General features: G+C 57.3%; 53 protein-coding genes (2 of these 53 running past the window's edge). 17 read left to right on the forward strand and 36 right to left on the reverse strand.

The window, feature by feature from the left end:
• The 3 genes from N7220_RS06305 to coq7 all read right to left on the reverse strand — a co-directional run.
• On the reverse strand, nucleotides 1-306 hold the beginning of the coding sequence (locus N7220_RS06305; protein ID WP_283150609.1) for an aspartate/glutamate racemase family protein. It extends 405 nt beyond the left edge of the window; 306 of the gene's 711 nt are visible here — the first part of the coding sequence; the start codon lies at nucleotides 304-306; its stop codon lies beyond the left edge, outside the window.
• A gap of 43 nt (nucleotides 307-349) precedes the next feature.
• Nucleotides 350-1204, reverse strand: a complete 855-nt coding sequence (locus tag N7220_RS06310) for a formate/nitrite transporter family protein (RefSeq protein ID WP_283150610.1) — start codon at nucleotides 1202-1204, stop codon at nucleotides 350-352.
• 162 nt (nucleotides 1205-1366) lie between these two features.
• On the reverse strand, nucleotides 1367-2020 hold the full coding sequence (gene coq7 / locus N7220_RS06315; RefSeq protein WP_283150611.1) for a 2-polyprenyl-3-methyl-6-methoxy-1,4-benzoquinone monooxygenase: 654 nt from the start codon (nucleotides 2018-2020) through the stop codon (nucleotides 1367-1369).
• Nucleotides 2021-2130: 110 nt separating this feature from the next.
• Here coq7 and N7220_RS06320 point away from each other — a divergent pair, with 110 nt between their 5' ends.
• The 3 genes from N7220_RS06320 to N7220_RS06330 all read left to right on the forward strand — a co-directional run bounded on the left by N7220_RS06320 (nucleotide 2131) and on the right by N7220_RS06330 (nucleotide 4122).
• Nucleotides 2131-2700 carry a peptidylprolyl isomerase gene (locus tag N7220_RS06320; RefSeq protein WP_283150612.1) on the forward strand — a complete coding sequence of 190 codons (570 nt, stop codon included), beginning with the start codon at nucleotides 2131-2133 and terminating at the stop codon, nucleotides 2698-2700.
• 43 nt (nucleotides 2701-2743) lie between these two features.
• The gene (locus N7220_RS06325) at nucleotides 2744-3247 is read left to right on the forward strand and encodes a peptidylprolyl isomerase (protein ID WP_283150613.1); all 504 of its coding nucleotides are present in this window, start codon (nucleotides 2744-2746) and stop codon (nucleotides 3245-3247) included.
• A gap of 77 nt (nucleotides 3248-3324) precedes the next feature.
• On the forward strand, nucleotides 3325-4122 hold the full coding sequence (locus N7220_RS06330; protein ID WP_283150614.1) for a UDP-2,3-diacylglucosamine diphosphatase: 798 nt from the start codon (nucleotides 3325-3327) through the stop codon (nucleotides 4120-4122).
• Here the strand turns inward: N7220_RS06330 and N7220_RS06335 are convergent.
• The 6 genes from N7220_RS06335 to rnhA form a co-directional block, all read right to left on the reverse strand.
• Complete coding sequence (locus tag N7220_RS06335) at nucleotides 4107-5027, reverse strand: homocysteine S-methyltransferase family protein (RefSeq protein ID WP_283150615.1); 921 nt, start codon at nucleotides 5025-5027, stop codon at nucleotides 4107-4109. The genes N7220_RS06330 and N7220_RS06335 overlap by 16 nt on opposite strands.
• Nucleotides 5028-5077: 50 nt before the next feature.
• Nucleotides 5078-5551, reverse strand: a complete 474-nt coding sequence (gene ispF / locus N7220_RS06340) for a 2-C-methyl-D-erythritol 2,4-cyclodiphosphate synthase (RefSeq protein WP_283150616.1) — start codon at nucleotides 5549-5551, stop codon at nucleotides 5078-5080.
• On the reverse strand, nucleotides 5548-6045 hold the full coding sequence (locus N7220_RS06345) for a GAF domain-containing protein (RefSeq protein WP_283150617.1): 498 nt from the start codon (nucleotides 6043-6045) through the stop codon (nucleotides 5548-5550). The genes ispF and N7220_RS06345 overlap by 4 nt, the downstream gene beginning before the upstream one ends.
• Complete coding sequence (ispD, locus tag N7220_RS06350; protein ID WP_283150618.1) at nucleotides 6038-6757, reverse strand: 2-C-methyl-D-erythritol 4-phosphate cytidylyltransferase; 720 nt, start codon at nucleotides 6755-6757, stop codon at nucleotides 6038-6040. The genes N7220_RS06345 and ispD overlap by 8 nt, the downstream gene beginning before the upstream one ends.
• Nucleotides 6754-7491: a DNA polymerase III subunit epsilon gene (gene dnaQ, locus N7220_RS06355; RefSeq protein ID WP_283150619.1), complete on the reverse strand. Its 738-nt coding sequence runs from the start codon at nucleotides 7489-7491 to the stop codon at nucleotides 6754-6756. Before dnaQ ends, ispD begins: the two co-directional genes overlap by 4 nt.
• A gap of 76 nt (nucleotides 7492-7567) precedes the next feature.
• The gene (gene rnhA, locus N7220_RS06360; protein ID WP_283150620.1) at nucleotides 7568-8011 is read right to left on the reverse strand and encodes a ribonuclease HI; all 444 of its coding nucleotides are present in this window, start codon (nucleotides 8009-8011) and stop codon (nucleotides 7568-7570) included.
• A gap of 22 nt (nucleotides 8012-8033) precedes the next feature.
• On the opposite strand from rnhA, the gene N7220_RS06365 reads away from it, so the two are divergent.
• Nucleotides 8034-8348, forward strand: coding sequence for a hypothetical protein (locus N7220_RS06365; RefSeq protein ID WP_283150621.1), 315 nt, complete (start codon nucleotides 8034-8036; stop codon nucleotides 8346-8348).
• Between the two features lie 13 nt (nucleotides 8349-8361).
• On the opposite strand, the gene N7220_RS06370 is transcribed toward N7220_RS06365, so the two are convergent.
• Nucleotides 8362-9123: a class I SAM-dependent methyltransferase gene (locus tag N7220_RS06370; RefSeq protein WP_283150622.1), complete on the reverse strand. Its 762-nt coding sequence runs from the start codon at nucleotides 9121-9123 to the stop codon at nucleotides 8362-8364.
• On the opposite strand from N7220_RS06370, the gene gloB reads away from it, so the two are divergent.
• Together gloB and N7220_RS06380 are read left to right on the forward strand one after the other, a co-directional pair.
• A complete protein-coding gene (gloB, locus tag N7220_RS06375) occupies nucleotides 9122-9877 on the forward strand; it encodes a hydroxyacylglutathione hydrolase (RefSeq protein ID WP_283150623.1) in 756 nt (251 codons plus the stop codon). The two genes, N7220_RS06370 and gloB, sit on opposite strands and share 2 nt — an antisense overlap.
• 100 nt (nucleotides 9878-9977) lie before the next feature.
• On the forward strand, nucleotides 9978-11612 hold the full coding sequence (locus N7220_RS06380; protein ID WP_283150624.1) for a LysM peptidoglycan-binding domain-containing protein: 1635 nt from the start codon (nucleotides 9978-9980) through the stop codon (nucleotides 11610-11612).
• A gap of 103 nt (nucleotides 11613-11715) precedes the next feature.
• On the opposite strand, the gene N7220_RS06385 is transcribed toward N7220_RS06380, so the two are convergent.
• Together N7220_RS06385 and uvrA are read right to left on the reverse strand one after the other, a co-directional pair.
• Nucleotides 11716-12309 carry a pyridoxamine 5'-phosphate oxidase family protein gene (locus N7220_RS06385; RefSeq protein ID WP_283150625.1) on the reverse strand — a complete coding sequence of 198 codons (594 nt, stop codon included), beginning with the start codon at nucleotides 12307-12309 and terminating at the stop codon, nucleotides 11716-11718.
• 88 nt (nucleotides 12310-12397) lie between these two features.
• Nucleotides 12398-15253: an excinuclease ABC subunit UvrA gene (gene uvrA, locus N7220_RS06390; RefSeq protein WP_283150626.1), complete on the reverse strand. Its 2856-nt coding sequence runs from the start codon at nucleotides 15251-15253 to the stop codon at nucleotides 12398-12400.
• 287 nt (nucleotides 15254-15540) lie between these two features.
• On the opposite strand from uvrA, the gene N7220_RS06395 reads away from it, so the two are divergent.
• Together N7220_RS06395 and N7220_RS06400 are read left to right on the forward strand one after the other, a co-directional pair.
• Nucleotides 15541-16758, forward strand: coding sequence for an MFS transporter (locus N7220_RS06395; RefSeq protein ID WP_283150627.1), 1218 nt, complete (start codon nucleotides 15541-15543; stop codon nucleotides 16756-16758).
• A gap of 36 nt (nucleotides 16759-16794) precedes the next feature.
• Nucleotides 16795-18165 carry an MFS transporter gene (locus N7220_RS06400; RefSeq protein WP_283150628.1) on the forward strand — a complete coding sequence of 457 codons (1371 nt, stop codon included), beginning with the start codon at nucleotides 16795-16797 and terminating at the stop codon, nucleotides 18163-18165.
• A gap of 37 nt (nucleotides 18166-18202) precedes the next feature.
• Here the strand turns inward: N7220_RS06400 and N7220_RS06405 are convergent, their stop codons facing one another.
• The gene (locus N7220_RS06405; RefSeq protein WP_283150629.1) at nucleotides 18203-18895 is read right to left on the reverse strand and encodes a FadR/GntR family transcriptional regulator; all 693 of its coding nucleotides are present in this window, start codon (nucleotides 18893-18895) and stop codon (nucleotides 18203-18205) included.
• A complete protein-coding gene (locus N7220_RS06410) occupies nucleotides 18870-19046 on the reverse strand; it encodes a hypothetical protein (protein WP_283150630.1) in 177 nt (58 codons plus the stop codon). The genes N7220_RS06405 and N7220_RS06410 overlap by 26 nt, the downstream gene beginning before the upstream one ends.
• 60 nt (nucleotides 19047-19106) lie before the next feature.
• Here N7220_RS06410 and uxuA point away from each other — a divergent pair, with 60 nt between their 5' ends.
• The 6 genes from uxuA (at nucleotide 19107) to ssb (ending at nucleotide 27313) form a co-directional block, all read left to right on the forward strand.
• On the forward strand, nucleotides 19107-20165 hold the full coding sequence (gene uxuA, locus N7220_RS06415; RefSeq protein ID WP_283150631.1) for a mannonate dehydratase: 1059 nt from the start codon (nucleotides 19107-19109) through the stop codon (nucleotides 20163-20165).
• Nucleotides 20162-21055, forward strand: a complete 894-nt coding sequence (locus tag N7220_RS06420; RefSeq protein WP_283150632.1) for an SDR family oxidoreductase — start codon at nucleotides 20162-20164, stop codon at nucleotides 21053-21055. Before uxuA ends, N7220_RS06420 begins: the two co-directional genes overlap by 4 nt.
• A 283-nt stretch (nucleotides 21056-21338) precedes the next feature.
• Nucleotides 21339-23168: a glycoside hydrolase family 2 protein gene (locus tag N7220_RS06425; protein WP_283150633.1), complete on the forward strand. Its 1830-nt coding sequence runs from the start codon at nucleotides 21339-21341 to the stop codon at nucleotides 23166-23168.
• 2 nt (nucleotides 23169-23170) lie between these two features.
• Nucleotides 23171-24511 (forward strand): MFS transporter, encoded by a 1341-nt coding sequence (locus N7220_RS06430; RefSeq protein WP_283150634.1) that lies wholly within the window; start codon nucleotides 23171-23173, stop codon nucleotides 24509-24511.
• A gap of 311 nt (nucleotides 24512-24822) precedes the next feature.
• Nucleotides 24823-26184, forward strand: coding sequence for a carbohydrate porin (locus tag N7220_RS06435; RefSeq protein WP_283150635.1), 1362 nt, complete (start codon nucleotides 24823-24825; stop codon nucleotides 26182-26184).
• A gap of 610 nt (nucleotides 26185-26794) precedes the next feature.
• Complete coding sequence (gene ssb / locus N7220_RS06440) at nucleotides 26795-27313, forward strand: single-stranded DNA-binding protein (RefSeq protein ID WP_283150636.1); 519 nt, start codon at nucleotides 26795-26797, stop codon at nucleotides 27311-27313.
• Nucleotides 27314-27413: 100 nt separating this feature from the next.
• Here the strand turns inward: ssb and N7220_RS06445 are convergent, their stop codons facing one another.
• Nucleotides 27414-27803, reverse strand: coding sequence for a winged helix-turn-helix transcriptional regulator (locus tag N7220_RS06445; RefSeq protein WP_283150637.1), 390 nt, complete (start codon nucleotides 27801-27803; stop codon nucleotides 27414-27416).
• Nucleotides 27804-27893: 90 nt separating this feature from the next.
• Between N7220_RS06445 and N7220_RS06450 the strand changes: the two genes are divergently transcribed.
• Nucleotides 27894-28544, forward strand: a complete 651-nt coding sequence (locus tag N7220_RS06450; RefSeq protein WP_283150638.1) for a hypothetical protein — start codon at nucleotides 27894-27896, stop codon at nucleotides 28542-28544.
• A 77-nt stretch (nucleotides 28545-28621) separates the two neighbouring features.
• On the opposite strand, the gene galK is transcribed toward N7220_RS06450, so the two are convergent.
• From galK to N7220_RS06465, 3 genes are read right to left on the reverse strand one after another with little or no spacing between them, the layout of a single operon-like run.
• Nucleotides 28622-29785: a galactokinase gene (gene galK, locus N7220_RS06455; RefSeq protein ID WP_283150639.1), complete on the reverse strand. Its 1164-nt coding sequence runs from the start codon at nucleotides 29783-29785 to the stop codon at nucleotides 28622-28624.
• Entirely contained in the window at nucleotides 29785-30870 is a 1086-nt protein-coding gene (locus N7220_RS06460; RefSeq protein WP_283150640.1) for a UDP-glucose--hexose-1-phosphate uridylyltransferase, read from the reverse strand. The genes galK and N7220_RS06460 overlap by 1 nt, the downstream gene beginning before the upstream one ends.
• Nucleotides 30871-30889: 19 nt before the next feature.
• Entirely contained in the window at nucleotides 30890-32857 is a 1968-nt protein-coding gene (locus N7220_RS06465) for a beta-galactosidase (RefSeq protein ID WP_283150641.1), read from the reverse strand.
• A gap of 186 nt (nucleotides 32858-33043) precedes the next feature.
• Here N7220_RS06465 and N7220_RS06470 point away from each other — a divergent pair, with 186 nt between their 5' ends.
• Nucleotides 33044-34063 (forward strand): LacI family DNA-binding transcriptional regulator, encoded by a 1020-nt coding sequence (locus tag N7220_RS06470; protein WP_283150642.1) that lies wholly within the window; start codon nucleotides 33044-33046, stop codon nucleotides 34061-34063.
• A 2-nt stretch (nucleotides 34064-34065) separates the two neighbouring features.
• On the opposite strand, the gene N7220_RS06475 is transcribed toward N7220_RS06470, so the two are convergent.
• The 6 genes from N7220_RS06475 to N7220_RS06500 all read right to left on the reverse strand — a co-directional run bounded on the left by N7220_RS06475 (nucleotide 34066) and on the right by N7220_RS06500 (nucleotide 43426).
• Nucleotides 34066-35997: a glycosyl hydrolase 53 family protein gene (locus tag N7220_RS06475; RefSeq protein WP_283150643.1), complete on the reverse strand. Its 1932-nt coding sequence runs from the start codon at nucleotides 35995-35997 to the stop codon at nucleotides 34066-34068.
• Between the two features lie 5 nt (nucleotides 35998-36002).
• On the reverse strand, nucleotides 36003-36893 hold the full coding sequence (gene malG, locus N7220_RS06480; protein WP_283150644.1) for a maltose ABC transporter permease MalG: 891 nt from the start codon (nucleotides 36891-36893) through the stop codon (nucleotides 36003-36005).
• A gap of 25 nt (nucleotides 36894-36918) precedes the next feature.
• The gene (gene malF / locus N7220_RS06485; protein WP_283150645.1) at nucleotides 36919-38436 is read right to left on the reverse strand and encodes a maltose ABC transporter permease MalF; all 1518 of its coding nucleotides are present in this window, start codon (nucleotides 38434-38436) and stop codon (nucleotides 36919-36921) included.
• A gap of 79 nt (nucleotides 38437-38515) precedes the next feature.
• Nucleotides 38516-39721 (reverse strand): maltose/maltodextrin ABC transporter substrate-binding protein MalE, encoded by a 1206-nt coding sequence (gene malE, locus N7220_RS06490; RefSeq protein WP_283150646.1) that lies wholly within the window; start codon nucleotides 39719-39721, stop codon nucleotides 38516-38518.
• Nucleotides 39722-39821: 100 nt separating this feature from the next.
• Complete coding sequence (locus N7220_RS06495; RefSeq protein ID WP_283150647.1) at nucleotides 39822-40946, reverse strand: ABC transporter ATP-binding protein; 1125 nt, start codon at nucleotides 40944-40946, stop codon at nucleotides 39822-39824.
• Between the two features lie 53 nt (nucleotides 40947-40999).
• Nucleotides 41000-43426: a beta-galactosidase gene (locus tag N7220_RS06500; RefSeq protein WP_283150648.1), complete on the reverse strand. Its 2427-nt coding sequence runs from the start codon at nucleotides 43424-43426 to the stop codon at nucleotides 41000-41002.
• A 451-nt stretch (nucleotides 43427-43877) separates the two neighbouring features.
• Here N7220_RS06500 and N7220_RS06505 point away from each other — a divergent pair, with 451 nt between their 5' ends.
• Nucleotides 43878-44906: a LacI family DNA-binding transcriptional regulator gene (locus N7220_RS06505; protein ID WP_283150649.1), complete on the forward strand. Its 1029-nt coding sequence runs from the start codon at nucleotides 43878-43880 to the stop codon at nucleotides 44904-44906.
• A gap of 31 nt (nucleotides 44907-44937) precedes the next feature.
• On the opposite strand, the gene N7220_RS06510 is transcribed toward N7220_RS06505, so the two are convergent.
• From N7220_RS06510 to N7220_RS06565, 12 genes are all read right to left on the reverse strand, one after another.
• Nucleotides 44938-46317, reverse strand: coding sequence for a DUF1501 domain-containing protein (locus N7220_RS06510; protein ID WP_283150650.1), 1380 nt, complete (start codon nucleotides 46315-46317; stop codon nucleotides 44938-44940).
• 8 nt (nucleotides 46318-46325) lie between these two features.
• Nucleotides 46326-48026, reverse strand: coding sequence for a DUF1800 domain-containing protein (locus N7220_RS06515; RefSeq protein ID WP_283150651.1), 1701 nt, complete (start codon nucleotides 48024-48026; stop codon nucleotides 46326-46328).
• 413 nt (nucleotides 48027-48439) lie between these two features.
• The gene (locus N7220_RS06520; protein WP_283150652.1) at nucleotides 48440-48745 is read right to left on the reverse strand and encodes a hypothetical protein; all 306 of its coding nucleotides are present in this window, start codon (nucleotides 48743-48745) and stop codon (nucleotides 48440-48442) included.
• A 464-nt stretch (nucleotides 48746-49209) separates the two neighbouring features.
• Complete coding sequence (locus N7220_RS06525; RefSeq protein WP_283150653.1) at nucleotides 49210-49635, reverse strand: OsmC family protein; 426 nt, start codon at nucleotides 49633-49635, stop codon at nucleotides 49210-49212.
• A 171-nt stretch (nucleotides 49636-49806) separates the two neighbouring features.
• Entirely contained in the window at nucleotides 49807-50241 is a 435-nt protein-coding gene (locus N7220_RS06530) for an excinuclease ATPase subunit (RefSeq protein WP_283150654.1), read from the reverse strand.
• 31 nt (nucleotides 50242-50272) lie between these two features.
• Complete coding sequence (locus N7220_RS06535) at nucleotides 50273-51511, reverse strand: beta-ketoacyl-ACP synthase (RefSeq protein ID WP_283150655.1); 1239 nt, start codon at nucleotides 51509-51511, stop codon at nucleotides 50273-50275.
• On the reverse strand, nucleotides 51508-52230 hold the full coding sequence (gene fabG, locus N7220_RS06540) for a 3-oxoacyl-ACP reductase FabG (RefSeq protein ID WP_283150656.1): 723 nt from the start codon (nucleotides 52228-52230) through the stop codon (nucleotides 51508-51510). The genes N7220_RS06535 and fabG overlap by 4 nt, the downstream gene beginning before the upstream one ends.
• On the reverse strand, nucleotides 52227-52685 hold the full coding sequence (locus N7220_RS06545) for a hotdog family protein (protein WP_283150657.1): 459 nt from the start codon (nucleotides 52683-52685) through the stop codon (nucleotides 52227-52229). The genes fabG and N7220_RS06545 overlap by 4 nt, the downstream gene beginning before the upstream one ends.
• Entirely contained in the window at nucleotides 52682-53848 is a 1167-nt protein-coding gene (locus N7220_RS06550) for a beta-ketoacyl-ACP synthase (RefSeq protein WP_283150658.1), read from the reverse strand. Before N7220_RS06550 ends, N7220_RS06545 begins: the two co-directional genes overlap by 4 nt.
• Entirely contained in the window at nucleotides 53845-54384 is a 540-nt protein-coding gene (locus N7220_RS06555; protein ID WP_283150659.1) for a DUF3261 domain-containing protein, read from the reverse strand. The genes N7220_RS06550 and N7220_RS06555 overlap by 4 nt, the downstream gene beginning before the upstream one ends.
• Nucleotides 54384-55625: an NAD(P)/FAD-dependent oxidoreductase gene (locus tag N7220_RS06560; RefSeq protein WP_283150660.1), complete on the reverse strand. Its 1242-nt coding sequence runs from the start codon at nucleotides 55623-55625 to the stop codon at nucleotides 54384-54386. Before N7220_RS06560 ends, N7220_RS06555 begins: the two co-directional genes overlap by 1 nt.
• Nucleotides 55600-57671: the 3' portion of an MMPL family transporter gene (locus N7220_RS06565; protein ID WP_283150661.1), read on the reverse strand. It continues 265 nt past the right edge of the window; only the last 2072 of its 2337 coding nucleotides appear in the window; the start codon falls outside the window, past its right edge; the stop codon is at nucleotides 55600-55602. The genes N7220_RS06560 and N7220_RS06565 overlap by 26 nt, the downstream gene beginning before the upstream one ends.

The raw sequence follows: 57671 nt of genomic DNA on the forward strand, positions 1-57671 counted from the left end.
GATAAAGGGTACGTTAATGGCTTGCACAATCGGTTCGTAAACCCGGTGCATGGTGTTGGTGGCAAGAATCACCAGTTCAGCACCACCGCGCTGCAATTGCGCCGCCGCAGCGGCCAATTGCTCGCCCAAGCCTTCCCAGTCTCCGGCACGCTGGCTCGCCTCAATGGCAGCGAAGTCCAGCGTCAGCATCAGGCTGGGTGCGTTGTGATGTCCACCCAGCTTTTCCTTGGCGTAGCGGTTTAACAACCGGTAGTACTCCGCCGAAGATTCCCAGCTCATCCCACCAATTACGCCGATGGTTTTCATTGTTGCTCCGTGCAGTTCAGGCTGAAATCAACCTGCCTGCCATTCAGGGCACCAGGTCGGGCACACATGCCGCATTCGGCATTTCGGCTTTGGCTGCAGTTACCGCAGCCTTCCGCCGCGGCAGATAGATCAAGGCGTACGGCAGGCCAATCAGCAGGGCGCCGCCCGCCAGATTACCCAATGTTGCCGGGATCAGATTGGCAAAGACAAACTGGCTGACGCTGATATCGGCGCCGGCCATCATCGCTGCAGGAATAATAAACAGGTTGGCGATACTGTGCTCCATACCCAGGGTGACAAAGGCCATCACCGGGAACCAGATGCCCAACATGCGACCCAATGTGTCTTTGGCCGAATAACCCTGCATCGAAGCGACACACACCAGCAAGTTGGCCAACATACCCTTGGTGAAGGTCATCCAGAACGGATGCGACACTTTGCCGTTAGCAATGGTAATCAAGTATTGAGTTGCGGCGTCTGTGGTCAGCAAATGGGTTTCCAGGCCGAACACCCAGGCAGCGGCAATTGCGCCAACTGCATTACCCGCAAATGAGATTGCCCAGAAACGGCTCAGCAAACGCCAGTCGATCTCGCGTCGCCACCAGGACACAAAACCGCCGGCACAATTGGAAGTGAACAAATCAGCGCCGGTCAGTGTCACCGCAATAAAGCCCAACGGGAACACTGCACCAAACAGAAGCTTGACCAGCCCCGGGTTGCTGGCTGCCAGCCCAGTCGAACCTCCGGCTACTTCCATTGCCAGCAACGTACCCAGGCCAATAAACATGCCGCCGAGCACGGCCATCAATCCAAGGCGCCACGTGGGAGTGGTTGCCTTCTCCGCACCGTGGTGCGACATGTATTCAACTATTTCGGCTGGGGTGCGTATTTGCGACATTGGGGCGCCTGCAAGGTCAGATTGGTATGACATGCAGTTATACGCGGCCACTTTACCCGGCTGCTGTGAACAATTTCCGGTTATGCCATGTGAATAAGCCGACCTTTGATTGATATCAAATTTAGGCTGTGAATTAGTGCCGAACTAGCTCGTTTGGCCGATTTACAAGCGGTACGACAGAGATGTCATTACCTTGGATGTTGTTGCCATCAAACCGGCCACCGGTGCAGGCAGTGGTGCCGCGCCCAGTTGCATGGCTTGTTCCGCATGACCCAGTTCATCGGTATGCATTTGCTCGACCACGGCGCGGCTTTTGGCATCTTGCGGCGGCAAGGTATGCAGATGCGATTGTAGATGCGCGCCGACCTGACGTTCGGTCTCGGCCAAAAAGCCCAGATTCCATTTGTCGCCAATCACGCCCGCTGCGACACCCATGGCCAGACTTCCGGCATACCAGAACGGGTTTAGCAGACTTGGACGGCTGCCTAGTTCCTGCAAGCGACGCTCAGTCCACGCCAGATGTTCGACTTCTTCATGCGCGGCTTGCTTGAGCGCTTCCCGCGCCTTGGGATCACGTGCCGTCAATCCTTGCCCTTGATACAAGGCTTGCGCGCAGACTTCGCCACTATGATTCACCCGCATCAAACCGGCCGCGTGTGTTTTGTCGGCTTCGCTCATTTCGGCTTCGTCGATGTGGGCATCCGGATGAGCACGTTCACTGATTGCCGGTGCCGCCAGCGTACGCAGCATCACGTCAAACTCATTGATCAGGCGATCAACCGAAGGCAAAGCAGGCAGTTTGGGCAGCGGCAACATGGCGGGGACTCTTGGTTTTGCGGCAATTAATTGCGTGCCATTCTAGCGCAATGGCGGCATAGCGGCCCGTGATATCATTGCCGCTCTTGTCCCTAACCGAGTCACGATGCATGAAAAAGTTCTTGCTGGCACTGGGCCTGACGCTGATCGCCAGCGTTGCCGCAGCTGCAAATCCGCAAGTGGTGCTTGATACCGCCAAAGGCCAGATCACCGTCGAGCTGTATCCCGATGCAGCCCCGGCGTCTGTCGCCAACTTCCTGCGATATGTGAAAGAGAAACACTACGATGGCACTATCTTTCATCGGGTAGTGAAAGATTTCGTGGTGCAAGGCGGTGGTTACGATCCAAAAATGAGTGAACGCCCGACCAATGCACCGGTCAAAAACGAGGCAGAACACGCGTTCAAAGCCGGGCTGAAAAATGATCGCGGCACACTGGCCATGGCCCGTACCAATGATCCTGATTCGGCAACCAGCCAGTTTTATTTCAATCTGAAAAACAATGACTTCCTGAACTACCCTGGCCGCGACAATTATGGCTATACGGTGTTCGGGCGTGTAATCAAAGGCATGGATGTGGTCGATGCCATTTCCGCCGTGCCCGTTTTGCCTGGTGACTTCCCGGCTACTCCGGTACTGATCAAAAGCGTGCGCGTTGAAGGCGCCGCTGCCGGTAAATAATCCAACCAATCAATCTGTTAGCAGAACCTCAAAGGACCCCATCATGGCGACTAAAGTCAAGCTCTCTACCACTCTGGGCGATATCGTGCTGGAACTGGACGAAGTCAAGGCACCGAAAACGGTAGCCAACTTTGTACAGTACGTACAAGACGGTCATTACAACGGCACCGTGTTTCACCGCGTGATTGATGGCTTCATGATTCAAGGCGGCGGCTTTGAGCCCGGCCTGAAACAAAAACCGACCCGCGAAAATATCGAGAACGAAGCCGGCAACGGCTTGAAGAACGATGCCTACACCGTGGCCATGGCACGCACACCAGAACCGCATTCGGCCTCTGCGCAGTTCTTTATCAATGTCAGCGACAACGACTTCCTCAACTACAAATCGCCTACTCCGCAAGGCTGGGGCTATGCCGTGTTCGGCAAGGTAGTTGAAGGCAAAGACGTGGTTGACCAGCTGAAAGGCGTGAAAACCGGCAATAAGGGTTTCCACCAGGACGTGCCGCGTGACGACGTGCTGATCAACAGCGCCGAAGTACTGGCCTGATCCTGCCATCGGCCCAGCTGGCCGGTTAGTAAAAAAAGCGCGGCTTTCATGCCGCGCTTTTTGTATGCTCTTGCCCCATGACCCTGTCCAAGACCCTGTTCATCTCTGATCTTCATCTCTCGCCCGCCGACCCGGCAACGGCGCAGGCGTTCCGGCGCTTTCTGACGCAGCAGGCGCGGCATGCCAACCAGTTATATATCCTGGGTGATCTGTTCGAGATGTGGATCGGCGACGATCAGCTAGACGAACCGTTTTACGCAGAGGTCGCCGCGAGCATCGCAACGCTGGCCGATCAGGGCGTTGCGGTGTTTTTCATGCCTGGCAACCGGGACTTTGTATGCGGCACGCGCTTTGCCCAAGCCGCCAAACTGCAAATTCTTACTGATCCCTCGGTGATTACGCTGGCCAACCGGCAACGCGTACTGCTGGCGCATGGCGACGCTTATTGCACCGATGACGTCGCGTATATGCGATTCCGTCGCATTATCCGCAATCCATTGGTCCGCATGATCTGGCTGGCCTTGCCGTTTGCCTGGCGTAATCGCAAAGCCGGACAACTGCGCCAGCAATCTTCGGCGATGAATCGCAACAAGATGCGCTCAATCATGGATGTCAACGCTGCGGCGATCGAAAACGCGCTGCGCAGGGCACAAGTGGATACGCTGATCCACGGCCACACTCACCGCCCCGCCCGTCACCAGGAAGCGGCTGGTACGCGCTGGGTGCTACCGGATTGGTACGCCGGAGTGGGCGGTTATCTGCAATGGCAAGACGGCCAATGGCAGATGTTGACGCTCAACGATACGCCGCTGCTTGACGACACTGGCAAGCCGTTGCCAGACAGCCTGCCGCCAGCGCATCAATGGTCGGAGTGAGTCTGGTCGATCAAACGATGCACGCAGGCGATATGATCCGGCCCGATGCCGCAGCAACCGCCAACAATACTCACGCCCTCGTCCAGCCATTGCTGCGCCCAGCGTGCGTAGCCTTTCGGATCGAGATCCGGGCGTAACTCATCCAGGCCATCATTGGCTTCGGCATCGGTTGATTGCGGTGGGAAGGCATTGGCATACACGCCAATCGGTAATGGCACGCCCAGTTGCGCCAGCGTGGTTTGCGCGGCCCGCACTGCGGCGCTCATCACTTCAGGCTGGCTGCAGTTGAACAAGACAGCTGCGGCAGCTTGTTCCACCGCCACCGTGACTGCTTGTTCAACGGTTTCACCAGAACGAATCCGCGAAATACCTGCGCCAGGGTTTTCATCGGCCAGGGTATAGGACACCCACAGCGGCTTTTGTTCGCCAGCGGCATTGAGCGCAGCCCGCACGGCGAGGATTTCAGCAGTGGTGCTTTGCGTTTCAGCCAGCCAGAAATCAACAAAGGGCGACAAGCCCCCGATCAGGCAGGCCAGAATCCGGTCGGCCTGCTGCCGGTCGAACAAGTCAGCCCGGTAAGAGCCACAAGTCGGCGGCAACGATCCGGCTACGCGCACAGGATGAGTAGCATCGTTGGCGGCATCACGCGCCAGTTGCCCGGCCAGCGTCGCCAACTCACGCCCTTCCACCGCAAACACCGCCTCTCCGACATGAAACGGCACCACGGCGTAACTGTTGGTGGTGATCACCTGCGCGCCAGCGGCGATGAAATGATCATGCACGGCGCGCACGAAATGCGGCGCCTCAATCAGCGCCAGCGCCGACCACTCTGGCTGGCGAAACGGCGCGCCAATGCGATTCAGTTCGCGGCCCATGCCGCCATCCAGCAAAGTCACTTCACGCATTGCGCACCGCCTGGTGATTTATTTGACGCTTAACGAGCGGAGCCACGCCTTTAGCGCGGCAACAACAAACAGACAGCTTGAGCTTCGACGGCTTCAGACGCACCGACAGGGCCGAGTTTTTCGTAAGTCTTGGCTTTTACATTCACTTGCGTGACCGCCACGCCCAGGTCAGCGGCAATATTGGCAACCATGGCTGGAATATGCGGCGCCATCTTTGGACGCTGGATCAAAATGCTGGCGTCGACATTGCTGACCTGCCAACCGGCTTCGGCCACTCGCCGCACGGCTTCGCGCAGCAAAACACGGCTATCCGCACCTTTGAATTCGTCAGCGGTATCCGGGAAATGCCGGCCAATATCTCCTAGCCCGGCAGCACCGAGAATGGCATCGGTAATGGCATGCAGCAGCGCGTCAGCATCAGAGTGGCCGAGCAAGCCCAGTTCGAACGGGATATCCACCCCGCCCAGAATCAGTTTGCGACCTTCCACCAGCCGGTGCACATCCCAACCCTGACCGATTCTCATACGGTTGCCTCGATCTTTGCAGCAGTCATAACAGCCATTAGCCGCTCCAGCCAGTAGCCGTCTTCCTGGTCAAAAGTCGCCAGTTCAGTGCTGTCCACATCCAGTACGCCAGTCACTTTGCCTGCGGCATCATGCAGCGGCACAACAACTTCAGAGCACGATAGCGACGAGCAGGCGATATGACCAGGAAATGCATCCACATCTGGCACCACCAGCGTTTCATTGCGCGCCCAGGCACCGCCACACACGCCTTTGCCAAAGGCAATGCGGGTGCAAGCGATGGGGCCTTGAAACGGTCCAAGCACCAGTTGCTCGCCCACTACGCGGTAAAAACCAATCCACAACCAGCCAAAGGTCTGTTGCAACGCCGCGGCCGTGTTGGCCATGCGGGCGATTTCGTCGTGTTCACCATCCAGCAAAGCGACCAGTTGGCATTCCAGCGAGGCGTAACGTTCGGCCTTGCTGCCAGCTTCAATTACCAATGTTTCAGCCATGCGTTGGCTCCTTGTTTATTTGTTCGCGTGCGTCACGCAGGATCAATGCTGCCAAGTGCAGATCTTGCGGATAGGTCACTTTGAGATTCCACGGGCTACCAACCACCAGTCGCGGCGCTTTCCCGGTTTTTTCGATGGCGCTGGCTTCGTCGGTGATATCCGGACCAGCACCGCTCACCAGCGCGTCGTGCAAAGCCTGCAAGCGGAACATCTGCGGCGTTTGCGCTTGCCACAAACCATCGCGCGAGCGGGTCTGGGCGATGCGCTGATCGGCAGTGGCGGCCTTGAGCGTGTCGGCCACCGGCACGGCCAGAATGCCACCGACCGGGTCATCGCGCAGTTCGGCGATCATGCTGGAAACCAGCGCGGGCGAGATACACGGGCGGGCGGCATCATGCACCAGCACCCAAACGTCCGCTGCATGACCAGCGGCACGTAAAGCTTCAAGGCCATTGCGCACGGACTCAGCGCGGCTATCGCCACCACAGCGCAGCGGCAATAGGCGCGCAAAACCCTGCCAATCCAGTTGATCCCAGTGCTCATCATCTGCCGACAATACCACCGCAACGATATCGATCTCCGGCACCGCGTGCAGCGCGGCGACGGTGTGCCGAACCACGGCTTGACCGCATAAATCCAGATATTGCTTGGGACTGGCAGCGCCCATGCGGCTACCGCTGCCAGCAGCAGGCACCAGCGCGATGCAGGTCATTGCCCGGCCTCGGGCGTAACCGGCGACTCGATGGCCCGCCACAGACACTGGCCTTTAATGGCCTTATCCAGATCATCCAGATAAGCATTGTGTGCGGCCAGTTCCGCTTCGCTGGGCTGTTGCACGCGCAAGGGCGCACGCGATGCCCGCGCCAGCGCCAGGCTGGCGGTACCGGCCGGACTGTCATCTACCTGGAAGTCGATCAGCAAACTGTCCTGGCCGCGCGTAAGCGCCAGGTAGACTTCCGCCAGCAACTCGCAGTCGATCAGTGCGCCGTGCAGCACCCGCGCGGAGCGATCCACTTCAAAGCGGTCACACAGTGCATCCAGGCTATTGCGCTTGCCCGGAAACTGGTCTTTAGCCATGGCCAGCGTGTCGATCACGCCCGCCACGTAATCACCGATCTTGCCTTTACCCAAACGGCCAAGCTCGGCGTTCAAAAAGCCCACATCAAACGGCGCGTTATGGATGATCAACTCGGCGCCGGTGACGAAGGCGAGAAAGTCATCAGTGATTGCCGCAAATTTGGGTTTGTCCGCCAAAAACTCGGTGGTCAGCCCGTGGACGTTCAGTGCGCCCTCTTCGCTGTCACGTTCAGGGTTGATATACAAATGCAGCGTGTGCTCGGTAACGATCTTGCGATCGATCATTTCCAGCGCGGCGATTTCCAGAATGCGGTTGCCGTCGTCAACGCGCAGACCGGTTGTTTCAGTATCAAGAATAATTTGGCGCATGATGGCTATATGGCTTCTGTCTGGCCCGGATTCAATCCGGAAAGAGTGATTGCTTTATGACGGGGCCTGCAGCCGCCTACGCACGACCCAGCACAAGATCGACACCGCGATTGGCCAGTTGATCTGCACGTTCGTTGAATTCGTGGCCGGAGTGGCCCTTCACCCATTTCCAGGTGACTTGATGGCGCTGCACTTCGGTGTCCAGTTGTTGCCACAGATCGGCATTCTTGACCGGTTTCTTGTCGGCGGTTTTCCAGCCATTGCGTTTCCAGCCATGAATCCAGGTCTCAATGCCGTTTTTGACATATTGCGAATCCGTGTACACCAGCACCTCGCATGGCCGCACCAGGATCGACAACCCCTTGATCACGCCCAGTAATTCCATGCGGTTATTGGTGGTATGGGCTTCGCCGCCAAACAATTCTTTTTCTTTGGTGCCATAACGCAACAAAGCGCCCCAACCGCCCGGTCCCGGGTTGCCCTTGCAGGCACCGTCGGTATACATCTCTACAATGGCCATTCAAATCCTTATGGAGAACACAATGCGTTCTACTTTCCTGGTTGCGTCCTTGTTTGCGGCCCTCACCTCGGCCAGTGTTGCAGCCGCGCCATTTTGCTTGTGGCATGCCCCGTGGGGCAAGGATGTGCAGGGCAAACCGGATCGCTGGTTAAATCTCACCGTGGTGCAATATGTCGACGTCACCGATAACGATGTGCACGTCGTGTTTGGTGGCGGCAATCTGGGCAGCGGGCACGATCTGCATATCCCGGTCAAAAACCGCGACGATGCGCAAAAAATCCTGAAAGATCTGACTGAAACTGCGCGGACGTGTGATCGGGAAGATAAATCCTCCTGATGTCCTCATTCGTTCAGGGCTTACAGCGATCCTTTTGTGCCTGATAGTGCATTTTGTCGATCGCTGTAGCCGGAGCACCTGCCGGCGTGGGCACGCGCCGCCATTTCGGGCCAATCACCCGCATGCCGCGCACACGTTTAACTACGTCCAGGCAATACACGCCACCTGCCGCCGGCCACCAGCGATCTCCGGCGTTTTCCAGAAAGCGCGACCTGTGCAGCCATTTTTCTTGCTGCACCGGCAGGCTGTAACATAGATATTCGCCGCGCATGGATTCCAGATTCAGCAGCGACAACCAGTCTTTCAAGCGCGGCAACGCGATGAACTGGCCACGCCACGGCACCTCTTGCTGCCGATTGCGCAAACGGCGCATACCCCACAGGCTCCACGGATTGAAACCGGTAATCAGCAAACGCCCCTCCGGCACCAGCACCCGTTCCGCCTCGCGCAGTACCTGATGCGGGTCTTTGCAGAAATCCAGCACGTGCGGCAGCGCCAGCAAATCCAGCGACTGGCTCTCGAACGGTAGCTGTTCTGGCAGACAGCGCACGCGCGATCCGGCAGACTGACCTGCAATGGCTCGCCACGGCATGCGGTTGCTGCGCAAACAATCAACCTGCGGCAATTCCAGCTGAATGGCCTTGTAGCCAAAGATATCTGTGGTTGTACGATCAAACCAGCTGGCTTCTTCGGCCAGCACGTAGCTGCCTAGCGGGCTTTGCAGCCAGGCGGCAAAATAATCAAACGTGTTTTCCACATCGACGGGCATGTCCATGTTCAAGATCACCCCGATTCCCATTTTTAATGACAATTATATCTGGCTTTTAGACGATGGCAGCGCTGCTGTCGCCGTCGACCCCGGTACTGCCCAGCCTTTGCTTGATTACCTGGCGGCCCATCATCTGCATCTGGCCGCGGTCTTGGTCACGCATCACCATGCGGACCATACCGGCGGGCTGGCCCAACTGGCAACCGCCGCGCCGTGTCCGGTGTACGGCCCGGGCAGTATCGACTTAGTGACCAATCCTGTCACAGCGGGAGATGCCATTCGTCTGCTGGATCAGGGCTTCCGGATTATCGCCCTGCCCGGCCACACGCTGGATCATATCGGCTATGTGGGAGCGGGCGCGGTGTTTTGTGGCGACACGCTGTTTGCCGCCGGCTGCGGTCGGCTGTTCGAGGGCACGCCAGCGCAAATGTTCCAGTCGCTGGCCCAGTTAGCTGCGCTGCCCGCGGACACGCTGGTGTGCTGCACCCACGAATACACGCTGGCTAATTTGCGTTTTGCTAGCGTGGTTGAGCCAGACAGCCCGGAACTGGCACAACGCGTGGCGCGAGAAACCGCCAAACGCACGGCGGGCCAGCCGACTTTGCCGTCCAGTATCGCCCTGGAACGCGCTACCAATCCCTTCCTGCGAACCACTGTTCCAGCCGTAATCAGCGCCGCCGAAGCGCGTGGAGCCAGTAGCCATGACCCGATTGGTATTTTTGCCACTCTGCGCCAATGGAAGGATGGTTTTCGCGGTTGATTGGCGAAGGCCCTGCCGCCGATCGAAAATACCTTGTTGACAGTGTTGGCATGCACCGGCAACATCGACCGAATTTGCGAATAATCAGGGCCTTGGCATCATGAAATACCGACTGCTCGCGGGCATTATTGCCAGCCTGCTCAGCGCAGCTACTTTTGCTGACAGCACCACTCCAGTCGGTTCTGCCCGGCTCGACTACCAACTCCACGACCCCGCTTTCCAGATCACCGACGACACCCGTCAAACTGTTTCCATTTTGTTTGATGACGCTGTGGTGCAAGCCATTCAGTACGATTCGTTGTGGGATCGCGTACGCGGCGGCTTTGCCATGCAGGACACCGACCCTGCACTGGTCACCAAGTGGGAAAACTATTACGCCGCTCGCCCGGAATACTTGAACCGGATCATGGATCGCGGCCAGCGCTATATGTATTACGTGGCGGGTGAAGTTGAAAAGCGCGGCATGCCGATGGAACTGGCGCTGCTGCCGATGATTGAAAGCGCCTACAACCCCAAGGCTGAATCCCCCGCCCGTGCCGCTGGCATGTGGCAGTTCATTCCTGATACCGGCAAGCGTTACGGGCTGGAACGTACCTGGTGGTATGACGGTCGCCGCGATGTGGTTGCCGCAACCCAGGCCGCACTGGATTATCTGGAAGAACTGCACGGGATGTTCGGCGACTGGCAACTGGCGCTGGCGTCCTACAACTGGGGCGAAAACGCAGTAGCCAGAGCCGTGGCCAAAAATCAGGCCGCAGGTATGCCGACCGATTACGCCAGCCTGCGTATGCCCGATGAAACTCGCAATTACGTACCCAAGCTGCTGGCGATCCGCAATATCATCGCCAACCCGCAAGCGTACGGCATCCAGCTGACCGACATCCCCAATCGCCCTTACTTTGCGACTGTCAGCCCGGATCGGCACATGGACGTAAAAGTGGCAGCGGAACTGGCCGAAACGCCAGTGCAAGAACTGCTGCGACTCAACCCAGGCTTTATCCGCCCGGTCATTGCGCATAAAGATGATCGCCAATTGGTCTTGCCAGCCGACAAAGTCGATGTATTCCAGAAAAACCTGGCCAGTTATGACAAGCCGCTGCTGAACTGGCAGCCCTATGTCACTCACCAGGGTGAAAACTTTGACAAACTGGCCGCTTCATTTGGCATTCCGGCTGGCGAACTGAAAGACGTCAACGATATCAACACCCGCGAGCGTGTTGCGCGTGGTCAGACGATCCTGGTGCCCAAGAGTGCCGATGTGGATGGCGCTGAGCAGCAAACCTTGCTGGCTCTGGCCGCCAACCGCGCAGCTGACCCACTAGATACCGGCGCGAACGACAAGCCGCAAGTACGTCGTGTCAGCGCGGTAGCCAGCCCCCGCCAGATCGCCACTGACGATAGCAACGTGGTTTCCTACCGCGTGGCGCGTGGCGATACCGTGTTCAACATCGCCAAGCGCTACGGCATTACGGTAGCGTCGCTGAAATCCATGAATGGCCTGCGCAGCAACCATATTTCGCAAGGTCAGACACTCAAGCTGGCGAGCAACACTGGCGGGATCAAGCGCATCAGCTACAGCCCGCCAGAAGCGCAGAAGTATGTGGTCAAGCAGGGTGACACGGTCAGCTCCATTGCCCGCCGTCACAATGTCGATACTGCAGACCTGAAGCGCTGGAACCCGCAGCAATCGTTCACGCCCGGCGTGCACCTGGTGATTTACCAACCCAATAGCTAAACGCTTGCCTGGTTGGCCCAACAAAAAACCCGCGCTTTGCGGGTTTTTTGTTGTCGTTTGGACAGACCGTTAGCAGTACAAATATCTCGGGGCTATCAGTCCATCATGGCACCAGCGTGCTCTCTGACCAAGCGCCATTTTGCAAACACCACAAACGACGGTCATGCATGCGATCTGCGTCGGATTGTTGCCATAGCTCGATCATCTGCGGCTGCAGCCAGAGCAAACCGATATGTTCCGCCACTGGCAACTGCGGCAGTTGTTCCAGTTGTGACGTCAATTGAGCAACCTCTTGCTGCATGATTGCCCGCGATGCCACCTCCGTACTTTGCTGGCGAACCCTTTCGGCATATAGATCCATGATCTGGCTGGCATGTGGTTTGTTACGCCACAGGGAGTGTTCTGCCGCACCACAATGCAGGGAATAACTGCCGCGCAAGCGAAATTGCGTCATGGATTGCGGCCAGAATCCAGCCAGTTCCCATTTGTCATTGGCAGTCAGCTGGCGGATTTTCGGACTGAGCATGTTGACCGAAATCGCAATTTCGTCCGCCGTAAACTGGCGCACCGTGACCATGCGCGATACCGGGTAACCGTCAGCGTCCACGGTTATCAGCGTCACAAAGCGGGCACAGGGATCGCCCTCTGCCATCGCCGCCAGATACAACTGCTGCAGATATTCAATCGGCCGCATCATCGGGTCCTCCTGTTTGCCTCTTCGTGAAAAAGCCTCCACAAAGGGGAGGCTTTTCTTGCATACATCCGCCAGACAGATCGTCAGCCAGTTATTGGTGGCTATCGAGCACGCGCTTGAGGTACTTGGCCGTATGCGATTTCTCGCTCTTGGCCACTTCTTCTGGCGTACCCACGGCAATGATCTCGCCACCGCCCGCGCCACCTTCCGGCCCCAAGTCGACAATCCAGTCCGCAGTTTTGATCACGTCCAGATTGTGTTCAATCACCACCACCGTGTTGCCATGTTCGCGCAAGCGTCGCACCACGCCCAGCAACAAGTCGATATCGTGGAAGTGCAAACCGGTAGTTGGCTCATCCAGGATATACAACGTGCGCCCGGTATCGCGCTTGGACAATTCCAGCGCCAGCTTCACCCGCTGCGCTTCACCACCCGACAACGTGGTGGCGGACTGGCCGAGCCGGATATAGCCCAAGCCCACGTCCATCAGCGTTTGCAGCTTGCGCGCCACGGTCGGCACGGCCTGGAAGAAAGCCAGCGCGTTCTCCACCGTCATTTCCAGCACTTCGGTAATGTTCTTGCCCTTGTACTGGACTTCGAGCGTTTCGCGGTTGTAGCGCTTGCCGTGGCAAACATCGCACGGCACGTAAACATCCGGCAGAAAGTGCATTTCCACCTTGATCACGCCATCGCCCTGACACGCTTCGCAGCGCCCGCCCTTGACGTTAAAACTGAAGCGACCCGGTCCATAACCGCGTTCGCGGCTGGTTGGCACGCCCGCAAACAACTCGCGGATCGGCGTAAACAAGCCGGTGTAAGTGGCCGGATTGGAACGCGGGGTGCGGCCAATGGGCGACTGATCGACATTGATCACCTTGTCAAAGTGATCCATACCGTTGATCTCTTGATATGGCGCGGGCTCAGTCGAAGCGCCGTTCAGATCACGCGCCGCAATGGCATACAGCGTGTCATTAATCAGCGTGGATTTACCCGAGCCCGATACACCCGTTACGCACACCAGCAGGCCGACCGGCAAAGCCAGATCCACATACTTCAGATTGTTGCCATGCGCGCCTTTAAGCGTGAACCATTTTTCCGGATCAGGGGTGCGGCGGGTTTCTGGCAAGGCAATACGACGCGCACCGGATAAAAACTGCCCAGTGATCGAGTTCGGGTTCTTCATCACTTCAGACGGAATGCCTTCCGCGATGATTTCACCGCCGTGTTCACCCGCGCCTGGTCCCATATCGACCAGGTAATCGGCAGCGCGGATCGCATCTTCATCGTGTTCAACCACAATCACCGTGTTATCCAGATCGCGCAGGCGCATCAGCGTGCCGATCAAGCGATCGTTATCGCGCTGGTGCAGACCGATTGAGGGTTCATCCAGCACATACATCACGCCGGTCAAGCCCGAACCAATTTGCGATGCCAGCCGAATCCGCTGCGCTTCGCCACCTGACAAGGTATCGGCGCTGCGTTCCAGACTCAGATAGTCCAGCCCGACGTTCACCAGAAAGCCCAACCGTTCACGGATTTCCTTGACGATTTTCTCGGCGATTTGCGCCTTGTTGCCTTCAAACGCCAGTTCGGTGAAGAACTTGCTGGAATCACGCAATGCCATCTGCGCAATCTGGTGCAGAGTTTCGGTACCCACTTTCACAAAGCGCGCTTCACGGCGCAAACGCGAACCGCCGCAGCTCGGGCACGACTGGTTGTTCTGGTATTTGGCCAGCTCCTCGCGCACCGCAACCGAATCGGTCTCGCGGTAGCGGCGCTCCAGATTGGGAATGATCCCTTCAAAGGTGTGCGCCCGCTCAAACTTGGTACCGCGCTCGTTCAGATAGATAAAGCGGATTTCATCGCGACCCGAGCCATACAACACCACTTTGCGCGTTTCTTCCGGCAGGTCATCCCACGGCGTGTTCAGGTCGAACTCATAGTGCGCGGCCAGACTGGATAACATCTGGAAGTAAAACTGGTTGCGCCGGTCCCAACCCTTGATCGCGCCAGCGGCCAGACTCAAGTCCGGATGTGCGACCACGCGTTTGGGATCGAAAAACGTGATCTGGCCCAAGCCGTCACATTTGGGGCAAGCGCCCATTGGGTTGTTGAACGAGAACAAGCGGGGTTCGAGTTCCGGCAGGCTGAAGCTGCATACCGGACAGGCAAATTTGGCCGAGAACCAGTGTTCTTTGCCGCTTTCCATTTCCACGGCAATGGCGCGGCCATCGGCATGGCGCAGCGCGGTTTCAAATGACTCCGCTACGCGTTGCTTAAGATCGGCACGCACCTTCAGGCGGTCGATGACTACTTCAATGGTGTGTTTCTTGTTTTTGTCGAGCTTGGGCACGGCTTCGAGCTCGCACACCTCGCCATCTACCCGCACCCGCACAAAACCTTGCGCGCGCAGTTCCTCAAACAGCTCCAGGTTCTCGCCTTTGCGGCCGATAATCACTGGCGCCAAGATCATCAAGCGGGTGTCTTCAGGCAACGACAACACGTGGTCGACCATCTGGCTGACGGTTTGCGATTCCAGTGGCAAGTCGTGATCCGGGCAATACGGCGTGCCGACGCGGGCAAACAGCAAGCGCAGATAGTCGTGGATTTCGGTCACGGTGCCGACGGTAGAACGCGGATTATGGCTGGTGGCTTTTTGCTCAATGGAGATCGCCGGACTCAGGCCCTCGATCAGATCCACGTCTGGCTTTTCCATCAGTTGCAGGAACTGGCGGGCGTAGGCGGAGAGCGACTCCACGTAGCGACGCTGGCCTTCGGCATACAAGGTATCAAACGCCAGCGACGATTTACCCGAGCCAGACAACCCGGTAATCACCACCAGCTTGCCGCGCGGCAAATCCAGGCTGACGTTCTTCAGGTTGTGTGTGCGTGCCCCGCGAATGCGGATCAGCGGGATATCTTGATCGATAGTGGAACGATAGTTCATGCGCCTGATGCCATTCTCGAAAGCCAATCCGTCAATATAACAGAATCAGCCTGCCCAGCCGGAGCCTTGCCCGGTCAGAACAGCACTGATTTGTGCGCCAGAGGATGGGAGATTGCAAAACGCGCAGCCATAGACAGCAAATACCCCAAGCCTGCGCAACAGAGCATGAAATGGGGCCGATAGCGCGAAACTCCAAACATTCGAAACATAAAATCGCCATACCAATGCCAGACGGCGTACTGCCGCCTGCTAGAATGTCACTTTTACCGCCGCCCCTACCCCACGTCATGCAAAACAGCCTGAGCACCACGGCCAATTCCACTACCGCCCATGAACAAGGCACCGCCTACCGGGTGCTGGGGGCAATCAGCTTTTCGCACCTGCTGAACGACATGATCCAGTCGCTGATTCTGGCGATCTATCCGATCCTGAAGGGCGGTTTCAATCTGAGCTTTACCCAGATTGGCCTGATTACCCTCACCTACCAGATCACGGCTTCCTTGCTGCAGCCGCTGGTGGGTTTGTATACCGACAAAAAACCGCAACCCTATTCGCTGCCGATCGGCATGGGCTTTACCTTGTGCGGTCTGTTACTGCTGTCAGTGGCGCCCAACTTTGGCACCTTGCTGGCGGCTGCGGCGCTGGTTGGCACGGGCTCGTCGATCTTTCACCCGGAATCCAGCCGCGTAGCGCGCATGGCTTCGGGTGGGCGTCACGGCCTTGCGCAATCGCTGTTTCAAGTGGGCGGTAACCTGGGCTCATCGTTTGGCCCCTTGCTGGCCGCCGCGATCATCGTGCCGTATGGCCAGCCCAGCATCGCCTGGTTCTCCGTCGCGGCGCTGGTGGCCATTGCGGTTTTGTTCAAGGTCGGTGCCTGGTATCGGGCGCATCATCTGGGCGCACGCGGCAAAGCCGGTCGCAAGGCGGTGCATAATCTGAGCCGCAAGCAGGTAGGGTTCTCCATCGGTATCTTGCTGCTGCTGATTTTCTCCAAGTATTTCTACATGGCCAGCATTGGCAGCTATTTCACCTTCTACCTGATGAGCAAGTTTCACCTGTCGGTGCAGTCGGCCCAGGTGCACTTGTTTATCTTCTTGTTTGCGGTAGCCGCCGGTACGGTGATTGGCGGCCCGCTGGGCGATAAAATCGGCCGCAAGTATGTCATCTGGGGTTCGATCCTGGGCGTTGCTCCTTTTACGCTGGCATTGCCGTACGCCGATCTGTTCTGGACTGGCGTGCTCACGGCCATCATTGGCGTGATTCTGGCCTCCGCGTTCTCGGCCATTCTGGTGTACGCCCAGGAACTCATCCCCGGCAAAGTGGGCATGGTTTCCGGTCTGTTCTTCGGCTTTGCCTTTGGCATGGGCGGGATTGGCGCCGCAGTACTGGGCACGCTGGCCGATCACACCAGTATTGATTTTGTTTACCACGTCTGCGCGTTCCTGCCGCTGATTGGCTTGTTGACGGCGTTTTTGCCCAACCTGGAACAACCGAAAAAGGCTTAACCGGCTCGCATGGCTTCTGCATCATCTGAAAACTCAATGACTCCACTGGAATTACGCGCCTCGCTCGGCCTGGCCGGGCTGTACGCCCTGCGCATGCTGGGCATGTTTCTGATCCTGCCGGTGTTTGCGGTGTACGCCACACACTTGTCCGGCGGCGAAAACCACGCCCTGGTGGGGCTGGCGTTCGGTGCTTACGGGCTAACCCAGGCCATCCTGCAATTGCCGTTTGGCATGTGGTCCGACCGGGTTGGCCGCAAAAAGGTGATCTACTTTGGCCTGGTGATGTTTGCCATTGGTAGCCTTGTATGCGCCAGCGCCACCAGCATTGAATGGATGATTGCCGGTCGCGCGTTGCAAGGTGCCGGTGCAATCTCTGCGGCGATTACGGCGCTGCTGGCCGACCTCACCCGCGAAGAAAACCGTACCAAAGCGATGGCGATGATTGGTGGCAGTATCGCCACCACCTTCGCCATCTCGCTCGTAGCCGCGCCCGCACTGGCAGAGTGGATAGGCTTGCCGGGGATTTTTCTGCTGACTGCCGGGTTGACCATTGCCGCGATCATCGGCGTATGGAAGATCATCCCCACCCCGACCATCTCGCGCTTTCACTCCGACGCTGAAGCCAGCACCAGCCGCTTGCCCGCCGTACTCAAACACCCGCAGCTGCGCCGCCTGAATTACGGCGTGTTCGCCCTGCATGCCGCGCAAATGGCCATGTTTACGGTGATGCCCTTGTTGCTGGCCAGCACCGGACATATCCCGGTAGACGGGCACTGGAAGGTGTATCTGCCGGTGGTGCTGATCGGCTTTGTGTTTATGGTGCCAGCAGTAATCGTCGCGGAGAAACGCAACAAGCTCAAACGCGTGTTCTTGTTGGCCATTGCCTTGATGCTGGTCGCGCAAACCGGCATGGCCTTGTACATGCCCAACTTGCTGATGATCTGCTTCTGGCTGGGTTTGTACTTTATTGCTTTCAATATCCTGGAAGCCACCCAACCGAGCCTGATCTCCAAAATCGCCCCGACTGATGCCAAAGGCACGGCCATGGGCGTGTACAACACCTGCCAGTCGCTGGCGATGTTTGTCGGTTCCGCAGCGGCGGGCTGGTTGTATCAGCACTCCGGCGCGACGCCGGTGTTCTGGCTGTGCGCCGGGTTGATGGCGATCTGGTTGATCGTCACCTTTGGTCTGGTGCCCCCGTTGCCAGTCAAGACCCGCATGTTTCATATCGGTGAAGACTGGACCGGTAATCCAGCAGAGCTGTCGCAGAACCTGGCGAAGATTACCGGTGTAAAGGAAGCGGTGGTGCTGATCGAAGAACGCGTGGCCTTGCTCAAAGTGCTGCAAAGCGGCTGGGATGAAGCGTCGGCGCTGGTGTTGATCGAACAGACCACTGTTAACGCCTGACAGCGGCACGTCTCAGCACCAAACACCCGTCATCTGTTCAGGACTGGCGAAACAGCTTTTCTGCCACACGGCTGAGATGCTCAACCATTGCTGCCCGCGCCGCGCCAGCATCGCGCGCAGCAATGGCCTCGTATACCGCCCGGTGCTCCGCCACCACCTGATCGGCCCATTCCGCTACGCCATAGTGGGTTTCCAGTTGCTGGAACAGCGGCGTATAGCGTTTATTCCACAACTGTTCAGCGGTTTGCTGCAGCACGTCATTGCCGGTCATTTCGGCAATCAGAAAGTGAAACCGCTGGTCGTGGGCATGAAAAGCCGCGTTCTCTTCCCGTTCTGCGGCCATGTCATCCACTAACTGGCCCAGCGCGACGATTTGATCAGTACTGCCGCGTACGGCAGCCAGCGCCGCCAGTTCACTTTCGATAACGCTGCGGGCTTCCAGTAGCTCTGTAGCGCTGGTGATGTCCGCTTGCGGTGGCGCGGGTTCTGCTGGTTGCTCTGACCGCATGACAAAAACGCCGGTGCCGGTGCGAATCTCCACCCACCCGGCGATTTCCAGCGCAATTAACGCCTCGCGTACCGAGGATCGCCCTACTCCCAATTGCCGGGCCAGATCACGCTCGGCGGGCAGCGCCTCACCTACTTTGAAGCGACCATCCTGGATGAACTGGATGATCAGATTGGAAATCTGCCGATAAAGCCGCTCAACTTTCAGTGTTGGTAATTCCATAAAAAACCTGTTCGATAATTTTTGCTTTGGCTGCGAATGTGCCGTGCATACGACGACCTGTCAAAAAGCAGGAAATAGAGTTGGCTATCTTTTGTTCCTCATCAATTTTCCCCCTTGTCATGGGAAATTGATAAGGCAATACTTCAGCCAAGCAATTCAGGTGGCCTGACCACCATGCCACAAGACCATTATCGCTGATTTGGAGTTGACGATGAAAATGACTTTTCGCTGGTACGGCGACAACGACCCGGTGCCTTTGAGCTACATCCGCCAGATTCCCGGCATGTACGGCATCGTCTCCGCCGTTTACGACATCCCGGTCGGCGCAGCCTGGCCGCTGGCTAACATCCAGTCACTCAAAGCCAAAGTTGAAGCGCACGGCCTCAAACTAGAGGTGATCGAAAGCGTGCCGGTGCATGAAGACATCAAACTGGGCAAACCTGCTCGCGATTCGCTGATCGACAACTACTGCCAGACCCTGCGTAATCTGGCGCATTGCGGCTTGAAAGTGGTCTGCTACAACTTCATGCCGGTGTTCGACTGGACCCGCACCACGCTGGAAAAAGAACTGCCGGACGGCTCAAAAACGCTGGCATTTGATATGGAAACCGTCAACCAGATCGACCCATCCCAAGGCATCCAGTTACCCGGCTGGGATGCCAGCTACCAGCCCGATGAACTCAAGGCGCTGCTGGCCGAATACCGTCAGATTGGCGAGGAACAATTGTGGGCCAATCTGGAATACTTTCTGCGCGGTGTGATCCCGGTAGCTGAGGAGGTCGGCATCAAAATGGCCATCCATCCGGATGACCCACCCCGCCCTATCTTTGGCCTGCCGCGCATTGTCAAAAACCGTGCTGACCTGGCCCGCCTGCTGGCCATCGTCGATACACCAGCGAATGGACTGACCTTGTGCTCTGGCTCGCTCGGCGCAGATTGCCACAACGATATCGCGGCCATGGTGCGCGAATTTGCAGGCTTGGGGCGTATTCATTTCGCTCATCTACGCAACGTCAAAGTGAACGAAGCGGGCGACTTTTACGAAACCAGCCATCGTTCGGAAGATGGTTCGCTGGATATGGCGGCCATCATGCAGGCGTATTACGACGCAGGCTTCGAGGGGTATGTGCGTCCAGACCATGGCCGCATGATCTGGGGTGAAACCGGCAAACCGGGCTACGGTCTGTATGACCGGGCGCTGGGCGCGGTGTACCTGAATGGCTTGTGGGAAGGCATCGCCCGGACGCATGCAAAGGGAGAAAAAGCATGATCACGCTCAACCAGGCTATTGCGCTGCCCTTTGTTCCCACAGATCTGGCCGGCCAAGTTGCCGTGGTCACCGGTGCTGGTGGCGTACTTTGCAGTGTGCTGGCGGGAGCGCTGGCTCGTAGCGGCATGAAGGTGGCATTGCTGGACCTTGATGCCGACGCCGCTCGCCGCACTGCAGCCCAACTGCAAGCACAAGGCTGTGAAGCCATCGGCATCGGCGCTGACGTGCTTGGACGAGAGTCGCTGGAACTCGCTGCGGCTGAAGTGCTGGCCAGGCTGGGACCTTGCTCACTGCTGCTGAACGGCGCTGGCGGCAATCACCCCAAGGGCACCACAAGCAAAGAATGGCTGGAACCTGGTGATCTGCAAGCCGCAGACCTGACCACTTTCTTTGACCTGGATAGCGAGAAGATCGGCTTTGTGTTCGATCTCAATTTTCTGGGTTCGCTGCTGCCCACTCAGGTCTTTGCCAGGCAAATGCTCAACGCCGACGGTTCCGCCCGTCCTGGTTGCAGCATCATCAATATCTCGTCAATGAATGCCTTCTGCCCGCTGACCAAAATCCCGGCCTATAGCGCAGCCAAAGCCGCGGTCAGCAATTTCACCCAATGGCTGGCGGTGCATTTCAGCAAAGTGGGGATTCGCTGCAATGCCATTGCGCCGGGTTTTTTCCTGACCGCACAAAATCATCGTTTATTGATTGACGAGGCCAGTGGCCAACCCACTGCGCGTGCGCAAAAAATTGTGTCGCATACGCCGATGGGGCGGTTTGGCGAAGCGGAGGAGTTGGTTGGGCCGTTGTTGTGGCTGGCCAGTCCAGTAGCATCAGGCTTTGTGAATGGCGTGGTAGTGCCGGTAGATGGCGGCTTTGCCGCATATTCCGGCGTCTGACTTTCGCATTTAGGCGTTCCGGTGCGCCGCGTTAGCGAACCGGAAGAATTACAAATGCATCCATCGATTTAACAGAGCGTTTTGAATAAGGTGTTGGCGGCTACGCCGCCAACTCCGGGAAAGTTGCGCCAGAAACCTCATTAACCAGTTCACGCGGGAGTAAATCACGCACCACACTCGCAGGGTAAGGCAACGCTCGGTTCACGTTGCAAACCAGGAACCTGTTCAATCGTTTGTTGCGTGCCTGACTATTTGTTTCTAAATCAAGTCAATAGGAAAATAAATGAAAGATAGCAAAATCCCCCAACGCAATGTGATGGCCACCGAGGCACTTTCTGCGGAAGAAATACAAGACCCCAATGACCATCTGCATAATGAAAATTATGATTCGGCTTTTCATGCACCTGTCATCGATTCTAAAAGCCTTATTTTTTCATCCAATAGAAAAAGTGTATCCCTGAATGGTGAGTGGTCTTTTGTACTAGACGCATACGACGAAGGATTACGCTGCAAATGGTTTGAATATGAAATTACGCACCCAAAAACATGGCTGACACCTTTGGACTATGAAGCGGACATCGGCCAGAAAGTACAAATCCCGTCATGCTTCAATACGTATAACGAACGCTATTGGTATTACGAAGGTGCAAGCTGGTTCACCCGATTTTTTGAACATGCAAAAAAAGACGGCGAGAAAGTATTCCTGCATCTGCGCGCCGTCGCCTATCAAGCCCGCATTTTCCTTAATGGTGAATTTCTGGGTGTGCATAAAGGTGCATCGACAGGTTTTCACATTGAATTGAAGAATATCAAAAATGGCACGAACCGCCTTCAGATTGAAGTCGATAATCGCCGCCTGCCTGATCGGGTCCCAATGCAACACACTGACTGGTTTAGCTATGGCGGTATATACCGCGAAGTGGAGCTGCTGTGCGTTCCTAATGTCTTTATTAAAAAATTCACCGCCAGCCTGGTTCCCAACGGGAAGTTTAATGAGTTGCAATTTCACGTCGAAGTGGAGGGCGTGGCAGAAGGTACAGCAAAGGTAGAAATCCCCTCACTGAATGTGAATGCCAGCATTGAAATCAAGAACGGCATCGGCAGCGTGTGTGTTGAATCTACACCGCAGTTGTGGTCGCCAGAGTCGCCTTGTCTTTACGAGGTGTTTGCAAGTTTTGGCCAGGACCAGATCAGTGAGAAAGTGGGTTTCAGGGAAATCAAAGTCATCGGGGAAAACATTGTCCTGAACGGAAAGCCGGTCTGGCTACGCGGCATCTCCTCTCACGAAGAGTTCCCGCAGCATGGAAAAATGAGCACGGAAGCAGATGTGCGGCTCATGTTTGAAGATGCCAAGGCGCTTGGTTGTAACTTCATGCGTCTGGCCCATTATCCGCATCATGATCGCGCGGCAAAAATTGCAGATGAAGTAGGCATGCTGCTTTGGGAAGAAATCCCGGTCTATTGGGCTATCCAGTTTACGAACGAAAAAACATATGAAGACGCTGAAAATCAGTTGCTTGAACTGATCCAGCGGGATGTGAACAGGGCGAGCGTGATTATCTGGGGTGTCGGCAATGAAAACAAAGACACCGATGAACGCTACAAATTCATGTCCAGTCTTGCAAACAAAGCCAGGCAGACTGATTCAACCCGGCTGGTTAGCGCTGCGTGTCTGGTCAATCACGTTAAAAATGCGATTGAAGATAGATTGATGGCCGATCTCGATGTCGTGGGCCTGAATGAATATTTTGGCTGGTACAACCACGATTTCGATGAGCTGACGGCGTTGCTGGAAAACTCCGCTCCCGGCAAGCCGGTAATCATCACGGAAACAGGCGCCGATGCGGTACCGGGTTTCTTCGGGGATAAAGGCGAGCTGTTTACAGAGAATCATCAGGCCGACGTCTACACCGAGCAAATCAAGCGGATTAAAAAAGCCAAATACATTCGTGGGATGACTCCCTGGATTCTGTATGACTTTCCGACGGAGCGCAGACAGAACCGTTATCAAAATGGCTGGAATCAAAAAGGTCTGATCGCCAGAGACCATAAAACACGCAAGCAAGCGTTCCAGGTGCTGGCAGACTTTTATAACGAACAAAAAGAGCTCTGAATATGCAACCGCTCACGCTAAAAAACAAACTGGCGTACGGCGCCGGCGATTTCGGCAATGCACTCACATTTAATTTAATGACCAGTTATCTGGTGATGTATTACACCGACGTTGCAAAAATATCTGCCGTTATCATTGGAGTGCTGTTCTTTGTCGCCAGTATGTGGGACGCCATTTTTGATCCCTACCTTGGTGCATATATAGATAACAGCAAAGGCACGGAGGCGGGCAAGTACCGTCCGTTCATTCTCCGCTATACCATTCCCCTAGCACTGGTTTCCATTATTGTCTTTATGGTGCCGAGCGCGCTTTCACCGGTACAGAAAATAGGTTGGGCGTTTGTCACATTTATCGGATGGCGTACCATTTATTCGCTGGTGAATATTCCTTATGGCTCACTGTCTACAGTAATGACAAAAGACCCGGCCGCCCGTGCTGAACTCGCCGTGTCACGAGGTTTGGGAAGTAACCTTGCGGGTGCTCTAGATGGCATAGCGATTCCGTTTTTATTGGCGACTTTTGCCAAGAAAATCAGTATCGCGTTCTTGGTGGCATCAATCCTGGTAGGCGTCATTGTGGTGATTTGTCATTTCATCACCTACCGGTATACCAAGGAAAATTATCGGAATGATCCGACAGAACGCTATAAAGTCAAGTTCTCTGATTTCGTACTGCTGTTTACAAAAAATCCGTCATTTGCCGCGATTGCCCTGGCCAGTTTTTTCGAAATAATTTCATACGCAATCGGAAACAACTTAAGACTTTATTATTTCCGGGACAGCCTGCATGCCATACAAATTCTGAGCATTGTATCTACCGTGGCTTTGCCCTTGCTATTTATCCAGGCGCCCATTATTTCTTATCTTGTAAAAAGATCTTCGCCAGAAGCCCTGTTTAAATATACGACCGTGATTTCATTCTTGCCTTTTGTCTTGATCCTGCTGGTGCCTGAAAGCGTGTGGGTCGTGGGCGGGCTATTTGGTTTGGCGACCATCTTCCGCAATTTCCCCGGGCTTATGTTATGGGGCCTTGTTTCTGACACTGCGGACTATCAGGAAATGAAAACAGGCAAACCATCGGCCGGGCTGACTTACGGCGTATTCATGTTCGTCCGCAAAATCGGCCAAGGCGTTGGCGGGCTGGTCAGCGGAGTTGGCTTGGCGGTGGTTGGTTACGATGCCAATCTGGCCCATCAAACAATCAGCACACTGACCGGGATTAAATTCCTGACATTTGGTTGCTTTATTGCCAGTGGCGTTATTACTTTCATCTGCATGCAATTTGTATGGAAAATCAATAATGCGACCCGCGAACAATTCAAATTGCTTGGCCGGGCTGACTGAAAGTCAATTCAATTGATTCATGAAGCACGTACATGGCTTGATTGACTTTTTGACACCAAATCGGTGCTCACGGTGCCGATTTGTGTTGGGTAAATCAATGAAAAAGCCCAAGGCAGTGACTTGTGGCTTCAAGAACGGCGCAGTTACACCTTTCCACTTTTCACGGTGTATTGATGTAGCAGCTCGTGTTACTGACGCGGCATTGAGGGAGTCGCCGCTGTTGGTGTTCGTATAGAGAAGTCGTGGGAGCGACCACTCTATACGAAGTCCCATACGCACAGGTTTTAAACCCCGCAAAGAGAGACCAAAAAATGGCATTAAAGTTCCGCATTACCCATTTCGCTGCCGCAACCATGCTGGCTTCCGGTGCCATGGCGATCGCAGCCGATCCGACACCAACTCCGCTGCAAGCAGCGGTGGGCAGCGTCACTTCCAACGGTTACTTCCGCGCAGGCTTTGGTGAAGCTGGCAAAGGTGGCACCGCAGAATGTTTCGGGGTTGGCTACGCCAAGTTCCGTCTCGGTAACGAATGCGATGCCTACGGCGAAATTGGCCTGGACATCCCGGTGTTCAATCAATCCAATGGTGCGGTGTGGACCGCCCACACCATGCTCGAAGCTGACGCGCCGTACTCAGACTGGGGTGACAACAAGGTTAACTTCTCGCAAAACTATATTGGTGTTTCCAAATGGGGCGACGGCGTACTGAAAAATGCGACACTATGGGCTGGTCGCCGCTACTATGATCGTCCGGACCTGCATATGCTTGATTACAAGTACCTGCAAGGCGATGGAGATGGTGCGGGTATCGAGAATATCGCACTGGGCAATGACGGCGCGATGTTCAGCTACGCCATCTTGCGTCCGATAGATACCAAGAATACCAATCGGACCTGGCTGGAAAACCTGTTCAAGGTTAGCAACGTCAAGGCGGGGTCTGGTGCATTTACCTTCAATGCCGGGCTGACAGGCTCGTGGCACTCGGACAACACGACCAGTTATTCGACTGGTACCGATCCGCTAACCGGTCTACCTGTCACCACAGCGACCACTACGCCCACTCAGAATACCAGCAATGGCTGGTATCTATCCGGCCTGTTTGATCACCCAGTTGGTGACATGGGGTCTAACCGTATCGGCCTGCAGTACGGCCAAGGCGCGAACGCAAATGGACACTTCAGCAGGATCAACCAAAGTGCAGTATCCGGCGATTCCACCCTGCAAATCTTTGACAACATCACTCTGGAACCGAAGAACAGCCAATGGACCATGCTGGGTCACGCAATCTACCGCGACGACAGTTACTCCGACGCAACTGGCGGCAAACGCACATGGTGGGCAATCGGTGCTCGTCCTCAATACCACTTCAATGACATCTTCGGTTTCGCAACTGAACTTGGCTATGAATCGTACAAGCAGGACAACCTAAATATTGGTAACGAGAACATCACCAAGCTGACACTTGCTCTAACCGCAGCTGCTGGCAAGGGTGCTTATTCCCGTCCAGAACTGCGCTTGTTTTACACCTATGCCAAGTGGAATGATGCAGCGATGCGCGATGGTCAAAATCCAATGAACGCGAAAAACACTGGCACCAGTCAAACGACCCAAAGCGTTTACGCGCTGTCTACATCGGGTAGCTCATTTGGTGTTCAAGCTGAAGCGTGGTGGTAAGAACCAACCTCCATTGATGTGGTGGCGGGCCACATCAAGGTATAAGGTGATATCTCAACTTTGATCTCCCTCCGCCTAGCCGAACGGCTAGACGGAGGGAGATCAAATCCACCTCAAATACAGCGACCCACTGCTGGACCTGGCATTGACCGCCCCTGCGGCCAAACCGGCAAGCACTGTCACGTTGCAACTACCGGCTGGAGAATCACGGCCACTGCGCTGCTCGGGCTGGACTGTCACTGAAGACCGGCAAGAACAGACCCAGCGCCGGATTGTGCTGAGTGTCTGATTGGCCTGACACCTGCCCTGTCGCAGTGATTCGGTCGCTGCGACAGGGCAGTTTTGATTTGGTCGGGCCGTTGCACCACAAAAATCCGCACTGAGCATTTTGTTGCCTCCCATCCTCCCCGCTGCCCCGGTATACTAGTCCGTTGAAATGAACAGCAACGGCTGGCCCGCACGGTTGCCAGCATGACTACTCTGGTCTTTGCGCTCACCCGCCGGATCAAACCCTGCTCAATACCGTCGTCAGCCACGCTTCGTCAGCCACATCTGTTCGTACGCTCTGAGCGACAAGAATTTGTCATCCAACATCGAGGAAACCCAATAAATGGCATCGCTCAACAAAGTGTTGCTGATCGGCAACCTGGGCCGTGATCCTGAAACCCGCTACCTGCCTTCGGGCGGTGCCGTGTGCAATTTCAGCATCGCCACCACCGATCGCTACAAAGACAAGCAAGGTCAGCAGCAAGAAAAGACGGAATGGCACAACATCACCATGTACAACCGCCTGGCTGAGATCGCCGGTCAGTACCTGAAAAAAGGTAGCGCGGTTTACATTGAAGGCCGTCTGCAGACCCGTAAATGGCAAGACAAACAAACCGGCGCGGATCGCTACACCACTGAAATCATCGCTGACCAGATGCAGATGCTGGCTGGCCGCGGTGGTGCGGGTGGCGGTGCGGAACAAGGCGGCGGCGGTTACGACGAGTTCAACCAGGAATACAGCGCGCAACAATCCGCGCCAGCCCCGGCTCCGGCACCACGTCCGCAGCAAGCTGCAGCACCGGCGGCAAAGCCTGCTCCAGCCCGTAGCTTTGATGACTTTGAGGACGACATTCCTTTCTAATGGGCATCTTTAGAGGAATGTAACTAAAAGGCCTGCAACCCCAGTGGTGGCAGGCTTTTTTTATGTCTTCTCTTTTCTGAACGCCCAGCATCCGGTCCAGTCACGGCTTCGTTGCTGATCCCGCTTTGCGCATGACCTCAGTGCCGGGGATATGCTCTGTGCCCCACTTCACCAGCGCCAGCAGCACGCTACCCAAGGCCCTTCCCTTCTCGCTCAGCGAGTAAGCGTACCGCACGGGACGCTCTTGATAAGCGGTACTCACAACGATGCCTGCCTCTTCCAGACGGTTGAGTCGATCAGCCAGCAGATTGGTCGATATCTTCTCCGGCGAGTCCAGCAGTTCGCTAAAGGTTTGCTTGCCATAAAGCAGATCGCGCACCACCAGCAGTGACCATTTGTCACCTATCAGGTCGAGCGTATTGGCCACAGCGCAGGGGGAGCGGCGGAAAGTCCGGGGTCCGTCGGTATTGGTCTTGTCTGGTAGGGGCATGGCTCGCCTCAGTCACTTGCATAGTGAAAGTCAGTATGCTACAAATCCAGTTACTTGCAAAATGCAAGTAACTTAATGGAGCTATCCATCATGTCGCAGATCGCCCTGTCCTCGCCCGAACAATCCTCACCGCCAGCTATAAAGCTTGGCGCAGCGGTTGTCCTTGCTGTCTGGTTTATTGCCATCGTCATGCTCGGTGCCGCAGGGCGCTTTGTCGGGCCGCCGGGTAGCCCGCCGGTGCAAATTGCGGCCGGATTTATGGGTCCCGTGGCGATATTTCTGCTGTTGTACTGGCGCTCGCTGGCGTTTCGCGAATGGATACTCACCGCTGATCTACGCACGATCATGGCCATGCAGGCCTGGCGCTTCGCCGGGTTTGGTTTCCTGGCGCTGTATGCGCACCACATCTTGCCGGGGCATTTCGCGCTGCCAGCCGGACTAGGCGACATTGCAATCGGGGTCACCGCGCCATTGATGCTGATCGCGCTACTCAAACGGCCTGACTTCGCGAGCAGCCGAACCTTCGTGTTCTGGAATCTGCTGGGAATACTCGATCTATTCGTGGCGGTGGGTTCGGGTGGTCTTGATGCGTTTCTGGCAACAGGCGCGGCCGGGGAAATTTCCACTACGCCGATGGCGCAACTGCCGTTGTTGCTGATTCCGGTCTATTTCGTGCCGATCTTTCTCATGCTGCATATCGCAGCTTTATTGCAGGCGCGAAACTGGCGCAAAACGCACTGAGCAGTGTCGTGGGCCTCTGCGAATAACGCATCACCACTGGCCGATAACAGTTTGGTCACCGGCCAGTGGTGGGCAGATCAGTCCAGCATTGCCTGATGACCTGCCCCGCTGGAAGCCACGCAGCGATAAACCACAGCGCTTTCGCCTGCCGCATTGCGATATTGCTGTGCCAGCGCCTGTTCGACCGGAGCCACCAGCGCATGGGGCAGCAAGGCCACTACGCAGCCGCCGAAGCCGCCGCCCGTCATGCGCACGCCACCGGCATCGCCCACTACGTTTTTGACGATGTCCACCAACTGGTCGATCAGTGGCACGGTAATTTCAAAGTCGTCGCGCATGGAGTCATGAGATTGCGCCATCAAACGCGCCAGCGTGGGCATGTCATTCGCGGCCAGCGCTACCACGGCCTGTTCGACGCGGGCGTTTTCAGTGACGATATGCCGGGCCCGCCGAAACAGTAGCGGGTCCAGTTGTTCGCGTTGTTCCAGCAACTGGGCCAGCGTAACGTCCCTCAACGCCTTGACGCCGAAGTGCGCGGCAGCCGCTTCGCATTGCTGGCGGCGTAGATTGTATTCGCCATCCACCAGGCCGCGCCGGATGCGCGAATTGATGATCATCACCGTCAAGTCGGTAGGCACGGACACTGGCGTCAGTTCCAGTGAGCGACAGTCAATCATCAGCGCATGCCCGGTCTGACCGCACGCCGAAATGAGTTGATCCATGATGCCGCACTGCACGCCGACAAACTGGTTTTCGGCACGCTGGGCGTTCAAGGCATTGGCTTGCGGCGTGAGCGCCAGTTGCCAGGCGCATTTGACTGCCTCGCCCACCGCCACGAGCAAAGAAGCCGATGAACTCAAGCCGGTACCTTGCGGGATATTGCCGCTGATAACCATATCCAGCCCGCCAAACTGGTGGCCAGCTTGCTGCAAATGCAACAAACCGCCGCGCACATAGGTGGACCAGAGTTTGTCTGGATGCGGAACGATGGGCTCATCCAGCGAAAATACATCCGCCTCATCCGCGTAGTCGGCGGCCACGACGCGCACCAGGCGGTCGCTGCGCGCGCTGACGGCAATGGCGGTAAAAAAATCGATCGCGCACGGCAGCACAAAGCCGTCGTTGTAATCGGTATGCTCGCCAATCAGGTTAACGCGCCCCGGTGCCTGCGCCAGCCATTGCGGGGCAACGCCAAACAGATTGGCAAAATGTGACGTAGCAAATTGTTGCGGGGTGGACATCAAACAGCTCCTGCACCTGGCAGATCGGGTGCACTCAAATAATGGATTTCGCTGGTTTGCTGCAAGCGCGCGGCCGCCTGCTCCGGCGTGATATCGCGTTGGGTTTCGGCCAGCATTTCGTAGCCGACCATAAACTTGCGCACCGAAGCCGAGCGCAGCAGCGGCGGATAGAAGTGCGCATGTAGTTGCCAGTGACGGCTGTCGTCCGCCGCAGTCGGGCCGGTCGGGCGGCCATGCCAGCCCATGGAATACGGAAAAGAACACTGGAACAGATTGTCGTAACGCGTGGTCAGCGCCTTCACCGCCACGGCCAGATCGGCTTTTTGCGCGGGACTGAGTTCATCCATATGGGTGACGTGAGCTTTGGGCAACAGCAGCGTTTCAAATGGCCACGCGGCCCAATATGGCACCAACGCCAGCCAGTGCTCAGTCTCAATCACCACCCGCTCGCCGCTGGCTTGCTCGCGCTGTGCGTAGTCCAGCAATAGTGGCCGACCATGCTCGGCAAAGTAAGCGCGTTGGTGCGTGTCTTCGGCGTCGATCTCGGTCGGCAAAAAGTCGCTGGCCCACAGCTGTCCGTGCGGATGCGGGTTGGAGCATCCCATCACCGCACCTTTGTTTTCGAACAACTGCACCCAGGTATAGCGTTTGCCCAATTCGGCCAGTTGTTCGCACCAGGTATCCACCACATGGCCCAGTTCAGTTAGCGACAACTGCGGCAAGGTCTTGCTGTGATCGGGCGAAAAGCAGATCACCCTCGCCTCGCCACGCGCACCTGTCGTCACAAACAGCGAATCATTGCCCTCGGTGGGCGCTGGAGAATCCGCCAGCAAGGCAGAAAAATCATTCTGGAACACCCATGTGTGGGCGTAATCCGGGTTGATCGCACCATTCACGCGAGTGTTACCTGCGCACAAGTAGCACGAAGGATCGTGGCTGATCTGCTCAGTCACGACCGGCGGGTCTTGCTGGCCTTGCCATGGCCGGTTGCCGCGATGGGGCGAGACCAACACCCAGCGCCCGACCAGCGGGTTAAAGCGCCGATGCGGGTGCTGGGTTGGATCAAAAGTAGCGGACGAAGTCATGGTCTGTTGTTCCACTCACTTACCGTTGAACCGCAGTCGCGGACTCACGCCACGCGCACAACTGGCCTTGCTGCAATTCATTGCTACCCAGCAACCATTCGGCGGACTGCGGAGTCGGCAATACGCATGGGGTATCGCTGTAATTGAAGGCAAAAGTGATCTCGCCACGGCGGCGCACGCGCACACCATCGGGCAAACGGGTGGTGACCAATCCGACCGATTGTGCGGCTTGTTCCAGCCACGCCAGATGCAATTTAGGCTCAAACCATGCTGCGGCATATTGCACATTGCCCTTGGCCAGCAAGGCCGGCCAGCCATCAGCAAACGCAGCCAGCGTTTGCACGTCGCCAGCTACTCGCACGTGGTCGCGCCAGTGAATCGCGGTACCAGCTTGTCCCGCCAGGGTGGTCTCTGGCGTCAATGAGGGGCGCAAGGATTCCACCTCAATTACTTGCATCGGCAACAGCGCTTGTAACGGACCGGGCGGCAAGGTAGCCGGAATAGAGAAATTGCGGGTACGCGCACCAGTTCTTGGCCCGAACAACCATAACGCCTGGCTGGTGGAGACTTTTTCTACCAGCGCCAGATCGACCACTGCGAGTGTGGGAACGACCACCAGAGCGTAGCCCGAGAAATCCGCATCGCGCGGCAGGATATCTACATCCAGCCCCAACTGGCGCAGCGTCTGGTAGTACTCGAACACCAGCATCTGGTAATCAAAGGTTTTGCCGTGACGCTGGATATCGGTAAACCACAAGGTTTCGTAATCGAATACCAAGGCTACGTGGCCCCGCTGGCTGGCCACGGTCGGAAATTGCCGCAATTCGGCCCCGACCTGAACCGCCTCTTCGCCACCCGGTGAATAACCATCCCCCGGCAAGTTCAGGCCAGAATGCAGGTGTTCCTGCGCAAACGGCGCCTGGCGCCAGCGGAACCACGACACCAGTTCTGCGCCGTGAGCGAATGCTTCCCACGCCCACAAACGCACCACGCCCGGCGCAGGCGTCGGATTCCACGGCGCCCAGTTCACCGGACCGGCTTGTTGTTCCATGACCCAGAAGCGGCCTTTGCCGACGCCGCGATACAGGTCGTGACTGAACGCCGAGATATCCGGGTGGCCAGTGCGGGCGTAGCGGACCTTGTCGGACTCCGGCAACGCCAGCACTTCAGTGCGCGCCAGCGGATAACTGTCCCACGCCGCGAGGTCCAGCCCGGCCTTGGCAAACTGGTAATGGTCAAACGCGCCAAAGAACCCCATGAAGTTATGGAACACGTCGCGACCCGGCGAGTGTTTGCGGATGATCTCGACCTGCAAACCGTGGAATGACGCCACTTCAGCCGACAGAAAACGACGGAAATCCAGCAGGTGCGCCGGGTTCGCGTCGGTTGGCGTGTTCACCGGAAAACTCACGGCGCTGAAGTCCGGGTATTCCATGCTCCAGAACACATTACCCCACGCAGTATTGAGGGCGTGGATATCGCCATACTGCGCTGCCAGCCACTGCTGGAAGGCCGTGCGGGTGGCCGGTGAATAGCTCGGCAAGGTGTCGTGGCAACCGAGTTCATTGTCGGTCTGCCATGCGACCACGGCTGGATGCTGGCCGTAGCGTTCGGCCATCACGCTCACAATGCGAGCGCATTCGCGGCGGTAATCCGGGCTGGACATATCATAATGGCGGCGCGAGCCAAACTGCCATGGTGTGCCGTCAGCGCGCAGCGGCATGACTTCCGGCCAGCGCGTAATCAGCCAGTATGGCGGCGCAGCGGTCGGTGTCCCCAACACCACTTTCAGCCCGGCTGCAGCCAGCGTTTCGATTGCCTGATCTAGCCAGTCCCAGTCATATTGACCTTGCTCCGGCTCCATGCGGCTCCACGCAAATTCAGCGATACGCACATGTGAAATGCCCAGCTCAACCATCCGTTGGGCATCTTGCGCCCATTTGGATTGAGGCCAGTGTTCGGGGTAATAGCAAACGCCTGCTTGCATGGTTGATCTCGCAAAAAACTGATATTTGAAAAAGGAATCCAGTCATCCGGCCCCGCTTGTTGCGGGTTGCTACCGGCCAACTGGTTTAAGCGCTTAAAATGGCGGTTTGAAGTTAAACTGGCGCGCAACCCTCACTCAGGCTGCTGGTTGCTCCCGATTGCCTGTCTCGCTGAAGAAATCTAAAACATGGTCACACTGGCTGAAGTCGCCCAACGGGCGGATGTCACCCCCGCTACGGTCTCCAACACCTTGCGTAATCCCGGCAAGGTGCATCCCAAAACGCTGGAACGGGTACTGGCAGCCATCAAGGAACTGGGCTACCGGCCCAATCTGAACGCGCGGGCGCTGGCCGAGGGCCGTAGCGCCACGCTGGCCCTGTTGGTATCGGACATCGCCAACCCGTTTTATCCGGAATACGTGCGCGAAGCCGAACGCGCTGCGCGCCGCGCCGGCCAGTTTTTGATGGTCTGCAACACCGACGACGATGCCGCGACCAGCCAGGCTTATCTGCACCAGATGGCGGGCACACTGGCGGCCGGTGTCATCATCATGAATACCGGGCTGAGCCTGGATGAACTGCAAACGGCAGCGGCGGGCACGCCTTTGATGCTCTCGCTGTGGGAATACCCCGAAGCCCCGCCGCCCGGTTTGTCTTGCGTGGCGGTCGACTTCGCCCACGCTGGTCGTTTGGCGGCAGAACATTTGCTGACCTTTGGTCATCGCGAATTCGGCGCCATTATCGGCACCGGTTGCGGCGGTCGGCAGAGCGCGCGTTATTCCGGCTTTGCCCGCCAACTGCATATGGCGGGGATCGACCATGCCGAAGACGCCTGCATTGAGGTGCGCGACACCATTGAAGGTGGCTTTGAGGCCGCCCGTACTTTGCTGGATCGCCACCCCGGTATCACCGCCTTTTTTGCCACCAATGACCTGATGGCGATTGGCGCCATGCAGGCTGCTACCGCGCAGGGCAAACGCGTGCCGGAAGATATCTCGGTGATCGGCATTACCAATATCAGGCTGGCGCAGCAAATGCGCCCGGCACTGACCTCGGTTGCCATCGATACCCCTGGCATCGCCGCGCAAAGTGTCGCCATGTTGCTGGCGCAGATTGCCCAACCGGCCACGCCGCCGCGCATGGAACGCGCCGCCGAGCCGTGGCTGGTGGTGCGCGATTCGACCGGGCCGGTCCGCCGCAGCGATTAGCATCACGACGCGTCCTCGCGGCTGAAGTCCAGATCATCGACGTTGCCCCAGTTGCCGGTCTGACCATCAATCTGAATGCCCACGGTACACTGGTCACCCGTTACCTTGATTCCGGTAACGGCAAACTGATGCCACTGCTGCCAGCCGTTGTTACTCATCGCCGCTGAGCGAGTCGGGCCGCCACAATCTTTGGCAAACAGGCTTAGGTTTTTTTCGCCGCCACCGCCAGCTGACCATGCCTTGAACACGTAGTTACCCGGCTGCAATTTGCTGAAGGTATGCGATACCGTCGCCGAAAACGGCTGGCCCAGCCAGTAATGCAAGGACTGCTGGCCGCTGTGGGCGTTGCCTGGGTTACGCTCGTTGCTCACCACGCCCTTGTCACCGGTGATGACCCAGCCATCCAGCGTGCCGTTTTCAAAGCCCGGATCAACAAACTGGTTACGGCGCGGCACCACGTTCACCAGCGCAATAATGGGCGGCTGGCCGCTCACGTCACCAGTCAGCTGGAATTGGCCTACTTGTGCCAGTTTGGCGGTCGGCACATCAGCCCAGTCGATGTAGACCGGGCGTTCCGCGTCGTCGCTGAACGGCAGGCGCAGGGTTGATGGTGGCACCCAGTTTTCACCCGCCCACGCGGTCAGCGGCAACGGATTGGGCGCGAGCAGTTTGGGCGCGTCATCGGCCCGGGCCGGTTCACGCACGCGCCGGAACACCGCCAGAGACGGCAAAGCGTGGCCGGAGAAATCGAACAGTGTCTGGTTATCCCAGCCGTTGCCCTCACCGGTACGCCAGCCCGCGCCCGCTACCGGCAGCCACGCCGGCTCCCAGTAAAACAGACCCAAGCCACGCTGCGCCGGCACCTTGTTTACCGCGTCGATCACATCGCGAATCAGGCTAGCCTGACCTTGCACGGTGGCTTTATAGCCGATGACCTTTTGCGATTCCGGCCCGAAGATATTGGCAAACTTGTCGCCGTTATCCAGCGTCCAGGCGTAAGAGACCTCCAGCACCGCTACCGGCTTGCGGTAGCGGAAGGCGATGTCATCCATATTGGTGCGCAGGTCTTCGATGCCACCATGCAGATAGGGGTAGTAGCTCAAGCCAATGATGTCGTAATCGACCTGATTGCGCGTGAACAGGTCGAACACGCGGCGGTACAGTTCGTTGCTGGTGCCGTTGGCCAGATGCACAGCAATGGGCGTGTGGCGATTGCCGTGTTGCTGATCGTTGGCGCGGATTGCAGCAATGCCTTGTTTCATCAACGCGACAAAACCATCGTCGCCGCCAATGAACGCGTCTTTGGCTTCGCGCCAGGTTTTGCCATCCGGCCACAACATGCCGCCATTCAACTCGTTGCCGACTTGCACCATATCGGGCGTGGCGTGGGCATCTTCCAGCGTCTGCATCACACTGGCGGTGTATTGATAAACGGCCTGTTGCAGCGCTGCGCCGTGCAAATCTTGCCAGGCCGCAGGTTTGGTTTGTTTCTCTGGATCAGCCCAGAAATCGCTGTAGTGAATATCCAGCAAAACTTTCAGGCCCAGCGCTTTGGCTCGTTGCGCCAGGCGCACGGTGGTGGCCAGATCGTTATTGCCGCCACCAACCGGATCACCCTTGTGCGATAACGTTTTGCCGTTGACCACTACATCTGCCGGATTGAGTGGCGTATGCCACAGGCGCAACCGAATCCAGTTCACCCCATCGTGCTTGAGGATCGCCAGCGCGTCTTGCGCCAGGCCGTCTTCGTTGTAGAACTTGCCACCGGCATGCTCGACTTGATCCAGCGTGGACACGTCCGCGCCCATGATAAAACCCGCCGGTAGATCGGGTACCTCTTGTACGGTAACGGCGGATTGAGGACGCGCGGCGATGGCCGCACTCATGGCAGCAAGTGCAACCATCGCCAGGATCACGCGTTTGTAGCGGTTCATCGCCGTTACCCTTTGACCGAGCCAGCTGTCAGCCCGGACACCAGCCAGCGCTGGGTGACCATGAAGATGGCGGTGAGCGGAATCCCGGCCAGAATCGCCGTGGCGGCAAAGTCGCCCCACAGATAACGCTGGTTGAACAGGAACAACCGCGAGCCAATCGCCAGTGTCAGCTTTTGTTCGTCGTGCAACAGCACCGAGGCCACCGGGTATTCGATCATGCCGCCGAGGAACGCCAGCACGAACACCACCACCAGAATCGGCACCGCCATCGGCAGCAATACGTAAATGAAGGCCTGGAACGGGGTTGCGCCATCGACACGCGCGGCTTCCTCCAGCTCGTACGGCACCGAATCAAAGTAACCCTTGATCAGCCAGATGTGCTGCGCCACGCCGCCGGTATAAGCCAGCGCCAGACTCCAGTGGCTATCCACGCCCAGCCACGGCACGTAATCGCCAATGCGGTCGAACAGCGCGTAAATCGCCACCAGCGCCAGCACCGATGGGAACATTTGCAACAGCAACAAGCCGTTGAGCATGGCGCCTTTGCCACGGAACTTCATGCGGGCGAAGGCGTAGGCGCTGGTAATCGACAGCACCAGCGACACCGTGGCGCTGATAAATGCCACCTTCATCGAATTCCAGATCCACAACAGCACCGGGAAAGGCGGCTTGACCAGATTGCCGTCGGCGTCGGTATACGACATCCCCAGCGCCAGCTTCCAGTGCTCGAAGCTGATCGAGTGTGGAATCAATGAACCACCGGCAAAGTTACCGGGCCGCAATGAGATCGAAATGATCATCAGAAACGGAAAGATCGTTGCCGCAATAAACAGGATCAGCCCGACATGGCAGATCAGCTTGCGCCAGCGGCTGGATTTCTTGAGAACAATAGGCACAGCAAAACTCCTTGCTTGAGCGTGATCAGGCGTTCTGCCGGTTCACTTTGAACAGCCGCAGGTTAACCACCGCCAGGGTAGCCACGATCAGGAACACGATCGACGAGATCGCCGAGGCCAGTGCGTAGTTCTGGCCGGAATCCTGGAAGGCGATGCGATAGGTGTACGACACCAGCAAATCGGTCGCGCCAGCAGGTACTTGGGTATCGAGGAAATCCGGGCCACCGCTGGTCAACAGCGCAATCAGCGTCAGGTTGTTGAAGTTGAAAGCAAATGAGGCAATCAACAGCGGTGCAATCGGCCGCAGAATCAACGGCAACGTGATTCGGAAGAAGTTGGTGAACGGACCAGCACCGGCCAGCGCGGAGGCTTCGTAGAGTTCTTCCGGAATGGCTTTGATCAGGCCCATGCACAGAATCATCATGTACGGATAACCCAGCCAGGTGTTCACCAGCAGCACCATGGATTTGGCCAGCGTCGGGTCTGAAAACCAGCTTGGCCGCACACCGAGGATCATGTTGAGCACCAGGTTGATTTCACCGAGGTTCTCGTTGAACAAGCCCTTGAAAACTGGAATCGAAATAAAGGCAGGCACTGCGTACGGCAGGAACAACATCATGCGATAGGCGCCGCGGAACTCCAGCGCTTCCCAGTTCAGCATCACCGCCAGCACAATGCCAATGGCAAAGGTGGCCAGGGTATTCAGACTGGCAAAGGCGATGGTCCAGGTAAAGATGCGCAGAAAAGGCTCGTGAAACGCCGGATCTTTGAAAATGCGCCAATAGTTCTGCCACGCCACGTTAACGCGGAACCCAGGCTCCAGCTGCTGGCCGCTGGCGGTCTCAAAAAAGCCGCTGTGGATATTGGGCTTGAGTACGCCGCCGTGTTCGACATCGGTCAGCGAGCCATCGGCATTGAGCGTGTATGCCGGTTTGCTTTGGGCAAAGCGGCGCAAGCTGCTCTGGCGCAGTTCAGTGCCATCGGGCATCACCGCTACGACTTGTTTCAGGCCAGGTTGCAGCTTGAATAAATCCTTGAGGAGCACGGGCGCACCAAAGCCATCGGTAGCTGTGGTTTCGTGCAGCGGCACATGCTGCTCTTTGGTAGCGGTCAGCGGCGTGGCGTCAGAGATATAACCCTTGCCCGCGTCGTCACTGAAATACAGCTTGTATTGATCGCCCTTGCTGAACAGTTTCATGTTCATGCTGGCGTCACCGGTAATTCTTTTTTGCAGCAGCACATCAGTGGCGCGTGCTTGCGACAACAAATGCTGCGAGCTGTAATTGGTAAAGCTGATGCCCAGGGTATAGGCCACCGGCAAGGCAATGAATACGATTCCGGCCAGAATCCCCGGTACCACGTAGCGGTAGGCGTACATGCGCGGCGAGGTGTAAATGAATACGGCCAGCGCCAGCACCACAATCATTGCACCCGCATAAATCGGCTGATGCGCCTGGTAGAACAACGGAACCAGCGCAAAACCGGCCAGCAAACTGATAATGCCCAGCGCGGCCAGCACGTAGTGCATGTACGAACGTCTCATTGATATCTCTCACTGCTGAAAGTGGCGTGCTGCCCGGCAAGGCATGGGGACGATGCCGGGCAACACGTGTGGCTTGCTGTTACTTCTGCTCACCCTTCAGGCGCTTGGCAGCGCGATCCAGTGCCACAGCCGGGGTTTCGCGACCTTGGGTCACGTTTTCCAGCGCGGCTTTCATGGATGTCCAGAAACGTGGCATTTCCGGTGCGCTTGGCATTGGTGCGCCAGCGCGGGCTGCGGCCATCGTGCCTTCGATCAGCGGATCATTCTTCAGCTCGTTGTAGAACGCCTTGTTGGCTGGCACGCCCAACGGCACTGCGTCGTTCATGTCTTTCAGGCCTTCCTTGGACAACAGGTAGTTTTCCAGGAACTCGGTAGCGATTTCCTTGTTAGGGCTGGAACTGGCAACCATCGCGCCCAGCACGCCAACGAACGGAGCACCTGGCTTGCCGCCAATACCTGGAATCGGCGCTACGCCGAAGTTGATCTTGCTCTTCTTGAGGTTGTTCCACGCCCACGGGCCATTGATCATCATGGCGGTGCGGCCTTCGTTCATGGCTGCTTCTGCTTCAGCGTAGGACGCGGTTTTCGGCATGGCGCCGGAGGCGATCAGCTTCTGGATCATCTCCACACCTTGCAAGGCGCCCTTGTTGTTCACGCCAACGTCTTGCGAGTTGTAAGAGCCATCGGCGTTACGCTTGAACACGTAACCACCGTTAGCCGCCAGCAGCGCCCACGAGTAATACACCTCGGTGAAGTTCCACATGATGGCGTGCTTGCCCTGAGCGGACAGTTTTTTGTCCAGCGTCAGCACGTCGTCAAAGCTCTTGGGCGGTGTTGGCACCATATCCTTGTTGTACAACAAGGCCACGGCTTCGATCGACAGCGGATAGCCCCAAGTCTTGCCACCGATAGTCCAGGCTTTCCATGCCAGCGGATCAATACTGTCCACAATCTGTTTGGACGGCGCGACTGGCGAAATCAAACCGCCAGAAATCCAGTTACCGGCCGGGTCATGTGGCCAGATCCAGATATCCGGGCCTTTACCGGCGGCAGATGCCTGTTCGAACTTGGCGATGGCGTCTTCCGGATGTTCCACCTTCACCTGAATACCGGTTTCCTTGGTGAACTTCTCGCCGATTTTTGCGATACCGTCATAACCCTTGTCGCCGTTGATCCAGATCACCAGCTTGCCGGGTTCAGCGGCGTGTACCTGCATACTCAGCATCCCTGCAGCAACCAGAACACCCAGTCGCGCCAGCTGCCGAGCCAAAGTCTTGTGTACCATTTTTATCGATCCTCGTTATTTTAATGCCACCACATCAGTGATATCCCGGCATTGCCTCGACTGCCAGGGGTGCTGTCCCGGGGCGGTTGGCCCCGTGATTTCAAACTGCCAGCCGCCGGAACGCGCGGCCGTCTTCGCCAAACAAATGGGTTTTGCTTATCGGCGCACACAGGGTCAGCGGCTCATTGGCCTGAACCGGTGTACTGGCGTGCAGCCGCGCAATCAGCGGGACCGAAGTATCGCCATTCAGGTATGCATAAGTGCTTTCGCCCAGGCGCTCAACCCACTGGATTTCGCGAGTAAAGGTATTGAGGTCGCCCGCATGTGCGGCTTCCAGATGTTCTGGCCGAATGCCCAGTTGCACATTGGCACCGACAGTCAAACCCGCTGGTTCAACATGTGCAGTCAGGGTAAAGCCATCCTGGGTCAGCACTTGCACGCCATATTCGTTAATTGCCGAAACGGTGCCATGCAGGAAATTCATCTTCGGTGAACCAAGGAAACCGGCCACGAACAGACTATTGGGATGTTCGTACAGCTCCAGCGGAGAGCCGATCTGCGCCACGCTGCCAAATTTGGCCACGTCTGCGCCGGTGTGCAGCAGCACAATCTTGTCAGCCAGCGTCATGGCTTCGACCTGATCGTGCGTCACGTAAATGGTGCTGGCACGAGCGTATTGGCGATGCAGCCGGGCGATTTCCACGCGGGTTTGCGTGCGCAATGCGGCATCCAGATTGGATAACGGCTCGTCAAACAAGAAGACTTCCGGCTCGCGTACCAGCGCCCGGCCAATGGCCACCCGTTGGCGTTGCCCGCCAGACAAAGCGCGCGGTTTGCGTTCCAGAAAACGTTCAATCTGCAACATGTTGGCAATGCCGTTCACGCGCTCGGCAATCGCCGCTTTGGTCACGCCTGCCAGCCGCAAACCAAAACCCATGTTCTGGGCTACGGTCAGGTGCGGATACAGCGCGTAGCTCTGAAATACCATCGCCACGTTGCGCTCGGACGGCGCGAGTTCGTTGACGCGTTTACCACCGATGCGCATCTCGCCCGTGGTGATGGTTTCCAGCCCGGCGATCATGCGCAACAAAGTGGACTTGCCGCAGCCGCTGGGGCCAACGAACACGCAAAACTCGCCATCTGCAATTTCCAGCGACACGTCATTGATAGTGAGCGTGGCGTTGTCGAACGACTTGCAGACATTAATCAGGGAAACGCTGGCCACATGGCCTCCTTGTTGGGTTCAAACATCGTGGCGCAAAGCGGAGCAACCGCTATTTACTGCGCGATGTGATGCAATTTCTCAATTTCGAAAACCACTTCGTTCACGCCGCACAAGGCAACGCGCAGCAGCGCGGGTTGCTCCGGTTGCGGGGCCACTGCCAGCCGTTCACGTGCTGCAGGCTCCAGGAAAATGGCAGCGTCGCTTTGCGTGGGCAAAACATGCAAAGTCAGTTGCGGCTTGCGACCATTCGCGAAAAGATCATCAAGCGCGGTTTCCCACGTGGTCCCGTCGTAGAACTGATCGTTGATCAACACGCCATCGGCATAGAGCCGGGCTGCGTCACCGGCGTAGTCCAGTTGCAACAACCAGCGCGTTGTCGATTGCGTGGCGATTGAATCAGGCAATGCCAGTTGCCAGATGGCGGCGTGCTGGTAACTGGCATCGTCCGGCGCCAACGGCACCGGGCCACTGCGCCAGCTGATATGCGGGCCATAACGCAACGGCGGCATAGTTGCCGGGCGTTGCAAACTGACTTGCACGGCGATATCAGCGGGCTCGGCAATCTGTTGCTGGAATACGGCAAAGGCGTCTGTGGCAACGGCTTGCAGATCGTGACCGGGGAATACGGCAAGACTCACCGGGCCGGTTTGATCCCGATATACGCGCACGGTGTTGCCATCCTGCCAGCAGCCCTGCTCACTGATCACCAGGCGCTGTTGGTCATGCAACTGCACTACCGTGCTGCCCACGGCCTGACGCTGATCCAGCACGATCAAACGACATGCCGCACCGAGACTGTCGGTCAGCGTGATCACCACCGGTTCACCGTTCAGGCTTGGCCGCAAGAACACACAACCATCACGCGTCTGCAGCCACGACTGCGGGCAATCGATCTGCCGGATGGTTTGCGCGTCAAAACAGAATTCCGGCGCAATGCCTTCCACCGAAAAATACACATAACAAGGCACGGTTTCGTGCGACAGCCTGGTCAGTGGCTGGGCCGTGGCATAGCGCAGCAACGCGCCACCCAGACGTTGCAGCACGGGCCAGATCAGCGCCGTACCGGACGGAATGGTGATGGGCTGTTCGGGCACCAGCACGGCGGTATCGCCTATCTGCAGCTGTAACTGGGTAGCGGCAAAGTCCGGCAGCGGATGATGGCGTACATGATTATTGATAAATACAAAGCCGCCCTGCTCGTCGCCGCGTGCGCAGACGCGCAGTTGCGTAGCGTCGGATGGATCGGCTGGCGCGCCGTCGGCCAGTGTGGCTGGCAAGCGTGCCAGTTGCGCGCCATATGCCGCGACAAACTGGTGCAGCATACCCAAGTGGCCAAACGAGGGCCGAATCTGCCCATACTGACCCAGCGGCGCGTGAAAGTCGTAACCCAGCAGCGGCACGTCATTCGGGTAGCCAGTATCCTGGGTTTCATTCAGATAACCCGCGGCGCCAACCGGGTTGGTGCCGCCGTGATACATGTAATAACCGTACAGATTGGCGCCAGAGCCAATTTGCGTCAGCGCGGTCGCGTAGACATCTTGGGTGCTGATCACTGGTCGGCGGTGATAAGACATATGCATGCCACCGCCGGCTTCTGCCAGAAAGAACGGGTAATGCTGCGGGTCAATCTGCCCGGCTGCCGGCGTGCCGCCGACGTTACCCATTTCACCAATCACCCGGCTGGTGTTAAACAAAAACACGCCGGATGCTGGCAGCGGCTCGCTACTGCCCTGCCAGAAACCATCAGCATAGGCACCCGATAACGGCACCACTTCGCGCGCCGGGATATCCAGTGTCGGCCAGCCGGTAACGGTATACAGCGGTACTTTGAGGCCGCTGGCGATAGCGATCCGTTTCAGTTCGGCAATGTGCTCGGCGCCGCAGGAAGGGCCAACACGGTCGTATTCGTTTTCAATCTGCACGGCCATCACCGGGCCGCCGTCTTGCCACATCAAACCCGCCACTTGCTCGCCGATGGCGCCGTACAGGCGTTCAACATGAGCCAGATAAGCTGGCGCGTTGGTACGCAAGTCGGTCGCTGGCAAAGTGTTGATCAGCCAGTCCGGAAAGCCACCGTAGCGCGCTTCGCCATGCACCCACGGCCCGACACGCAGCGAGAACAACATGCCCAGCTCCCCAACCAGTTGCACAAAGTGGCGCAGGTCTTTGTTGTCCGACCAGTCAAACTGGCCAGGCTGGGCCTCATGGTGATTCCAGAATACATACGACGCCACAATCTGGATGCCACCGGCACGCATCTTGCGCAGTTCGGTTGCCCATTGCGCCCGTGGAAAGCGCGAGTAATGAAACTCGCCCATCACCGGCAGCCACGGCTGATCGTCGCGGACCAGGTAGCGACTATTGATGGCGAGCGAGCCCTGAGGACCGGTGTGCCAGTCTTGCCGCAAAAAGCCGATCTCGGGCGCTGCAGCCTGCGCCGCCAAAGTCAGCTTGACCTGATTGTGTGGCCGGAAAGTCACTGGTGCCATCTTCCTGTTGTGTAGTTTTATTTTTCCTGCTTCATGCAGCCACCCGTCCAACAAGCCATTTTGCTGGCCTGCAGCAATATTCGAGATGCCACACCAAAAATTTAAACGCTTAAATTTGTAGTTAAACGTTTTACCTACTTTCAATTTCTCAGCATGGGCATGTTGTCGCAATAAGGCCTTACCCTCATATTCACAAAAATCGTGCGGCGACCCTGACAAATTGCACCACATTGGCCTGTGGCATGGCAAAACAGACATGTATCGCAATACATACAATGCGACAACTGAGGCAAAGACGAGCAGCCGGAGGCAAATTGACAAGGATGTTGTACTCTGATTTGATAGATTAATCGTTTAATCAATGATGATTTACTAATGCTGTGGGCTTGGGCATCTGCCGGACACAGCCAGTCACCGGTCAGGGAACAGGCTCACATCACCTATGGCAACACTGGCAGAAATCGCCCGGCGGGCAGGCGTTACCACCGCAACCGTCTCCAATGTCTTGCGCGGCCGCGGCAAAGTGGGCGAAGACACGCGACGGCGAGTATTGGCGCTGGCCGAGGAAGTAGGTTATCGACCCAACCTGAACGCCCGTGCCCTGGTTGAAGGCCGCCCGTTGACGCTGGCCCTGGTGGTCTCCAGCATTGCCAACCCGTTTTATCCGGAATTCGCTTTGGCCGCCGAACAGGCTGCGCGCAAGCAGGGTTACTTTCTGATTGTGTGCAACACCAATGACGATGCGGAACTGGAGCGCGCTTATCTGGACCAGGTCGGAGGCTCACTGGCGCACGGCGTGCTGGTGATGAATGCGGATTTTGTGGAACAGGATGTGTTGCTGGCGGCCGAACGTCGCGGCACGCCTGTGGTGCTGTGCATGTGGGAGCGACCCGAGCAGCCGCCCGCCCTGCCCTCGATTGCCGTCGATTTTTACCGTGCTGGCGAAATCGCTGCTGAACACCTGCTGGCGCTAGGCCACCGCCAGGTGGGCGCAGTCGTAGGCAGCGAACGCAACGGTAACCATATCTGGCGTTATCGTGGTTTTGCCGACGCCATCGCCCGCGCCGGAATCGATAACTTGGCTGAAAACACCTGTTTTGGCCACGACACCATTGAAGCCGGGCATGACGCCGCGCGCCAGTTATTGTCCAGCTCGTCGCGACCGACTGCCATTTTTGTTTCCAACGACCTGCCCGCCATTGGCGTACTGCAAATGGCGGCGGATATGGGCGTACGCGTGCCGGATGACTTGTCGGTGATCGGCATTACCGATATCAACCTGGCGCATCAGATCCGTCCCGCCTTGAGTACCGTAGCGGTGCCCACGCAAGAAGCCGCAGAGATGGCGGTCAACCTGCTGCTAAGCCTGATCAAAGGCAAACCCGGTGACGGCGCCCGCCCCATGCTGGTGACATCTAAACCGACCTTGGTGGCACGCACCTCCACCGGGCCGGTGCCAGACAAAACCTAGCGCAGACTGCTACTGCTCACCGTCCGCCAGATCAGGTCAGAAATCCCAGATTGCGCGTGCTGTAGTTGGCAATGTTTGGCACTACCAGTGGCATATCGCTATCGCTCACGCCCATCCATGTAGCCAGCGTAGCGGCCAGTTGGTCAACTGCCGTTGTGGGCAGCAGGCGGCCTTGACCGACGTCGTCCGGGCCATTCACTGCCACAGCGGGCAAGGTGCCATAAAAATCACCGCCTTTGACCGCGCCGCCCAGCACAAAGTGATAGCTGCCCCAACCATGATCCGAACCGTCGCCGTTGGATGACAAGGTCCGGCCAAAATCAGAGGCGGTAAATGCAGTCACTTTGTCGGCAACGCCCAGCTCCACGGTCGCGTTGTAAAAACTGTTCAAGGCGTTGGCTACCGTGGTCAACAGACCGGGATGCAGGTTAACCAGGTTGCTATGCAGGTCAAACCCGCCGACTGATACAAAAAACACTTGCCGGCTGGCGCCCAGGGCCGAGCGTGCGGCGATCAGTTCGGCCACCATTTTCAACTGGTTTGCCAGCCCGTTGGAGCTATCAAACGAGGTGGTCAAACTCACGCCGGATAGCGCGCCGGACAAGGTGCCCTGCGCGGCAATGGCTCGGCTGACAATGCGGTTTTGCTCTAACTCAATCAAATGACTGCGCGGCGCGGTAATCAGGCTTTGCAAGGCGGCACTACATGCGGTGGAACCAAACAGCGGTTTTTTGATGCCATTGACGGGCGCTGCGCCAGAGGGCGACATCTGGTATTGCACTGCCTGCTTGCCAGACATGAACACCGCGTTGCCGGAAACGTTGATACAGGTAAAGGTCGACGTGCTGTTGCTGTTCAGGAACAAATCGCCAATGCGCCCGCCCCAGCCACTGGTGGCCCCTTCCGGCAGCGATGACTGCCACACGCTTTGTTGATCATTATGCGAAAACAATTTTGGCGGCAAACGGGCGGTGCCCGCCTTGTATTGGGCCAGCGTCACCGGCTGCACCAGCGTGCCAATATTGAGCATGACACCCAATTTGCCTGCATCAAACAGGGGTTTAAGTGGTGCAAGCGTTGGGGCCAAAGCCATTTGCCGACCGCCAGGCAAGGGCGTAACCGGCGTCAATGCAGTTGCCGCCAGTTGGGTGCGGTCAATCGCCAAGGTCTGGCGGATGCTCTGGTAAGCGGTATAGCTGGCCTGATCATAGGGGATCAGGGTGTTGCCGTAATCATTGCCGCCGTACAGAAACACACAGACCAGCGCGCGGTAATCGCCCGGAGTGGTGGCCGCAGCAGCTTCGCCTATCGCCGCCAGGTTGAGCGCCCACGGCGTAGCCATTCCGGCCAGACCCAAGGCAGAGGTGCGGCGCAGAAATTCCCGGCGGGTAATTTGATCAAGCTTGGACATGACTGAGCTCACTTCTGCACAAGGTATTCGGGGCACACCATCACCAGCAAAATGGCCGCCTGCACCCGAGCCAACTGGCCCGCGCTGGTGCTCGTTGAAATGCTGGACACGGCTGTGGTGATAGTGGCAACGGTGTCGGCGCTCAAGCCGTTGCAGGCCAGTAGCAGGGCATAGCGCTGGACAAGGGCATTGGCATCGACGGCCAGCAACAGCTCGGCGCTATAGCCAGGCACCACATCCGCGACACCTTTGGTCACGGCGTTCTGCATAAAATTGATATACCCGACCACCGTCGATTCGTTAGTGATCTGCAGTTCCGGACTGGTGAGATTGAGTGTTCCCAACTGGCTATCTGGCGGCACGTAACCGGGGCGGAAAAAATTGAAGACGGACGGTGAGCGCAATGGGCTCATGCCCAATTTGCTGGCGGGGTCAGACAGATCACCAATACCCCATTTGCCGGTAGCGGTGGTGGCATTGAACGTCCGTGCCCATTGCACAAAGCGAATGACCGGCTCGCGCAATTTGCCACTAGTGGTGTGGGCCGGATCAGGCGTGGCGCGGGCCTCGGTATCGAGCAAGATGGCTTTGATGACCGCTTTCAGATCCCCACGCACGCCTGCGCCGTTGTTGGCAAATACCGTCGCCACACGCTGGATATAAGCCGGGCTGGGGTTGCTGCAAACCAGCCGCTGAATCAGCTGGCGACTGATAAACGGGGCGGTATTCTGGTGGCTGGCCAGTGCGTCGAGCACTTGTCCCATGGCTGTGGCAGCGTCAGTTCCCGCTGCGATGTTGATACCCAATAGCGACTTGGCGGTACTGTCATGGCGGCTGGCCGTATTGACCATGGGCGTGCGCACGAAAGCCGGATCAAGGTTATTGGCGCCACTGGCATCCCACCCGGTAAAGACGCTGGCCAGCGTGGTGATGGTGGTCTGGTCATAAGTCGGAATCGGCTGGCCCTGGCCGTCCAGTTGCAAGCTGCCATCCGGATTAAGCAGATACAAGCCAATCGACATCAACTGCATGACTTCGCGGGCGAAATTCTCATCCGGTTGCCTGCCAGTTGCAGGATTCCCCTTCTGATTGCCACGCATATTCAGATAACTGCCCATGCCGACGCTGAGCGCCACCGCCTGCAACAACTGGCGATATGTGCCGAATGCGTTGGCTTCAAGCAGGTCGACGTAGGCCGCGACCGTGAATTGCGGCCACGCAATCGGCAACCCGATTAACGACACCACAAATATTTCGGAATACGCCAAGACCATGCGCTGGCGCAGCACATCCGGCGAGCTGATGAGTTTGTGCCACAGGCTGTTGTCGATGCCGCCGCTCGAATAAAGATTAGCGACCACGTTATAGCCATTGGCCACCATCCAGTCGTAATGCCCCTGGCTGGTTGGCAAGGCCATTTGCGCATCGAGCCAGGCGCTTGTTCCTTGCGTCCGTACCTGGCTGAGCAGATCGTCGGACGCACCAAAACCCGCCTGGCTGAGCAAACGGGAGGCATCTGCACTGGTAACAGGCGCAGCCGAGGGAGTCGGGGTAGCAGCAACAGTGTCCGAACTACCGCCACCGCCGCCTCCGCAAGCACTCAACAAAGCAGCACCCGCGGCCAGGGCCATCGCCGCTAGCGGATCAAACCCGGCATGGTCGACATCAGTTTCGACGCCTGGTGAGGCATCTTCTTGCAAAATGGACATTTAACCCTCGACAGACGCGAATGATTCCAGGCGGCAATTCGTGCCTGCGCATCATAGGTTTGAAGGGGTAAATGCATTGCGCGGGTTCGCCCATCGGTTGTTTCTGGCAGACCAAAAACAAAAACCCGTATCCGGCTCACCACACCAGCATGGCGATGCTGTCGGCGGGTCGTTCAGGTTCATGAGCGCAGAGTGCGGAAGATTGCGATATAGATCCGCCGAGAAACCATGCGGGCAAGACAGCCAACACTTTCGGCAAATGGCATTAGCACGTCTCTGGATGGACGCGAAGTGGCAGTGCATCCGCAAGCCGACCGACTGTGGCAAGTCCAGGCCGCGCTACAGCCATACATATCACGAACTAGCGCGCAGGGCCGACCACGCGGCTGACTCAGGCCCTGAGCGTTGGCCGATTACTCAGCCAACCGGGCCGCAGCATCAAGTAACTCTTCCGGGGTAAAACCGGAGGCGGCGACTTTGGCCAGTATCTGCTCACGGGCCTCACGCTTGCGGCGCAACAGGTCAATACGCGACGACAATTCTGCTTCATGGGCCTTTTTACGGGCCAGCAAGGTATCGCCACCTTCTTGCTGCGCGCGTTCTGTCGCCTGAGCTGCTGGCTCGTTGGAAGACGGTGCTGAATCGCCAAACAGTCTGGCCAGTGCAATACGCGCTTCAGCTGCGGCACGCGGATCGGGGGAATGGGATTTATCTTTCATTTGCTCTTTTGCGGATCAGCAATGGCGCGGGGTTGGTGATTGATTCAATGCATATACAAGAGATATACAATTCAAATACATCAATCGGCCACACAAGCCATATTGTCAAACGGAACTACGTCGAGGATAGAACCAGTTCATTCAAAATATCGGTGCGGCGATATGGATATCAAGTGAGCAAATCACTTGTAATTACAGATATGTGACCGAAATCGCCAAAATATTGCCAACAACAGGGCAGCCGTGTTGTTGCGGCGTTAAAAGCGCATCACTGAACGATCAAGTGCGTCGACATCAAGATATAAACCGGCTCGTTCTAGTATTCCGCTGTGTAATCACAAATGTGCGGAGGGTGAACCTGAGATCATCCTACCACGTGTCATATTTCCTTACACGCTTGGTTCGTACGCGCCGGGCATGAATATATCGTTCAATGCCGCAGCAGCTTCTAACCAAGCGCAAACTCATGCCTCCAGCCGTGCATCCATGGTGATTTTTGCATTTAACAATTTACTCACCGGGCAACCTGCCTTGGCAGCATTGGCGGCCTTTTCAAAGGCCTCCTGACTCGCGCCAGGTATCTTGACTACTACATCCAGATGCACTGCAGTGATGGTAAAACCGCTGTCATCTTTATCCAGCGTCACTGTTGCTTTGGTGGCGATGCTGTCGGCTACCATGCCAGCCTCGCCTAATTGCAACGACAACGCCATCGAGAAACATCCTGCATGCGCGGCGCCAATCAGTTCTTCCGGATTCGTGCCAGGGCCACCTTCAAAGCGCGCCTTGAAACCGTAGGGTGCATCATTGAGCACGCCACTTTGAGTGGATATCGATCCAATGCCATCTTTGATTGCGCCTTGCCACTTCGCGGAACCGCTCTTTTGCATGATGCTTCTCCAGGATGGTTGCAGCAGTCGTACTGTGACGGTGTAGAGGCGATTGAGTTCACCATGCAATGAAGATAGCTTGGCCGGTTGAGTCAAAATCAGACAAGCACTGACACGCATGCACAAAAAAACCGCCCAAAGGCGGCTTTTTCTGGCGCTCGGCAGAAATGCTTAGTGCATTTTGACCACAGTACCCTTGAGCGCAACGCCCGCAATCAAGCCACCTGCATGGCATTCGTACTGGGTTGCGCTTTTGAATTCTTCCTTTTTGTAATAACTGCTGATCCCGACCACAGCGTTGCCGCCTTCGGTTTTGGCGCGGTCGCGCAGTTCGATCAACGCCGACAACATGACCCAACGGCAAGCCTCTTCATCCGTCTTGTTAAATGCGTTGGTCTTTTTGTTGGTGACAAATTCACCCAGATTTTGCTTGGGTACTGCTTTTTGGTCGGCAAAGAAGAACTTCACATCCGAACCGACCTTGTCAGCGAAATCCGGGCTATTGAGCACATCCTGAATCGGCAGTTTGTATTCGGTATCGCGGGCTTGCGCGACTTGAGACAGGCAGGCAATAACCAATACGGCGAGAGCGGCTTTTTTGAACATTTTTCCCCCGGGTCAATCCAGACAAATTAAATCAAACTTTTGTATTGCGGAAAATCAGCGACGTATTAATTCCACCAAATGCGAAATTATTGCTCATCACATAATTGCAAATGATATTGCGTCCACCGCTGGATATATAGTCCAGATCACCGCACCGCGGGTCGATATTTTGCAGATTGAGTGTCGGTGCAAACCAGCCGCTGTTCATCATCTCGATGGTCAGCCACGCCTCTAGCGCTCCGCAAGCACCCAAGGTATGCCCCATATAGCTCTTGAGACTGGAAATCGGTGCGTTTTTGCCAAATAGTTGGGCGCTGGCCTGGGTTTCGGCGATATCACCATGTTCAGTCGCCGTGCCATGCCCGTTGATATAGCCAATCTGCGACGCACTGACGCCGGCATCGTCCAGCGCCAGTTGCATCGCCACCGCCATGGTTGCCGCGCTGGGTTGCGTGACGTGACTGCCATCGCAATTGCTGCCGTAACCGATGACCTCGGCATAGATTTTGGCGCCGCGAGCCAGCGCATGTTCGTATTCTTCCAGGATCAGCGTGCAGGCACCTTCGCCAATAACCAGGCCATCCCGGTCTGCGTCATACGGGCGGGGCGACAAGTGCGGCGTATCGTTTCTGGTACTGGTGGCAAACAGCGTGTCGAACACCGCCGCTTCAGTCACGCTCAGCTCTTCAGCCCCGCCAGCAACCATCACCGTTGCCTGGCCGTAGCGAATCGCCTCATAAGCCGAACCGATGCCCTGGCTGCCAGAAGTACATGCGCTGGACGTGGTAAACACGCGCCCGGTCAGGCCGAAAAACACGGAGATGTTCACCGCCGTGGTGTGGCTCATCATCTTCAGATAGCTGTTGGCATTAACGCCTTCAGTGGATTTATTCAGCAGCATTTTGCCAAAGTCGCCCACGGCATCCGGCGTACCGGTACTGGAACCATAAGACACACCAGTGCGCCCCGAAGTCAGCACCGGATGATCCAGCAAGCCCGCGTCAGCCAGTGCCAGCTCGGCCGTACGCACCGCCATCACCGCCACGCGCCCCATGCTGCGGGTACGTTTGCGATTGTAGGTTTCCTTGGGGAGTTCAAACGGCGCCGCGGGTGCCGCCAGACGCGTGTTCAGTCCATCGTATTCGCCCCACTGTGCCAGGTTCACCACCCCGCTGCGCTCGGCGCGCAAGCTCGCTTCAATGGTTGGCCAGTCGTTGCCAATCGGGCTGATCCCGGCCACGCCGGTGACTACTACGCGGCGCGGACTCATGCCAGGCCTCCGTTCACCGAGATCACCTGACGGGTGATATACGCCGCATCGGGCGACAATAAAAAGCTCACCGTGGCGGCAACTTCTTCCGGCTTGCCCACGCGTTTGGCGGGGATCATCTTCAGTGCTTCTTCCAGCACCAGCGGGTCGACCATTTCGGTATCAATCAAACCTGGCGCCACGCAATTGACGGTGATCTTGCGCTTGGCCAGTTCCACCGCCAGCGCCTTGCTGGCACCGATAATCCCGGCTTTGGCGGCGCTGTAATTCACCTGACCGCGATTGCCAATTACGCCGGATACCGACGACAAAGTGACAATCCGGCCGGGCTGGCGGGTCTGGATCATCGGCATTACCAGCGGATGCAGAATATTGTAAAAGCCGTCCAGATTGGTTCGCAGCACGCCGTCCCATTCGGCATCGGTCATCGCCGGAAAAGCCGCATCGGCAGCAATGCCCGCGTTACAGACCACGCCATACGGCGCGCCGTGCGTTTCGATATCGGCTTCCAGTGCAGCGCGGGCAGCAGCCCGATCGGCCACATCAAATTGCAGAATCCGCGCGTTGCGACCCAGCGCAGCGATCTCGTCGGCCACCGCCTGTGCTTCGTCGCGCCGACTACGGCAATGCAAGATCACGTCGTAGCCATCACGCGCCAGACGCAGCGCTATAGCGCGACCGATTCCCCGGCTGGAGCCGGTTACCAATACTGTACTCATGCGTGTTCTTTCAAAAATGCGTCAAGGTTTTCGGGCTGGTAGGCAGAAAGCAGCGCCTCAGCCAGGGTCTCGCCTTGCGGCGTTGCGATCCGGCATTGCATCACGCCAATGCCGTTGTCAGCTTGAAACTCCCGGGTGGCCGTGACCAGCAAGGGCTGGCCCACAACAAACCTTGGCACGTGGGTGTGATAGCGGCGGGTGCCGAGCATGAACCCGACGCGGGGTGGCTCGTTGCGCTGGCGCCCTTCCCAACCGGCCAGCGCAGCCATGGTTTGCGCCATGTATTCCAGCCCGACCCAACCGCCGACAAAACCAGCGTCATCAAACATGCCGTCGCCACGCGGTACTACCAATGCGGTGAGCGAGTTAGCCGACACCGCCACCACGCCATCCAGCAACAGCATTGGGCCCGCGTGCGGCACCAGTTCAAAAATAGGTGTGTCCAGGAGCTTCATGTAGCCAGTACCACTGCGATATTGTTGCCGCCAAAGGCGAACGAGTTGCTGATTGCGGCGCTCACTTTAGCGTGTGTGCCGTGTTCCACCAGTGGTAATACCGGCAATGCCGGGTCTTGCACGCCATCCCACAAGTGCGGTGGCAAGCGGTGTTCGGTATCGGTCAGCACCAGCCAGCAAAACAATGCTTCCAGCGAACCCGCCGAACCCAGGCAATGGCCGGTCAACGGTTTGGTAGAACTGGCGGGCACGCCAGGCAGCAACGCAGCCACAACCTGGTTTTCCATGGCGTCGTTTTGCGGCGTGGCGGTGCCATGCAGGTTGGCATAGCCAATCGCACCGGCAGCCAAACCAGCCCTCTCCAGTGCTTGCGTTACCGCCGCCTTGGCACCACGACCGTCCGGAGCTGGTGCAGAAATATGATGCGCATCAGAGCTTTCGCCCCATCCGGCCACACGTACCGCGGCGGACTGACGGCTGAGCACAAACAACACTGCCGCTTCGCCCAAGTTGATGCCATGACGGTTGGCCGAACTGGGCTGGCACAAACCCGGTGCCACCGAATCAATAGCGCTGAACCCAGCCACAGTGAAATGCGATAACGAATCCGCGCCACCGGCAATGACAATATCGGCCAACCCGTGCTCGATCAACCGTGCTCCGGCGGCCATGGCCTTTGCGCCAGAAGTACACGCTGTCGAGATGCAATACGCCGGGCCGGTCACCCCCAGTTCGGCCGCCAGCAATGTGGCAGGCGAACCTAGTTCTTGCTGGCTGATATGAAACGAGCCGGGCAGCGCGCCATGCTGGTCGTAGGCCATGATCGCCGCTTCGCCGTCAGAAATCCCCGAGGTACTGGTCCCCAGAATGACGGCGATGCGCTGTTTGGAAACTCCCGCCGCCAGCGCGTCAAACTGCGGCCGGATTTGCGCCAGAGCAGCCAGCAACAGCGCGTTATTACGCGAGCGTAACTGCAGCGGCAGATGCGCCAGCGAAGGCAAATCTGCATCGACGACCTGCCCGAGGACCAGTTCACGACCAGCGCTGTATTCGTCGGTCGCAAACATGCCCGGACTGGTCCCGGCAAAGAGGTTGGCCCGAATGCTGGGGATGTCATTACCTAGCGCGCACAGGGCGCCAGAAGCGTTGATATAACAGGTCATTCTACTTCGCTGGAATCAATAGTCAGGGTGTAGGCCAGTTGGTGATGATGCAGCACCGCTCGGCCTTGCCAGTGATCGGCACCGTCATAAACGATATCGACCATTACATCAGTACCACGCAGCACAGTGCGCTGCTTGCTCTCGTCACGCACGCTCCAGCCGTCGGGTAATGCCTTTTGCAAGGCGTCGGCGGGGGCATAAACCAGCAACAGATCGTTAAGGATACGCTGTGGCGGCAGTTTCATTGCCGGCAGCATATCGGCTTTCAGGTTCTGGCCATCGTAATCCAGCGTCGCCATGCGCAAACCCATGGCGCTGTTGATCACCTCAAGCTGCTGCGCGTCCAGTTGCAGGACGGATTCCATTACCGCGCCGCCACCCGGATAACTCACCTGAAGTTGTTGTTGCACGGTACGCGGGCTGCCCAACGCAGCGGGTGGAATTTGCAGCAACGGCAAATCCCGCGTCAGCAAACTGGCGCAACCACTCAGGAGCGTCAGCCCCAACAGGGTGGCCGCTAGCAATAACCGCCGCATCACATCGACACCGCAGCGTCCAGCGCGGCCAGCCAGCGCTCGGGCGCACGCACGCACGGATTGGTTTCGTCCCATGCGTAACCTGCCAGGATCGACGAAATCATGCGGCGTACTTCTTCATTCTTGTCTTTGTAATAGATCAGCTTCTGGAAGCGCCCGTCATACCACGCGGTAACAAAGGCGCGGAAGGCATCCACTCCACGTTTGAGCGGCACGGCGTAATCTGCCGACCAATCCACGGTTTCGCCATCGAGCATGCGGCCCAGAGCTTTGGCGGCCAGGCTGGCCGAAGTCAGCGCAATGGTCACGCCGGATGAGAACACCGGGTCCAGAAACTCGCCCGCATTCCCCAACAGCGCAAAGTGCTTGCCATACAGTGATTTCACATTGGCCGAATAGCCGGTAATGGTCCGCGCCGGGATGTTCCAATGCGCGTTGGCCAGTAGCTTTTTCAGGTTGGGCGCTTCATTCACGATGGCTTGCAGCCGCTCCAGCTCAGTGCCGCTGTATTGCGCCAGAAACGCCGGTTCTGCTACTACGCCGAGCGAGCAATGACCGTTGGAAAACGGAATGGTCCAGAACCACACATCCTGATGCTCTGGATGAGTGGTAATCAGAATTTTGTTGCGATCAAACGTGCCGACCGGAATGCGGTCTTCGATATGGGTAAAGATGGCGCCGCGCACCGGGAAGTTTGATGGTGTTTCCAGATCAAGCAAGCGCGGCAATACGCGGCCAAAACCGCTGGCATCCAGCACAAACTTTGCGGTTACGCGGTATTCGTCACCGCTGGCATTGTCTTTAACCAGCAAAGTGGGCGTTTCGCCTTCTAAATCGGCAGCGAGTACGGTTTGCTGATAACGGAACTCAGCGCCCGTGCGCGCGGCGCCGTCGGCCAGCACCTTGTCGAAAGCACCGCGCTGCACCTGGTAAGTGGTGCCCCACCCTTTGGACCATTTTTCGCGGAAATCAAAAAAGGTTGCGTCTGCTTCACCGCGGGCAAAGGCGGCACCGTTCTTGTACTGAAACCCGGCTTCCACCACGTCCTGCAGCAGACCGGCTTCTTCGATATACGCCATGCTCTGCGGCAACAAACTCTCGCCAATCGAAAAACGTGGAAACGTTTCGCGTTCCAGCACCAGCACCTGACGACCTTGCTTGCGCAGCAGGGCCGCAGCGACGGCACCGGATGGTCCGGCACCAATAATGACGATTTCAGCGTGTTGCGTCGGTTGCGACATGTGCTTTTCCGGAGGATTGAGTAAGGCGAAACAAAGGCGCGAGCAGCCAGACGAAGCCGATCCCGCATAAAGTGGAGAAACCGAATGCATGCAGCGCTGGCGTGGAACTGAGCGCCAGCAAGCCAAACGATAACAAGGTGCAGATTGCTGCCAGCGTCACCGCCAGATAAACCCGGCCATCATCCGGATGCTCCAGCAGGAAAATCCCGTAATCCATACCCATGCCCAGCACCAGCAAAAAGGTGACCATGCTCAGTAATTGCAGCGGCGCGCCTACGGCACCCATGACCGCCAGCGTCATCAGAGTAGCCAATGCGGGCGGTAACATGATGCGCCAGGTCTGGCGGCGATAGCGCAGTGACAAGACCGCGAACGCTAACACATAGGCGCCGATCAGCACTTGCGTTAACAACTGGCGATATTGCGCCATCAGAGCGGAGATTTCCGACACCTTGTCGACCCACACCACGCCATCAACCTTGATTTGCGCCAGTTGCGCGGTGGTGGCGCGGTCATTCAAGCCTTGCAGCAGCATCATGCTGGCGTATTGGGTGCCCTTTGCGCCCCTTTGCTGACCCAGCCACAAATAGCTACTCGCCACAGCTGCCGGCGATTTGAACCAGGTTTCAAAATCAAGCAAGGGCGCATCAGTGCGCTGTTGCTGCAACCAGGCTGGCGTCAATCCCACGTTGTCAGCCAGACCTTCCAGCAAGCCATGCCGCTGGTTGATCTGCTGATCCAGCAAGGCGGCATTACGGCGCTGGGTGGCCTGCGACGGCACCCAGCGGCTGACGCTCTCTACGCCGGCCAATTGGCCCCGCGCGATATACGGTGCCAGCTGGCTACGCACGGCCTCTTCACGTCGCAAGACTTGCTCGGGCGTGGCGCCAGTCACAATGAATAACTGCGCCGGGCTGGGCAAGCCCATGACGCGACCGATATCGATCTGCTCCGATAACAATTGCGGATCAACGCCGGATAGCGCGCGGATATCGTCATTTTGTTTCAGCTGGCTCAGGCCAGCGCCAATCAGCACCAGTAATGCCAGCATCCATAGCCAACGGCGGCCATACACTCGCGGCCAGCGCTGCAATAAACCACCTATCCATTGACTCAAACTGGTGGGCCGCATGCCACGACTTTCCAGCAGCGGGAACCACAACATCACCGTGAGCCAGGCGCCGACAATGCCGATAATCGCAAACACCGCCATCTGTGCCAGACCAGGAAACGGCGTCAGCGCCAGCCCCAGATAACCCAGTGACATAGTAGTGACCGCCAGCAGCATGCTTGGCAACAACTTGCGATATCGCGCTGAGACCGGCTGCGGGTTATCGATGCCGGACGCCAGTGCCAGCAAGCTGTAGTCCACCGCCACCCCGACCAGGCTGGTGCCAAACACCAACGTGAGCATGTGGATATGGCCGAATAGCTGCAAGGTCAGCGTGGTGCTGACCAGGCTACCGATGATTACCGATAACGCCGCCAGCGCCACTGGTCGCACGCCACGGAACACCAGCAGCGCCAGCAGTAACACGCCGATGGTAGAGCCGACACCAATGGTCGACATCTCGCTTTTGGCACTACGCGCTGCGGTAGCTGCAAACAGTACGACGCCAGCGCGGCGTAATTGAACGTCTGGATATTGGCTCTTGAGCTTGCTTGCTGCGCTTTCCAGTCCACCTAACACCTGTTCTTGCAAACCAAGGGCAAACGCGCTGCCGTTGAGCGTGTATGGCAGCACCACATAATTGATGCCATTGGCCGAGGCCCGCAAAAAGCCTTCTTGCGGGCGCAGCTTGTTGGCACCGGCCAGGCTTTGCAGCCAGTTGGCGTACAGGCCAAATGGATCATCCTTCCATGCCAGCGTAGCGCCTGCTACTGGCGAATACGCGGCGGCCAAGCCACGCTGTGCCCAGTCGGTCTGGCTCTGTTGCAATGCCTGCAAGTCAGTTGGGGCCAGAAAATTGTGCCGATAAGGGGTATAAAAATTGCTGATCGCCGCCAGCGTTTCGCCGAGCGGCTGGCTGGTCATCGGCAGAGCGG

It is taken from the genome of Silvimonas soli (assembly GCF_030035605.1).
Classification (GTDB): domain Bacteria; phylum Pseudomonadota; class Gammaproteobacteria; order Burkholderiales; family Chitinibacteraceae; genus Silvimonas; species Silvimonas soli.

Bases quoted from the DNA above. Each gene is read 5' to 3' on its own strand.
- N7220_RS06310 (WP_283150610.1), bottom strand. From the start codon at position 1,204: ATGTCGCAAATACGCACCCCAGCCGAAATAGTTGAATACATGTCGCAC.
- coq7 (WP_283150611.1), bottom strand. From the start codon at position 2,020: ATGTTGCCGCTGCCCAAACTGCCTGCTTTGCCTTCGGTTGATCGCCTG.
- N7220_RS06320 (WP_283150612.1), top strand. From the start codon at position 2,131: ATGAAAAAGTTCTTGCTGGCACTGGGCCTGACGCTGATCGCCAGCGTT.
- N7220_RS06325 (WP_283150613.1), top strand. From the start codon at position 2,744: ATGGCGACTAAAGTCAAGCTCTCTACCACTCTGGGCGATATCGTGCTG.
- N7220_RS06330 (WP_283150614.1), top strand. From the start codon at position 3,325: ATGACCCTGTCCAAGACCCTGTTCATCTCTGATCTTCATCTCTCGCCC.
- N7220_RS06335 (WP_283150615.1), bottom strand. From the start codon at position 5,027: ATGCGTGAAGTGACTTTGCTGGATGGCGGCATGGGCCGCGAACTGAAT.
- ispF (WP_283150616.1), bottom strand. From the start codon at position 5,551: ATGAGAATCGGTCAGGGTTGGGATGTGCACCGGCTGGTGGAAGGTCGC.
- N7220_RS06345 (WP_283150617.1), bottom strand. From the start codon at position 6,045: ATGGCTGAAACATTGGTAATTGAAGCTGGCAGCAAGGCCGAACGTTAC.
- ispD (WP_283150618.1), bottom strand. From the start codon at position 6,757: ATGACCTGCATCGCGCTGGTGCCTGCTGCTGGCAGCGGTAGCCGCATG.
- dnaQ (WP_283150619.1), bottom strand. From the start codon at position 7,491: ATGCGCCAAATTATTCTTGATACTGAAACAACCGGTCTGCGCGTTGAC.
- rnhA (WP_283150620.1), bottom strand. From the start codon at position 8,011: ATGGCCATTGTAGAGATGTATACCGACGGTGCCTGCAAGGGCAACCCG.
- N7220_RS06365 (WP_283150621.1), top strand. From the start codon at position 8,034: ATGCGTTCTACTTTCCTGGTTGCGTCCTTGTTTGCGGCCCTCACCTCG.
- gloB (WP_283150623.1), top strand. From the start codon at position 9,122: ATGTTCAAGATCACCCCGATTCCCATTTTTAATGACAATTATATCTGG.
- N7220_RS06370 (WP_283150622.1), bottom strand. From the start codon at position 9,123: ATGGACATGCCCGTCGATGTGGAAAACACGTTTGATTATTTTGCCGCC.
- N7220_RS06380 (WP_283150624.1), top strand. From the start codon at position 9,978: ATGAAATACCGACTGCTCGCGGGCATTATTGCCAGCCTGCTCAGCGCA.
- N7220_RS06385 (WP_283150625.1), bottom strand. From the start codon at position 12,309: ATGATGCGGCCGATTGAATATCTGCAGCAGTTGTATCTGGCGGCGATG.
- uvrA (WP_283150626.1), bottom strand. From the start codon at position 15,253: ATGAACTATCGTTCCACTATCGATCAAGATATCCCGCTGATCCGCATT.
- N7220_RS06395 (WP_283150627.1), top strand. From the start codon at position 15,541: ATGCAAAACAGCCTGAGCACCACGGCCAATTCCACTACCGCCCATGAA.
- N7220_RS06400 (WP_283150628.1), top strand. From the start codon at position 16,795: ATGACTCCACTGGAATTACGCGCCTCGCTCGGCCTGGCCGGGCTGTAC.
- N7220_RS06405 (WP_283150629.1), bottom strand. From the start codon at position 18,895: ATGGAATTACCAACACTGAAAGTTGAGCGGCTTTATCGGCAGATTTCC.
- uxuA (WP_283150631.1), top strand. From the start codon at position 19,107: ATGAAAATGACTTTTCGCTGGTACGGCGACAACGACCCGGTGCCTTTG.
- N7220_RS06420 (WP_283150632.1), top strand. From the start codon at position 20,162: ATGATCACGCTCAACCAGGCTATTGCGCTGCCCTTTGTTCCCACAGAT.
- N7220_RS06425 (WP_283150633.1), top strand. From the start codon at position 21,339: ATGAAAGATAGCAAAATCCCCCAACGCAATGTGATGGCCACCGAGGCA.
- N7220_RS06430 (WP_283150634.1), top strand. From the start codon at position 23,171: ATGCAACCGCTCACGCTAAAAAACAAACTGGCGTACGGCGCCGGCGAT.
- N7220_RS06435 (WP_283150635.1), top strand. From the start codon at position 24,823: ATGGCATTAAAGTTCCGCATTACCCATTTCGCTGCCGCAACCATGCTG.
- ssb (WP_283150636.1), top strand. From the start codon at position 26,795: ATGGCATCGCTCAACAAAGTGTTGCTGATCGGCAACCTGGGCCGTGAT.
- N7220_RS06445 (WP_283150637.1), bottom strand. From the start codon at position 27,803: ATGCCCCTACCAGACAAGACCAATACCGACGGACCCCGGACTTTCCGC.
- N7220_RS06450 (WP_283150638.1), top strand. From the start codon at position 27,894: ATGTCGCAGATCGCCCTGTCCTCGCCCGAACAATCCTCACCGCCAGCT.
- galK (WP_283150639.1), bottom strand. From the start codon at position 29,785: ATGTCCACCCCGCAACAATTTGCTACGTCACATTTTGCCAATCTGTTT.
- N7220_RS06460 (WP_283150640.1), bottom strand. From the start codon at position 30,870: ATGACTTCGTCCGCTACTTTTGATCCAACCCAGCACCCGCATCGGCGC.
- N7220_RS06465 (WP_283150641.1), bottom strand. From the start codon at position 32,857: ATGCAAGCAGGCGTTTGCTATTACCCCGAACACTGGCCTCAATCCAAA.
- N7220_RS06470 (WP_283150642.1), top strand. From the start codon at position 33,044: ATGGTCACACTGGCTGAAGTCGCCCAACGGGCGGATGTCACCCCCGCT.
- N7220_RS06475 (WP_283150643.1), bottom strand. From the start codon at position 35,997: ATGAACCGCTACAAACGCGTGATCCTGGCGATGGTTGCACTTGCTGCC.
- malF (WP_283150645.1), bottom strand. From the start codon at position 38,436: ATGAGACGTTCGTACATGCACTACGTGCTGGCCGCGCTGGGCATTATC.
- malE (WP_283150646.1), bottom strand. From the start codon at position 39,721: ATGGTACACAAGACTTTGGCTCGGCAGCTGGCGCGACTGGGTGTTCTG.
- N7220_RS06505 (WP_283150649.1), top strand. From the start codon at position 43,878: ATGGCAACACTGGCAGAAATCGCCCGGCGGGCAGGCGTTACCACCGCA.
- N7220_RS06510 (WP_283150650.1), bottom strand. From the start codon at position 46,317: ATGTCCAAGCTTGATCAAATTACCCGCCGGGAATTTCTGCGCCGCACC.
- N7220_RS06515 (WP_283150651.1), bottom strand. From the start codon at position 48,026: ATGTCCATTTTGCAAGAAGATGCCTCACCAGGCGTCGAAACTGATGTC.
- N7220_RS06520 (WP_283150652.1), bottom strand. From the start codon at position 48,745: ATGAAAGATAAATCCCATTCCCCCGATCCGCGTGCCGCAGCTGAAGCG.
- N7220_RS06525 (WP_283150653.1), bottom strand. From the start codon at position 49,635: ATGCAAAAGAGCGGTTCCGCGAAGTGGCAAGGCGCAATCAAAGATGGC.
- N7220_RS06530 (WP_283150654.1), bottom strand. From the start codon at position 50,241: ATGTTCAAAAAAGCCGCTCTCGCCGTATTGGTTATTGCCTGCCTGTCT.
- N7220_RS06535 (WP_283150655.1), bottom strand. From the start codon at position 51,511: ATGAGTCCGCGCCGCGTAGTAGTCACCGGCGTGGCCGGGATCAGCCCG.
- fabG (WP_283150656.1), bottom strand. From the start codon at position 52,230: ATGAGTACAGTATTGGTAACCGGCTCCAGCCGGGGAATCGGTCGCGCT.
- N7220_RS06545 (WP_283150657.1), bottom strand. From the start codon at position 52,685: ATGAAGCTCCTGGACACACCTATTTTTGAACTGGTGCCGCACGCGGGC.
- N7220_RS06550 (WP_283150658.1), bottom strand. From the start codon at position 53,848: ATGACCTGTTATATCAACGCTTCTGGCGCCCTGTGCGCGCTAGGTAAT.
- N7220_RS06555 (WP_283150659.1), bottom strand. From the start codon at position 54,384: ATGCGGCGGTTATTGCTAGCGGCCACCCTGTTGGGGCTGACGCTCCTG.
- N7220_RS06560 (WP_283150660.1), bottom strand. From the start codon at position 55,625: ATGTCGCAACCGACGCAACACGCTGAAATCGTCATTATTGGTGCCGGA.